Origin of the sequence: Bradyrhizobium sp., from assembly GCF_027451485.1 — a bacterium.
Classification (GTDB): Bacteria; Pseudomonadota; Alphaproteobacteria; order Rhizobiales; family Xanthobacteraceae; genus Bradyrhizobium.
Genome location: NZ_DAIDJE010000053.1, coordinates 1 through 52135, shown reverse-complemented (window position 1 = coordinate 52135; position 52135 = coordinate 1). Strand labels below are relative to the sequence as shown.

The window sequence follows — 52135 nt, the reverse complement described above, 5'->3', positions numbered from 1 at the left end:
CGGTATCTGGCGTTTGTGCGTACGGCAGCCAAGCGCGGCGTTCGGATCGCCAGCGTCTGTTCGGGTGCTTACGTCATTGCGGAAGCGGGCCTGCTGGACGGACGCCGCGCCACCACCCACTGGCGGCGCACCCGGCATTTTCTCGCCACCTATCCAAAGGTGAAGCTGGAATCCGATCGCATCTTCGTGCGCGACGGCGATATCTGGACGTCCGCGGGCATCAGCGCCGGCATTGACCTGGCGCTGGCGATGGTTGCCGAGGATTTCGGTGAGGAGGTTTCGCGGCAGACGGCGCGGCAGCTTGTAGTCTACGCGCGGCGCAGCGGCGGCCAATCGCAGTTCTCCTCGCTGCTCGAGCTAAAGGCGCCGACCGGCCGCTTCGCGTCGCTCCTGACCTGGGCACGGGAAAACCTCGATGCTCCGCTGACGGTCGAACATCTGGCCGAGAAGGCCGGGATGAGCTCCCGGCATTTCACGCGCGCGTTTGTCGCCGAAACCGGCACCACGCCGTTCAAGGCGGTGGAGCGGTTGCGGCTGGAAGTGGCGCGCCAACAGGTGCAATCTTCAAGCGAGGCGATCGAGCGCGTGGCGCATTCGACCGGCTTTCGCGATCCCGAACGGATGCGCCGCGCCTTCATCCGCGCCTTCGGACAGCCGCCGCAATCGCTGAGGCGGGCGGCGCGGGCAAGCTGATTGTGGGCGCTCCAGGGAGGCATCGTCATGCTCAAGCTGCCGCCACCCGTCTGGGCGTTGATTTATGTTCTCCTCACGCTCGCAATCAGTCGGCAACTCGGCTGGCCGGAACTGCCGGGGTTGCCGCTGCCAGGGCTCGGCATCGCACTCGCGTTCATTCCGTGGGCGCTGCCTGTCTGGGCGGCCGTCATGTTTCATCGTGCAGGCACGGAGATCAATCCGGTCTCGCCGACCAACCGCGCGCTCGTCGTTGACGGGCCGTATCGATACACGCGCAATCCCATGTACCTGGGATTGGTGCTGGCGACGTTTGGCGTCGCAATCTGGGTCGGTGCATGGCCGATGTTTCTCGCGCCGCTTGCGCTTTTTGCGACCGTAAACTGGGTGCACATCCCTTTCGAGGAGGCCAAGATGCGCCGTCAGTTCGGTGCGACCTTCGATCAGTATCTGGCGCGGGTCCGGCGATGGGTTTGATTTATGCGTCGCGTCGGGATGCGCCGCGCGGCTGCGCATCCGGCGCACTTGGCCCGTAGCATGCTGCAGGCAGCGCAGACGCCCGTGGCATGCTGCGCTGCCGCGATCATTCTCGGTGCGGCCGGCGAAACAACTGTTCAGCATCTGCATTGACAGGACATGACCGCCTGGAGTGGCGTCATGAAACAGTTCCTGCTGTTTACGCTGTTGGGGCTGTCGTTTGTCTACGGGGTCGCGTCCATTACCGTCACGGTGCGGCGACACTTCGGAGTCCCGTCGATTCACACGGCAGCGCTGATCAAGGAAGTTCCCTAGAACTGCGATGGCCGCATGGGAACGTATTCTTCTGTCAATCGCCGCCGGGCGACAGGGTCTCCCTGACTCGGTCGAGGTCCTGGATCTTGTACACCAGCACCGAGATCAACCAGCCGGCTGCGAAGATCGCAATGATAAGATATCCGAGCAGGCCAAAGCTTCGGTTGAGTTGATCGATCAGGCTCCAGAAGCGCCCCTCCAGTTCCAGCTTGTCGGCGAGAAGCCCGAGCACTTCCAGTCCGCCGATCAAGAGCGCCACGACAATCGACATCAGCGTCATGGTGAGGTTGTAGTAGAGCTTTCTGACCGGGTTGACGAAGGCCCAGCCATAGGTCTGCACCATTAGCACTCCATCGGTGGTGTCGATCAGCGACATACCGGCCGTGAACAGCGCCGGAAAGATCAGTAACGACCAGATCGGGAGCCCTGCCGAGCCATGCGCGGCCGAAATTCCGAGCAACCCCACCTCGCTTGCCGTATCGAAACCGAGGCCGAACAGGAAGCCGAGGGGATACATGTGCCAGCTTCGGGTCATGAGATCGAAGACGGTGCGCAGCAGGCGCGACAACAATCCCCGCCGCGCGAGCAAATTGTGCAGCGCTTCCTCGGTGACCTGCTCGCCGCGCCGAAGCGCCGTGAAAGCACGGTAAACCGAGACCAGGATCAGCGCGTTGATCAGGGCGATGACGAGGAGGAAGCCTGCGGAAACGCCGGTTCCGATCGCGCCGCCGATCGACTTGAACCAGGCGAAGTTGGCTTGCAGAGCGCCGACCGACAGCGCCACCAGCAGCGACGCGATGATGACGATGGTCGAATGGCCGAGCGCGAAGAAGAAGCCTGCGGAGATCGGCCGTCTGCCCTCCTGCATCAGCTTGCGCGTCACATTATCGATCGCCGCGATATGGTCGGGATCCACCGCGTGACGAAGCCCGAAGGCGTAAGCGAGTGACGCCGTGCCGAGCAAAATCGGCTGATCGCGGAACTGCAGGAATGCCCAGAGCCACGCCAGCACGTTGGCCGCCACCAGAACGACGTAGAGCACAGCGGTCTTGACGTTCAGCGCGGCGGGCCGGTCGTCAAACAGTTCTGCAAGGGAGATGCGCAAAACAATAAAGCGTCAGTTGTCGCCGCCGCCGTGGCGATAAAATTGGGTCCCAAGGGCAATTGGCGGTCGGCCCTGGTTCCGGCGATGCTGGTTGGTGTCGCGCAGCGAATAGACGCAGCCGCAATATTCCTGCTGATAGAATTGTTCGCGCTTGCTGATCTCGATCATGCGCTGGGAGCCGCCGCCCTTGCGCCAGTTGAAATCCCAGTAGTTCAGTCCTTCGTAACGGCCGGCTGCGCGATGTCCGCAATCGTTGATCTGCGCCATGTTCTTCCAGCGCGAGATGCCGAGCGATGAGGTCATGACCGGAAAATCGTTCTCATGGGCGTAAAGCGCCGTGCGTTCGAAACGCATGTCGAAGCACATCGTGCAGCGTGCTCCGCGCTCGGGCTCCCATTCCATGCCCTTGGCGCGCGCAAACCAGTTTTCGGTGTCGTAATCGGCATCGACGAACGGCACGCCGTGCTTTTCGGCGAAGCGGATATTTTCATCCTTGCGCAACAAGTATTCGCGCTCGGGATGAATGTTCGGGTTGTAGAAGAAGATCGTGTAGTCGATCCCGGAAGCGAGCATTGCCTCCATGACCTCTCCCGAACAGGGCGCGCAGCAGGAGTGCAGCAGCACCCGTTTGTGTCCGCCGGGCGGCACGAGCTTTTGGCGTTCGTTCAGTTCAATCATGCGACGCGGATGCCTTTGTTGGCTGCCCAATCTCTCCGCACAATTTACTGGTCGGATTGCGGAAATGCCACCCCTCCCGGGGGCGCCCGGCTATCTGGCGGCTGCGAACCTGAGCAACTCTATCCGGACCTGGTCGAGCACCGGGGCGTAGTCGCGGGTTTCGTCCTGGCGGAACAGGCGAGCGGTCGGATACCAGGGGCTGTCGTCGCGATGAAGCAGCCAGCGATAGTCCGGCGTCCAGGGCAACAGGATCCAGGTCGGACATCCGAGCGCGCCGGCGAGATGGGCGACGCTGGTGTCGACGGTGATGACGAGATCGAGGCACTTCACCAAGGCAGCCGTGTCCGCGAAATCGGTGAGTTCTCTGGTCCAGTCGATGACCTTGCTGCTTGCGAGGTCGGCCCTGTCGTTTTCCCGAACATCTTTCTGAAGGCTGACGAAGACCGCGTCAGTTTCGAGAATGCGCGAGAGCATCCGCAGTGACATCGACCGGTTGTGATCGTTGCGGTGGGTTCGGCTGCCCGACCAGACGAGGCCGACCCTAACTCGGTCGTCCGGGCCAGGAACGCTTGCAAGGCGCGCGTTCCAGGCCTGAACGCGTTTTGGGTGCGGCGGCGGCAGGTAAGAGATCTCGGCTGGAATGTTATCGAGGCGCGTATTGAAGGCGAGCGGCAAGCTGCCGATCGGGCAGTGCATGTCGAAGGCGGGCAGGGGGTCGGAGAAGGCGACACACTGCGAGACGCCCGGAAACCCGGCCAGCAGCGCGACCAGCGGACGCTCTATGGCAAGGATGACCCGCGCGCCGCGTGCTGCCAGCATCGGCACATAGCGCACGAATTGGATGGTGTCGCCCAGTCCTTCATCGACATGGACGAGCAGGGTCTTGCCCGCAACGGATTGCTGGCCAAGCCACATCGGCTGGCTGAATTGCGGGTAGGGCGCGGCATCGGGAATCCTCCAGCGCGCTTCGCGCCCGGACCAGCCGGCCTCGAGATCGCCGAGCAGCATCTGCAGGAGCGACAGATTCCAGTCTGTGGTGGCGTTGTTCAGACGCCGGGCGCGGATCTCGTCATAGAGCGCGAACGCCTCGTCGAAGCGCTGCAACTGCTGCAGGATGTTGGCCTTGTTGTTGAGGATTTCGATCGAGTCCGGCAACCGCTGCAGGGCGCGATCGAACCAGGCGAGCGCGTCTTCCTCCTTGCCGAGCGATTGCAGGCAGGCGCCGATATTGTTGTGGGTGTCGGGATTATTTGGCGCAAGCGTGTTGGCGCGCAGATTGTCCGAAAGCGCGGCATCGAATTTCCGCAAAGCAAGCAGCGCGCGGGCGCGCGCCTGCAAGGTCGGGGCATGGTTCGGTAGCAGTTCATCGCAGATATTGAGGCAAGTGAGCGCCTCTTCGTGCCGCGCGGCGTCATGAAGCAGGACGCCGCTTTTGTAGGCCGCATCCTGGTTGCTGGCATCGAGCTTCAGCACATGCTGGAAACTCAAGAGCGCGTGGTCGTAGCGCCGCAGTTCCAGCAGTGCATCGCCCATCGCTTTCCATAAGGCCGCATCATCCGGCTTGAGCTGCACGGCCTTGTCGAAGGCCTTCAGCGCTTCGTCGGGCCGGCCTTGCCGCGACAGCGTCGCCCCGAGGCTTGCAAGATAGTCGGCCCTTGGCGCTTGGGCGATGGCGCGCGCGATCCACTCCAGCGCGTGATCATATTGCCCGGCTGTAAACGCGATCAGGCCCATCAGGTGCAGGGCGGGCGCGTGGTTGGGATTTTCCGCCAGCAAGCTCTGGCAACAGAGCTGAGCCTCCAGCGTGTGCCCCGCCTGCAAGGCGCGATGACCGGCCTCGCATTGTGCGGCGGCGTCGAGCGCATCGGTTTTCGATTTCTGGGCCCGGCGTTCTCTGCGGTTCATCGGCACATGTTCCGGGTGGACGGTGCCTTAACCTCTAGATGATTCGTCCGGTCGATTGACGCTGCATTATTTCAACGCCTGCAGCCAGGCACCCATGTCGCGTGCCGCGACGTTGGCCTGATCGAGCAGCTTGCCCATGGTGAAGAAGCCGTGGAACTGGCCCGGGAAAGTGCGGTAGGTCACCGCGACGCCAGCCTGGTCGAGCCGCCTGGCATATTCCTCCCCTTCATCGCGCAAGGGATCGGCGCCGGCGGTGAGCACGTAAGCGGGCGGCAGGCCCGCCAGCGTTTCGAGCCGGGCGGGCGAAGCGCGCCAGTCGTCGGCATCGGCCGCAACGTTCAGATAATGATCGCGAAACCAGCGGATCACGGTATGGGTGAGCAGGATGCTGGTTTCCGGCTCGCGGTGCGACGGATGCGTCATCGCAAAATCGGTGGCTGGATAGACCAGCACCTGTCCCGCAATCGAGGGGCTCTTGCTCTCGCGTGCGGCGATCGCGACCACCGCTGCCAGGTTGCCGCCGGCGCTGTCGCCGCCGACGCAGAGCCGCCCAGCATCGATGCCAAGCTCTGGCGCGTGATCGGCGATCCACGCCGTCGCAGCGATCGCGTCGTCGACGGCGGCGGGGAATTTGTACTCGGGGGCGCGTCGGTAATCGACGGATATGACGATGAGCTGGCCCTCGTCGGCGAGTTTCCGGCACACCACATCATGCGTGTCGAGATCGCCAATCACCCAGCCGCCGCCATGAAAGAAGACCAGGCTCGGCGCGAGGCCGTTTGATTGCCGCAGTGTCATCGGCGTGTAGATTCGCGCCGGGATGATGCCTTTGGCAGCGTGGATCGCCAGCGGTGCGACCGATTTCAGGAGAGGCGGCTCCGGATTGGTGACGAAGCGGGCCTGCCGGTAGTATTCGCGCGCTTCTGCCGGCGTCAGCGTCTCGTAGGCCGGCCTGCCTGCCTCCTGGAAGGCCTTGAACACCAGGGCCGCGTCGGGATCGAGGGTGACAGGCATGATGCGGGAACCTCTGGAAAGCGACCTTATAACGTGAACTATTCCATTCGCGGCTCGACCTGGCCAGTCCCGCGCCAGGCCGGACGCGGCTGAAAGCCGCCCTTTCCCCGCCTTATTCGACGTGTTAACCGAACCCGTTACGTGCGGCGGTCGCTTTTTCGTGCGACCCGCCCGATTCGCTTGTAAAATCTGCGAGATGATCCGAACTCTTCTGCTGACCGGTTTTGCGGCCATTGTCGCCGTCGCCACCATCTCGCTTGCGCCTGCGCACGCGCAGATCGGGAATATCTTTTCCGATCAGCCGCGACCGCCGGGCAGCGTGCCCCGTGGCCAGCAGCAGCCCGTACCCGACGACGAAGAGGAAGTGCCGGAATTGCCGCGCGGCCGTCTGTTGCCGACGCGGCCCCTGCCGGGACAGGGCGTGCCGCCGCCGGGAGCCGTGACGTCGCAGCCATTGGCTCCTCCGCCGGGGACGGCCATGGCGCCGCCAAACCAGCGGCCCGGCACCGTTCCGCCACCGCCCGGTCAAGGCGTTGCGACCGCGCCGCCCGGCGCCAACGTTCCGCCGGGACAGCATCCGCCGCAGAATGGCGCCCCGCCAGCTCCCGCCTCGCTCCAGCCCGGCGATGAAGTGGTGACCGAGTTGCCAGCGCAGAAGATCGTCAACAAGAAGGCGAGCTTTTCGGGCCTCGACAAGATCACCGGCCGCGTCATCAATTTCGATGAAGATATCGGCGAGACCGTCCAGTTCGGTGCGCTACGCGTGAAGACCGATGCCTGCTACACGCGCCCGGCGACGGAGGCCGCCAACACCGATGCCTTTGTCGAGGTCGATGAGATTACCCTGCAGGGCGAGGTGAAGCGGATCTTTTCAGGATGGATGTTTGCCGCAAGCCCCGGCCTGCATGGCGTCGAGCATCCGATCTACGACGTCTGGCTGACCAACTGCAAGGAGCCCGACACGACCGTCGCCAACGTGCAGACCGATGCGGCGCCGCCGCCGGCCAAGCCGGCGCCCGCACCCGCACCGAGGAAGCCGGCGCCCCGACAGGCGCAACAGACGCGGCCGGCGCCGCCGCAGTACCAGCAGCAGCAAGAGCCGCCTCCGCCGCCACAGCGGCAGGAGTCCGGCGGCCTGTTCGGTATTTTCCGGCAATAAAAGGCGTTAGCTTCGCGCGGCGATGATTTCCAGCGCGCGCGCGCCGCTCAGCGGCGGATCGGCCGGCAGCCTGTTGAAGTCCGCATTTCCTTCGAGCGCCTTTTCGAGTAGCGCGATGTAGCGGCGGCGCGGGATTTCGATCGCACCGAACTGGCGCAGGTGTTCGGTCACATACTGCGTGTCGAGCAGCTCGAACCCGCCGGCAATGAGGCGGGCGACCAGATGCACGAGCGCCACCTTCGAGGCGTCGCGGGCGCGGTGAAACATGCTTTCGCCGAAGAAGGCGCGGCCGAGATTGACGCCGTAAAGGCCGCCGACCAGATCGTCACCCTGCCATACCTCGACGCTGTGGGCGTGGCCCAGGTCGTGCAGCCCGAGATAGAGATCGCGGATGCGCTGGTTGATCCAGGTGTCGTTGCGGCCCGGCTGCGGCGCGGCGCAGCCGGCGATCACGGCCTTGAAGGCGCGGTCCACGGTCACCGTGAACGCGTCCGAGCGGACGGTGCGCGCCAGGCGCGAAGCGATGCGAAAGCCGCCGAGCGGGATCACGCCGCGCATTTCCGGCTCGACCCAGAAAAGACTTGGATCGTCGGCGCTCTCGGCCATCGGGAAAATCCCGCAGGCATAGGCCCGCAGCAGCACTTCGGGGGTGATTTCGGAGCCCGTACCGGATGCGTCGCGCGAGGTCATGGCCTGACGATAGCAGGCGAGACGAGTGGCCCGCAAAGCCAATGTCCGTGAAACAGATACTAGCTCGCGGCCTTGAGGCTCGGCTTCGCCGGGCTCTTGGCCGTGCGGGGAAAGCACAGCACGATCCGGGTGCCCTTATGGTCGGGGTCGCGCTCGACCGTTGCAGCAAGCTTGGCAGCCATTGCAGCGACGATCCGTTGTCCCATGCCGGTCGAGCGGGGATCGGTCCTGGCATTGAGGCCGACCCCGTTGTCGGCAATCGACAGCACGAGTTCGTCGTCGTGCGCGACCAGATCGACGTGGATCGGGCCGGCGCCGTCGGGATAGGCGTATTTCACCGCATTCATCACCAGTTCGTTGACGATGATGCCGATCGCGACAGCCCGGTCGGGATCGATTTCGATCGGTGCCGCCTTCAGTGTCAGCCGCGACATCTTGTTGCCCTCGGCCGACCGCCGGAGATCCTCGAGCAGGGCGTCGAGATATTGATTGAGCAACACGCTTTTCAGGTCATGCGATGTGTAAAGCCGGCGATGGACCTGCGCTACCGCGGCGACACGACCCATGGCATTGGTGAGCGCGGCCTTGACGTCATCTTCGACGGCCGAGCTTGCCTGCAAGTGGAGCAGCGAGGCGATGATCTGCAAGCTGTTGCCAACCCGGTGATTGACCTCGCGCAGCAGCACTTCGCGTTCGGCAGCGAGCGCAGCAAAACGGTCACGGGCGGCATGCACTTCGGCTTCGGCCTCGTCGCGGGCCTTTTGCAGTCGCGCCTGCCTGAACGCGCCTTCCACCGCGACGTGAAGCAGGGGAATGAAGTCGCCCTGCACGTCCTTGACCAGGTAGTCGGCGGCGCCGGCCTTCAGCGCCGTGACCGCGATCTTGGAATCCTGGGCCGCTGTGACAAATACAACCGGCGGCGCATTCGGAATGGCCAGAATCCGCTCCAGCGTCTCCAGCCCGTCGAGACCCGGCATGTATTGATCGAGTGCAACGACGTCGATGCCGCCTTGCGCGAGGCGTTTCAGTCCCTCGTCGCCGTTTTCGGCATGGACGACCTTCAGCCCGAGCCGCGTCAGGCCGCGGTCGACGAGGCGCGCGAGTGCCTTGTCATCGTCGATGTAAAGGAGTGTCGGCGTCTCAGCGTTCATGTGGCGGCAGGGGGCACCTGAATGACCGAGAAGAACAGGCCGAGCTGGCGAATGGCGTTGGCGAAGCTTTCGTAGTTGACGGGCTTGGTGATGTAGACGTTGCAGCCGAGTTCATAGCAACGCTTGATCTCCTGGGAATCGTCGGTCGTGGTCAGCACCACGACCGGGGTGGACTTGAGGTGCTTGTTCTCCTTCACGCGCTGCAGGATCTCGATCCCGCCCATATCGGGAAGATTGAGGTCGAGCAGGATCAGGAGCGCGTCTCCCTTGCGTTCCAGGCCGGAACCGTCGTTTCCAAACAGGTAACGTAAGGCTGCTGTGCCGCTTGTAAACGGCACGATTTCGTTATTGACACCGGATCGCCTGATGTTGCGCTCGATCAGACGGGCGTGACCCTCGTCATCCTCGATCATGATGATGGTGACCGCTGCGCTCATGGCTCCCTGTTCCGTCTGTTGGCGTTCCAGTTGATGGGAAGGGTTACTGTGAAGGTGCTTCCTTGATCAAGTTCCGATGTGACCGACATGGTTCCGCCAAGCCGTCGCACCAGGGCGCGGACATGGGCAAGGCCGATTCCCTGGCCTGGCTTGTCCTGTGGACCTGCGCGCCGAAAAAGGTCGAAAATGCGCTGGTGATCCTTCGGATCGATGCCGCGGCCGTTGTCGCTGATCTCGAAGATTGCATAGCCGAGTTTGGTGCGCGCCCGTATGAAGATCTTTCCGGGAACACCTGGTTTGAGGTATTTCAGTGCGTTGTCGATCAGGTTGGAGAATATCTGCTCCAGCGCGAGGCGGTCGCTGGTAATCTCGGGGAGCGGTTCGATATGGATCTCAGCCTGTCCCTCCGCCGCCTGATGAGCGACCGTGGTAACGATTGCCTCGATCAGCTCGCGCGTGTCGATCCGGACCGGTCGAAATTCGCGCCGTCCCTCCCGGGTGAGGCTGAGGATGGCTGAGATCAGCCGATCCATTTTTGCGATCGACGATTTGATAAATTCGAGCGCTTCGGAAAAATACGCGAGCCGTTGCTGGTCTTCGGCATCCAGCGTCGGCTCCGTGTCCCTTGCCGCCGCGGGCAAGGCCGGGTTTTGCGACGCGGCAGCATGAAGCGCGGCGATCCGTTTAAATATCTCGTTACGCAGTTCCTCAAGCTCGCTGGTAAAACCCATGATGTTGACCAGCGGCGAGCGCAGGTCGTGGCTGACGATGTAGGCGAAGCGTTGAATCTCGTTGTTGGCCTCGCGCAGGTCGGCGGTGCGCTCGTCCACCGTGGCTTCGAGGTTGAGATTCGCATCGCGTAGCTGTGCCTCGGCCTGGTCCCGGGCGCGGATCGACCGCCGCACAAGAAATATGGAGATGCAGGCGAGGAGCACGACGAGACCGGAGCCCGCGACGGTTACGATGGAGGCAAAGCGCTCGGTGCGGTCTGCGGTTTGGGTGCGCTGCGCGAACAGCCGCTCTTCCTCTGCCCGCATCCGGCTGGCGACATCGTTGATGCGTTCCGTCGCCCGGCCCGAATCGGATGAGCGCAACAGCTCGATGCCCCCGGCCGTGTCGTGCCGCTGGGCAAATCCGATGGCTTTTGCGAACTCGTCAAGGCGGGCCTCAACTGGCGTCCGCAGCTCACTGGCGTTGGCGATCTGGACCCGGTTGTCGCCGGACAGCTGGATCAGCTTGTCGATATCCGAACGCACATTGGCCGCTGCGGCCAGGTATTCGTCGAGAAAACGCTGTTCGTCGGTGAGAAGGTAGCCGCGCGCAGCACTTTCAGTCGTCCGAATGCGCAGCCGCAAGGTCGAGATTTGGTTTTCGACCTCAACCGTATGCACGACCCAGTCGTTGTCTTCGCGGGCGCGATCGACAAGGATGACCGACAATGCGCTGATCCCGACCAGCACCAGGAATCCTGCCGCGAGCAGCAGGATTTGCCCAAGCGAGCCGCGCCGTTTCGTGCCGGTCGTTTGAATTTTTGCGCTGGAAAAGATCAAGATATCCTGAGGAAACCTCGACCGACCGCCACGTGCAAGGCAATTTTGAGCCGCCTTCTGGTTCCAGGAACGGAACTTTTCGGTCACATCTGCCGAAAACCGCCAGTGTCAGCTTGCCGATTGGCCGGCGAGATACTGCTCCAGCCAGTGGATATGGTAATCGCCGTCGATAATGTCGGTCTCCCGCACAAGTGCCCGAAACAGGGGGAGCGTGGTTTCAATGCCGTCGACCACCATTTCGTCGAGGGCGCGCCGCAGCCGCATCAGACACTCGGTACGGGTCTTGCCGTGCACGATCAACTTGCCGACCAGCGAGTCGTAGTAAGGCGGGATCACATATCCCTGGTACACGGCGGAATCGATCCGCACTCCAAGGCCGCCCGGCGGATGATATTGCAGGATCTTGCCGGGAGACGGGCGGAAGGTGACGGGGTTTTCGGCGTTGACGCGGCATTCGATGGCATGGCCGTTGATCATCACCTCGTCTTGCGTCGCCGGCAGGTCGCCACCCGCGGCGATCCGGATCTGCTCCAGCACGAGGTCGATGCCGGTGATCATTTCAGTAACGGGATGCTCGACCTGGATGCGCGTATTCATCTCTATGAAATAGAACTCGCCGTCCTCGTAGAGGAACTCCACCGTGCCGACGCCGAGATATTTCATCTCCTGCATTGCTTTCGCGACGGTAGCGCCGATCTTGGCACGTGCGGCGGCGTCGAGCGCGGGCGAGGGCCCTTCTTCCCAGACCTTTTGATGCCGCCGTTGCAGCGAGCAGTCGCGCTCGCCGAGATGGATGGCGCCGCCGCGGCCATCGCCCAGCACCTGGATTTCGATATGGCGCGGCTTCTGGAGATATTTCTCGAGATAGACGGAAGCATCGCCGAAGGCGGATCTCGCTTCGTTCGCGGCCGTCGACAGCGCAAGTGCGAGGTCCTGAGCCGTCTGGGCGACTTTCATGCCCCGGCCACCGCCGCCTGCCGCCGCTTTCACCAGCACCGGAAAGCCGATTTGTTGCGCAATCGCCATCGCTTCGTCGCCGACGCCGACCGCGCCGTCGGAACCCGGCACCACGGGAATGCCGAGCCGTTTGGCGGTTTTCTTGGCCTCGATCTTGTCGCCCATCAGGCGGATATGCTCGGCCTTGGGTCCGATGAAATGCAGATTGTGGTCGGCGAGGATTTCGGCAAAGCGGGCGTTTTCCGACAGGAAGCCGTAGCCCGGATGCACGGCGTCAGCGCCGGTGATTTCACAGGCCGCGAGCAGCGCCGGAATGTTGAGGTAGCTGTCCTTTGACGGCGGAGGGCCGATGCAGACGCTCTCATCCGCCAGGCGGACATGCATTGCATCGGCGTCGGCCGTGGAATGCACCGCGACCGATGCAATGCCAAGCTCCTTGCACGCCCGCAGGATGCGCAGTGCGATTTCGCCGCGATTGGCTATCAGGATCTTGTCAAACATGGTGTCCTTCGGGGGCGAATGGCGGGCAGGGAGTCGCGAGTACACTCCTGGCTATTCGCTATTCACCAATCGCTATTCAATGATCACCAGCGGCTCGCCAAATTCCACGGGCTGGCCATCCTCGACAAGAATTTGCGTGACGGTGCCGGCCCGCGGCGAAGGAATCTGATTCATCGTTTTCATGGCCTCGATGATCAGCAGCGTCTGTCCGACCGACACTTTGGCGCCCACTTCGATGAAGGGCTTTGCGCCGGGTTCGGACGCCCAATAGGCCGTGCCGACCATCGGCGATGGGACGGCGCCGGGATGCTTGCTAAAGTCGGTCGTTGCGGCGGCTGTGGGGATCGGCGCTGGTGCAGCCATTGGTGCATGTGTTGCATATGGTGCTCCCGCAGGCATTGAGGTGGCGATGCTGAAATTGCGCGCCACGCGCACCCGCAGGCCTGCGCGTTCGATCTCGATTTCAGTCAGGCTGGTTTCGTCCAGCAGCAAAGCGAGTTCGCGAATGAGCGCTCCGTCGCTGGTTGCAAATCTTTCGGCTGCTTTATCGTCCGGCTGGCGCGCCATGATTTCGATCCGAAGGTTCTCTTTGTCGTGACTTAAGGGATCCAGGGTAGCGAACGTCAATTCCAGTCTACCTGGCGTCAGGACGTGGCCCGGACGCCAAGCTTGGCCGCGAGGCCGATGATTGCAAGGCGGTACCCGTCAACGCCGAAGCCCGCAAGGGCAGCGAAGGCCGCCTTGGCGGTAAAAGAGTGATGACGGAAGCTCTCGCGGGCATGAATATTACTGACATGCACTTCGACCGCCGGAACCTTCACCGCGAGCAGCGCGTCGTGAAGGGCGATCGATGTATGCGAATATCCGCCGGGATTGATGACGATGCCAGCGGCCTTTTTGGCATGGGCTTCGTGAATGAAGTCGATCAGTTCACCTTCCCGGTTCGACTGCCGGCAATCGGCCTTCCAGCCGTATCTGGCGGCCGTATCCGCGCAAAGTTTCTCGACGTCTGTCAGCGTGGCACGCCCATAGGTTTCCGGTTCGCGGGTTCCGAGGAGATTCAGGTTCGGGCCATTGAGCACGTAGATCGTTTCGATGTCGGCCATCCCGGTCCTGGCAATACGATTGATGTCGCGCGGTTATAGGTAACTAAGGGGCGGGAGGGAAGCCTTAAGCCCGGGTCGCAGGACTCCCAAATGCCTCATCCATCTGGTGAAAAACCCTCCAAGAATCGGCAGAAACTATTGATTAACCATGAATCAAGGGCGGGCCTCCTGGGGCCCTGTTGCAGCCGTAGGCATTCGTTTTGGTAAGAAAAGGGCGGGTCGCAAGGACCCGCCCCGGATTCGCGAAGTCCTTGGCTCAAGATCAGGCCGGAAGCACGTCCACAATCTCGAGGGTCCGCGGATCCACCACCACGATTTCGTCGCGAACGAGGAAGTACTCATATCCTCGCCATTCCGGATAGATCGTTGCGATCTCGGCCGGCAATGGATGGAAGCCGATGCCGCCCGGCACGCGGGTGCCGACGGAAACCGGGAAGTTGACGTTGTTCACGGGCGCCACGTGCTGGCCGTGGATGATCGACGTGATCTTGGTGCGTTGCTCGGATGAGAGCTTGGCGCCAGCACCAGCCTGGCCGGTCGTTACCCCGCCGCGGTTGCCTTGGGCCGTCGCATTGCCGTTCGCACCTTGTGCATTCATATTGCCGTTGCGGCCTTCAGCTTTCATGTTGCCGTTATGCTGCTGACCTTCGGCCTTCATGTTGCCGTTACGTTCGTTGCGTTCCTCGGCCTTCTTGCTGGTCGCGCCTTTTTCTTCATTCTGCGAGCTCATGCCCTTCGAACGGTCGCTCTTGTTTTCTTGCGAGGATTTCTCACCAGCAGATTTTTCGCTCGCCGCGCTCTGGCCGACGGTGCGCTTTTCGGCGCCTTTCGTTTCTCGTTGGGCGCTGCGACTGGTCGAAGACCCTTTTTGCTCATGCTCGGCCTGCTGGCTGGATTTCATGCCCGCCGAACTTTCATGGCCCGCGCCGGTGGAAGGTGACGCACCTTGGTGCATGCCCGCGCCGCCGGCGGTGCCGCCTTCACGGCCCATATTGGTTTGTGCATAAGCGAAGCCGCTGCCGGCAATGAGCGCGGCGGCGGCCGCAGTAATCATCCAACGATTACTCATCAAATTCCTCCTCACGAAGTTTGCACTGCCCGCCCGACAACGAAAGGAGATTGGGTGATGTTCCGGGGTTTCGCCGGTTCCCTCGCTTTTGTTTGATGAATGCGTGATGAACCGCAGCGCCGCGAAATCTCCAAAGAAAAGGCCGGCGGAAAACGCCGGCCTTTTCTATCGAAGCGTCGATCGGTGCCTCAGCAGGTCGCTTTGCCGCAGCGCGCAAGCGCGATCTTTTCCTTCAGGCCATCGAGTCCGATGGCGCCAACAATCACTTGTTTTCCGATCACGTAACTTGGCGTTCCGTTCATGCCCATCGACTCGGCAAGCTTGAAGTTTTCCTCGATGGTGGCGCGCGCCTCAGGACCTGCCATATCCTTTTCGATGCGGGCCATATCGAGGCCGGCGTCCTTCGCAGCAGCAAGCGCGCGAGCCTTGTCGGCCGGTCCGCGACCGCCGAGCAGCCTTTGGTGGAAGTCGAGATATTTGGCGCCGGAATCCTGCATCCGCACGGCGACGGCGACTTTCGCAGCTTCCACCGAACCCTGGCTCAGCACCGGAAATTCCTTGAGCACCACCTTGAGCTTCGGATCGGTCTTCAAGAGATCGAGCATGTCAGCCATAGCGCGCTTGCAGTAGCCGCAGTTGTAATCGAAGAATTCGACGAAGGTGACGTCGCCGTTCTTGTTGCCGAGGGTGACGTTACGCGGCGAATTGAAGATCGCTTGGGCGTTTTCGGTCACGCTCGCTTCGTGTTTCTCGGCTTCGGCGGCGGCCTGTCGTTTGTTCAACTCCGCCATGGCATCTTCCAGCACCTCGGGATGGGTGATGAGGTAATTCTTGATGATGGACTCGATCGCATCGCGCTGGCCTTCCGAGAAGGTTTGCGCCGAGGCAACCGGCGGCGCTGTGACGATCGCCAGCGCGAATAAAGCGGGGGAGAGCAGGCGAAGCGGCGACATCGGTCATTCCTTTTGAACGGGTTTTTCTTCAAGCGGGTTATTGGATGTTCTGCGGACCGGCCTCGGAATCCTGGTGGTCGGTTCGATCCTGGGGGCCTACGTGAAACTGAAACCGCGACGAGTTGTCCTTCTTTCCAGTCGGCTTTGCTGCGACGATATCGTCAGCCTTGACCCAGCCGGGGGTGCCGACGGCAAAGCGGGTCTTTGCCCGGGTGGCAAGCTCTCGCGCGGTCTTGTTGTCGCCGCGCAAAAAAGCTGCCTGCGCCGATGCGAGATCGGCCTCGGCAAAGTCACCCTTTCGCCCGTAGGCCATGGCCAGTTCGGTGTAGGCGAGCGGCTGCTCGGTTTCGCGCACCGTGGCGTTGCGCAAGATCGAAATAGCCTCATCAGTATAGGCCTTGTTGTCGGTTGCCACGAGCGCCTGACCAAGTAAAATCTCGATGAGCGGCGCCTTGTCGGAAAGAGCCACCGCTTTGCGCAGCGGCGCCAATGCTTCCGAAGGCCGGCCGCCCTCGGTCAGGGCCTGGCCTTTGAGTTCGTAGAAATACGGGTTGTTGGGTTCGGCCTGGATCAGCGAATCGATCTGGCTGACCGCACTGTTCAGATCGCCATGGAGATAGGTCGAGATCGCGCGCGCATAGCGGGCGGGCAAGCTGGTATTCGACAGCGGATAGCGCCGGTAAACCGTCTCCGGCCGTTCCAGAAATCCGGAAATCTTGGCGCGCATCATGTCGTGACGAAACTGCAGCGCGGGCGGGTCTTTCTTGTCCCAATAGGGACTGGTGCGCGCGATCTCCTCCAGCGCCGCGACGCGCTCGGCCGGCATCGGGTGCGACATGTAATACGGGTCGGCTCCGTGGGAGGAAAACAGGCTCTCGTTGCTGAGGCGCTTGAAGGTCTCGTACATGCCCTTGGCGGATTGACCGGTCGCGGTGAGGAATTTGACCCCCGCGCGGTCGGCCGATTCTTCCTGCGTGCGCTGATAGGCGAGCAGGTTGCGCATGATCATGTTCTGCGGCCCGCTGATCGCCGCCGCGCCGACATCGGCAAGGCCGATATTGCCGTTCGACATGCTTCGCGAGCCCGCCGCGAGCGCACCGGCGCCGAGCAGCATCGCGATAATCATCTGCGTCTGCGCCGTGGCCAGCTGTTCGCGCATTCGCGCCAGATGTCCGCCGGCAAGATGGCCGGTTTCGTGCGCGAGCACGCCGATGATCTGGTTCGGGGTCTTCGATTCCAGCAGTGCGCCGTGATTCACGAAAATGCGGTGACCGTCGGCGACGAAGGCGTTGAACTGCGGCTGGTTGATAATTGTGACCTGAATGTTCTGTCTTTCGAGGCCCGCCGCGCGCAGGATCGGCTTTGCATAATCGCGCAAGAGATTTTCCGTCTCGGTATCGCGCAGGATCGCCAGTTTTTGTTCCTGGGCCAGCGCCGCCACGGGGGCAGCAAGCAGGGCGATCGCGGTGGCGAAGGCCGTGATTTTCGTCGTGATCCGGCAGGGAGCGAATGTGAGCGGCATCAGCGGTCTTTAGTGATTGGCGGCGGGTCCGATACGCGATATGCCCTACCAATCCGCCGATTAAGGCTTGTCTGGGGCACACCTCGAAATAGCAGATATCGATGCCTGAAGCGATACTTGGAGACCGCACCGAAGACCTGTTGACGGCAGCGTCGGGACGCAGCGACGTCCCGCCGTTCATGGTGATGGATGTGATGGCGGCCGCAAGCCGGATCGAAGCGGGCGGAGGCCACGTCATCCATATGGAAGTCGGCCAGCCGGCAGCATCGGCGCCGAAAACCGCGATATTGGCGGCCCATGCGGCGCTGGACGCCGGCCGCATCGATTACACTTCCGCGCTTGGAACCCCAAGCCTGCGCAAGCGGATCGCCCGCCATTACCGCGAGAGTTACGGCGTTACCGTCGATTCGGCGCGAATCGTTGTCACTACCGGTTCCTCCGGCGGCTTCATTCTGGCCTTTCTCGCCATGTTCGAACCAGGCGACCGGGTCGCGGTGACGATTCCCGGCTACCCCCCTTATCGGCATATTCTCACCGCGCTCGGATGCGAGCCGGTGCTGATCGAGACGTCAAGCGAGACGCGCCATGCCCTGACGGGCGAGGTCTTGCTTGCTGCGCATCGAAGGGCGCCGCTCAAGGGAGTCTTGATTGGCAGTCCGGCCAATCCGACCGGAACCATGATGTCGCGGGAGGCGCTGAGCGGCCTGATTTCGGCTGCCGAAAGCGCGGGCATCCGATTCATTTCCGATGAAATCTATCACGGGCTGGATTACGCCTTTCCAGCTGTAACCGCGGCCGAGCTCTCGACCAGGGCGCTGGTCATCAATTCCTTCTCAAAATATTTTTGCATGACCGGCTGGCGCGTCGGCTGGATGGTGGTACCCGAGCCGCTGGTGCGGCCGATCGAGCGGCTCCAGCAGAACCTCGCCATTTCGGTGCCGACGTTATCCCAGATCGCGGCCGAGGCGGCGTTCGACGGCGGCGCTGAAATGGAAGAAATCAAGCGCGGCTATCTGGAAAACCGACGTATCCTGATCGAGGGACTGCCGCGCGCCGGTCTCACCAAATTCCTCCCCGCAGACGGCGCTTTCTATCTGTACGCGGACGTGTCGGACTTCACCTCCGACAGTTTGAAGTTCGCTGCCGAGATGCTGGAGAAGGCTCGCGTCGCAGCGACGCCCGGCGTCGATTTCGATCCGGTTCACGGCCGGCAGTTCATCCGCTTTTCCTACGCGCGCTCGGCCGAGGAAATGCGCGAGGCGGTGGAGCGCATCGCGCGCTGGTTGAATGGACGCTGAAGCATGATCCGGAGAAGTGTGTAGCGAATTCCGAAAAAATCATGCGCGATGAAAGAGCTAAAGCGCGACGGCGATTCAACCCAGTCTCATCGCGCTTTAGCGGCCACGGGGTGCGGCTTCGGCCCTGACGACCTTTCGAAGACCTCGCGGCGGCATTGAAAGGCCGCAGACGCCACACCGGCTAAAATGCGCGGGCGCCATTGACTCGGCGGGCGCAATAGATTTTCGCTTCCAGAAGGCAGAGGAGGGGAATGAGTTCGATGGCGTCAACGACAGTAACCGCACCCGCCCAAGTACGCGCGGCGAAACCCTGGTATCGGATTCTTTATATCCAGGTGCTGATCGCCATCGTGCTGGGCGCGCTTGTCGGCTGGAAGTTTCAGGAGTTCGCGACCAGCGAATGGGTCAAGGCGCTCGGCGACGGTTTCATCAAGCTGATCAAGATGGTGATCGCGCCGATCATCTTCTGCACCGTGGTATCCGGCATTGCGCACATTCAGGATGCCAGGAAGGTGGGCCGCATCGGCATCAAGGCGCTGGTCTATTTCGAGATCGTCTCGACATTTGCACTTCTCATCGGGCTTGTGATCGGAAACCTGGTGAAGCCCGGCGCGGGTTTTGGCAGCGTGGCGGCCAATGCGCAGGCGGTCGAGAAATTCGCGCAGCAGGCGCAGCATCAAAAGAGCGTCGATTTCCTGCTGCACATCATCCCGGACACGGTGGTCGGCGCGTTTGCCAGCGGCGAGATTTTGCAGGTTCTCCTGTTTTCGATCCTGTTCGGCTTTTCGTTGATGGCACTCGGCGAGCGCGGCCACACCTTGCGCTCCTTCATCGACGATGCGGCACACGCCGTTTTCGGCGTGATTTCGATCGTGATGCGGGCGGCACCCGTCGGCGCGTTCGGTGCGATGGCCTATACCGTCGGCAAGTTCGGCACCGGCGCCATTGTCAACCTGCTGGGCCTTATCGCTACGTTCTACGTCACGGCGGCGCTGTTCGTGATCGTTGTGCTCGGCATCATCGCACGGATGTTGGGTTTTTCGATCTTTAAGTTCCTTGCCTATATCAAGGACGAACTTCTGATCGTGCTCGGCACGTCCTCATCGGAAAGCGCGCTCCCGTCCTTGATGGAAAAACTCGAGCGGCTCGGCTGTTCGAAGTCGGTGGTGGGCCTCGTGGTGCCGACCGGCTATTCGTTCAATCTCGACGGCACCAACATCTACATGACGCTGGCGACCTTGTTCATCGCGCAGGCGCTCGGTTACGATCTGACGCTCGGCCAGCAGATCACTATCCTCGTGGTTGCGATGCTGACATCCAAGGGCGCTTCCGGGATCACCGGCGCCGGCTTCATCACGCTCGCCGCCACACTCGCCGTGGTCGACCCGCGCCTCGTGCCGGGGATGGCGATCGTGCTCGGCATCGACAAGTTCATGAGCGAGTGCCGCGCGCTGACCAACCTGTGCGGCAACGGCGTTGCCTGCATTGTTGTGTCGTGGTGGGAGGGGGAGCTTGACCACGCGACGCTGCATGCGAGGTTGAACCAGCAGATCGATCCCAGCGACGTCGAGACGGCGATCACGACCGGGTAGACTAAAGCCTCGGCTTCTTGACGCGGGTTCTGAATTTTTGTTTTGACGCGACTTCTTTGCGCCGACCGGTATCCGCGTCGCTCGAAAGAGGCTCAGGCTCGCGCCGGAGTTCGGACAACAGAAAACCGCCCGGATTCGCCGGGCGGTGTTCTTCATCGTGAAACCGCGGAAGTCTAACCTCCGCCGAAGCGCCGGGACCACCATCCCGCACGTCTCGGCGGCGGTTCCGTCGTTACCTCGGGAGCTGCCGCCTCGGCTGGTGTGTCGGCGCCGACCGACGGTTCGGGCTGCTGAGGCACGGCCGTGTCCGGCTCGGACGGCCCGTGGCTCGAAAAGCTTACCTTTTCACGCACGGTCGATCGCCGTCTGACGCCCTTGTCGGACTCTGCTGCGTGCGTCTCGGACTCGGGCGGGGGAGATGCCGGCTGTTGCACGGCGGCCGGCTCTTCGAAAGCGGGCGCTTCATATTCGGTCGCGGTCGTCGAGGGCTGCGAGGTCACCTCGTCGAAATCGGCCACCGCGTTTTCCACTTCCGGGGCCTGCACGGGACCGAGCTCGTCGGCGATCGATCCGGCAAGACCTTCTTCCGCTCCACCGCGCCGGCGGCGACCGCCGCGGCGGCCGCGGCGGCGCGGCCGCCGCTCACCGCCGCCGGCCTGATCGGAGCGGGGCTGACTTGCCTGTTCGCCGGTTTCATCTTCGTCGGTCTCGTCTTCGTCGCCGGCGTCGGCTTCAGCCGGTGCGACGGATTCCTGGGCGAAAGCGTTTTCCTCACGCGGCATTCCACCTTCACGGGCTTCGCCGTTGCCGCCGCGGCCACGCCGGCGCCGCCGCCGTCGCCGTCGCGGCCCCTCGCTCGTCGTTTCGCCGTTCTCCGCCGCTTCGGCGGAGAGACCCTCGGTCTCCTCAGTTTCCACTTCCGATTCCGTCTCGACGTCGAACGGCTCTTCTTCCTCGTCGAAGGCTTCTTCGGTCAGTGCAGGCGATGCCGCGGCTTGCGTGGCAAGCAGTGCCTTGGCCGCCTCCAGCGTGTGCACCTGTTCGCCGCGATCGATGATGTAAGACTGCTGTCCGCTCACGGTCGGGTCGGCGATCACGGAAAGGCTGACCTTGAACGAGTTCTCGAGATCGCGCAGGTGGCCGCGCTTGTGATTGAGGACGTACAGCGCCACATCGGTCCGGGTGCGCACCACCAGATTGTGGGTCGCGCCCTTCATCAGCACTTCCTCCAGGCCGCGCAGCAGTTGCAGCGCCACCGATGACACCGAGCGAACGTGGCCGCTGCCGCCGCATTGCGGGCAAGGTTCGGTCGAGCTTTCGAGCACACTGGCGCGGATGCGCTGGCGCGACATTTCCAACAGGCCGAAATGCGAGATGCGTCCGACCTGGATGCGCGCCCGGTCCTGCCTCAGGCAGTCGGACAGCTTGCGTTCGACCGCGCGGTTGTTGCGCTTCTCGTCCATGTCGATGAAGTCGATCACGATCAGCCCGGCGAGGTCGCGCAAGCGGAGCTGTCGGGCGACTTCCTCGGCCGCTTCGAGATTGGTCTTGAGCGCGGTGTCCTCGATATGGTGCTCTCGCGTCGAGCGGCCGGAGTTGACGTCGATCGAGACCAGTGCCTCGGTCTGGTTGATGACGATGTATCCGCCTGATCGCAGCTGCACGGTCGGCGAAAACATCGCGTCGAGCTGGCTTTCAACGCCCATGCGCGAGAACAGCGGCTGACCATCGCGGTATTGCTTCACCGCGCGCACGTTGGAGGGCATCAGCATTTTCATGAAGTCGCGCGCTTCGTGGTAGCCGGCTTCGCCCGCAACCAGAATTTCGTCGATTTCCTTGTTGTAGAGGTCGCGCAGCGAACGCTTGATCAGCGAGCCTTCCTCGTAGACCAGCGTTGGCGCCTGGGACTTCAGCGTCAGGTCGCGCACCGTCTCCCACATCCGGATGAGGTATTCGAAATCGCGCTTGATCTCCGGCTTGGTCCGGGAGGCGCCGGCCGTGCGTAGGATGATGCCCATGCCCTCCGGCACATCGAGATCCTGCACGACCTCTTTCAGCCGCGAACGGTCCTGCGCCGACGTGATCTTGCGGCTGATGCCGCCGCCGCGAGCGGTGTTGGGCATCAGCACGGCGTAGCGGCCGGCGAGCGACAGGTAGGTGGTCAGCGCTGCGCCCTTGCTGCCGCGTTCTTCCTTGACGACCTGCACCAGCATGACCTGGCGGCGCTTGATGACTTCTTGGATCTTGTATTGTCGGCGCGGACGGAACGGCCGTTCCGGAACTTCTTCCAGCACGTCGTCACCGCCGACGGATTCGACAACTTCCTCGATCTCACCGGAGTCGTCTTCCTCGGCACCCGCTTCGCCACCGTCGGCGACCGCGTGTACCTCGTCAACGGAGGCGGCATGCTCGGCATGAGAAAAGTCGTCATGAGCGGCGTGTTCGGTTTCCGTTTCCTCGGTCCCGGGCGCATCGGCATGATCGAGATGCGCATCGTCTTCGTGAGCGCCATCCTCGGCGGTCTCGCGCAAGGCCTCGGAAATATCCACGGCTGCGGGCTGCTGCTCGGCGGTCGGCTCTAGCGCTTGTGCCGACAAAGCGGCAGCGGGCTCCACCTCATCATTGGCATGAGCGTGACCGGCTTCATGGCCATGATCGTCGTCATGGCCCGGGTGGTCGTGTTCATCGTGGTAAGACGCCGCTTCTTCGTGAAATTCGGGGTGTTCGGCCTCGTCGTGGTGCTCGTCGCCGGCGTGGTCGTCATGATGATGTTCCTCGGCGTGGGCATCATGCAGTTCTTCCGGCAACGCCTCGGTATGCGGCTCGACGATTCCACTCTGAATGCGCTCGCCGTGACCGCGCCGGCGCGAACTGCGATGGCGCGAACGGCGGCGGCTGGAGCGATTTTCGGACTCTTCCTCCGCCTCGCGGTGGGCGCGCTCGTCGGCTTCGATGAGCGCCTGACGATCGGCGACCGGGATCTGGTAATAGTCGGGATGGATTTCGCTGAAGGCCAGGAAGCCGTGGCGGTTGCCGCCGTATTCAATGAAGGCCGCTTGCAGGGACGGTTCGACCCGTGTGACCTTGGCCAGATAGATGTTGCCGCGCAGTTGTTTGCGTTGCGCGGTCTCGAAATCAAATTCTTCGACGCGATTGCCGCGGACCACGACGACCCGGGTCTCCTCCGGGTGGGTGGCATCGATAAGCATCTTGTTGGGCATTTTGGAACTCTTGACGGCGGCGGGCGCGCAGGGCGGCGCGCGCAACTTGCGCGGCCGGGTGACGCGACGGTCCACCTGATTCGGGGGTGAGGGGAAGGCCGAAACGCCAATCGGCGCGTCCTACCGAACAGGTTTCCCGGGACGGCCCACGTCCTGCGTGGCTTGCGCCCCGCATCAGCGGTATTTGTCCCTGGAGTGCCGGCAACACAGTCTGGCGCATTAAGCGTCGGCCCGTCTGAGTAAATCTTTGGCGGCGAAAATGCCGCTTTGTCGGTCGCTGAAGGCTCAGGCCGATAAAGCCCAAGCGCGCGCTTCCATCCTCTATCGGGACCATTGGGTCCGATAATCGGTCACGTCGAATCTCGAACCGTCCCGGGAACAAGCTGGTGACCTGGGAGCGGACACCGCCCGTGCTTGAAACCGTCGCCCCAGTCGGCCGCGCGGCTCGCGCTGGCTCCAGAAGCGCCCGGAAAGACGCCGGAATCTCTTTGCTGGAGCTTCCTGCGCTGCACCGGATGGCTGAACGCGACACAACCGTGAATTTTGGCCGTCAGCAACACATACATACGTGGATCGGCCGTTCCCCGCAAGGGAGGCGTCGCCTAGCGGTCACATCTGCTTCTTTTCGGTGGCGAAAACCGTAAGGCCTGATTAACCCTGCGGTCCTATTGCGGTAAGAAAGCCGCTCGGAGGCACGGATTCGTTGGCGAACCGCGCAAATCACCCTGGACTGGCAGGTTTTGCGATATTGTGCGCCGCAGCATTTCTGTGGCCGCTGACTGCCCGAGTCGCTGCGGTCGAAACCCAGCCGCCGAAACCTGCCGCCTCCGCCCATTTTCCCACCGCCTCCGGCGCGCGCTTGGCCGGTGACGAGAAGCAGACCCGTTTCATTCTCGATCTTGACCAGTCGATTCCGGTCCGGGCGTTTGCCCTTGCCGATCCCTATCGGGTGGTCGTGGACATTCCGCAGGTTACGTTTCAGCTTCCATCGGGGATCGGCGCCGCGGGTCGAGGACTGATCAAGGCTTTCCGCTACGGCCTTGTGATGCCGGGCGGCTCACGTATTGTTTTTGACTTAACGGGACCCGCCAAGATTTCCAACGCTTCGGTTCTGGCGGCAGCCAACGGCCAGCCGCCGCGGCTTGTGCTGGAACTGGAAGCCGTTGACCGGGCCGCCTTCGTCCAGTCGCTGGCACCTGCAAGCCGCCCCGAACTCAGGCCAGCGATTGCCGAGCCCCATGAGGCGCCGGCAGCGGCGGTCCCGGCGAAGCTGGACGAGCCGGCTGCGCCGCCTTCACCCCCGGATAAGCGCCCGGTCGTCGTGATCGATCCCGGTCACGGCGGCCCTGACAATGGAACGCAATGGGATGGCGTCAGTGAAAAGACGCTGGTGCTGGCTTTTGCGCTCGCGCTGCGCGACCGAATCGAGCAAAGCGGCAAGTATCACGTCGTGATGACGCGTACCGACGATACGTTCATCCCGCTCGACGATCGAGTGAAGTTTGCGCGCGGCCAGTCGGCTTCGCTGTTCGTCTCCATTCACGCCGACTCTTTGCCGCGCCGCGAGGGCGATGCACAAGGAGCCTCGATCTATACCTTGTCCGATCGCGCGTCAGACGCGGAGGCCGAAAAGCTGGCCGAAGCCGAGAACAAGGCCGACGCAATTGGCGGCGTCAACCTGACCGAAGAACCCACGGACGTCGCCGATATCCTGATCGATCTTGCCCAGCGCGAAACCCGCACCTTCTCCAATCGCTTCGCGCGTCTCTTGATGGGGGAGATGAAGAGCGTGACCAGAATGCACAAGAACCCGCTCAAGTCGGCCGGCTTCCGCGTGCTCAAGGCGCCGGACGTGCCATCGGTTCTGGTCGAACTCGGCTATGTCTCCAACAAGGACGACCTTGAGCATCTGCAGTCCGATAGTTGGCGCAATCGAACGGTGGGGTCGGTGGCGCACGCCATCGATATGTTCTTCGCCAAGCGATTGGCGACAGCCGGCAATGGGAACTGAGGTGAACCGCAAGACTAATCAGGCCGGATTGGTGAAGCCACAGGCCCTAGTTTGGCCACAGCGACCGCCTTATAAAACGGCGCGAAGCCTCAAGGAATCGACACAATTCGCCCAGCGGCGGCGTATGATAAAGCCATCGCGATAAATCCGGCACCGGCCACGGATGGCGGGAAGCGGGAATACCTCCTGGAAGACGCCGTCTTTTCGGTGCACGGACTAAACGGAATTTGGAATATGCGCTTGCTCGTGCGGTTCTTGGGTTTCTTGTTCGCCGCGGGGACCGTTGTGTTCCTCGTGGCCGTGGCCGCCGTCGCTGGGCTGATCTGGCATTTCTCCAAGGATCTGCCGGATTATTCACAGCTTCAGGATTACGAGCCGCCGGTGATGACGCGTGTTCAGGCGGCTGACGGTTCACTTCTGGGCGAATATGCCAAGGAACGGCGTCTTTATCTGCCGATCCAGGCGGTTCCGAAGCTTGTGATCAATTGCTTCCTCGCCGCCGAGGACAAGAATTTCTACGAGCACGGCGGCATCGACTATTCAGGCATGGCTCGCGCGGCCATTCTTTACGCGGAGAACCTCGGCTCGAACCGCCGGCCACAGGGTGCCTCTACCATCACCCAACAGGTCGCCAAGAACTTCCTGTTGACCAACGAGGTCTCGTTTACCCGCAAGATCAAGGAAGCCTTGCTGGCGATGCGTATCGAGCGGGCCTATTCGAAGGACAAAATTCTCGAGCTTTACCTCAATGAAATCTATCTGGGCCTTGGCGCCTATGGCATTGCTGCGGCCTCGCTCGTCTATTTCGACAAATCGGTCAATGAACTCACCATTGCCGAAGCTTCCTACCTTGCCGCGCTGCCGAAGGCGCCGGCTGCGCTCCACCCGGTACGCAACCACGATCGTGCGGTCGAGCGGCGTAATTATGTGATCGATCGCCTGCTGGAAAACGGCTGGATCAGCGCGGCTGACGCTGAGAAGGCCCGCAAGTCACCGTTGATCGTCACCAATCGTTCCAACGGCGCGCGAACCTTTGCGGGCGAGTATTTCGCCGAAGAAGTCCGCCGCGACATCTTCGAACGTTACGGCGAGAAGAAGCTTTATGAAGGCGGCCTGTCCGTTCACGCCACGCTCGATCCGAAGATCCAGGTGATGGCGCGCAAGACGATGGCCGCGGGCATGGTGAATTACGATGAGGCGCAGGGCTGGCGCGGCGCCATGAGCAAGCTGGACATTTCCGGCGACTGGGGTGTGAAGCTCGCGGACGTCAAATCGCTCTCGGACATATCGCCGTGGCGGATGGCGGTGGTCCTGGAAACCAGCGATCAGTCAGCGCGCATCGGCTTCCAGCCCGGGCGCGAGCTTGGTGGCGCCGTGAGCAAGGAACGGCAGACCGGGATCATCACGCTCGAAGGAGTGAAGTGGGCTAAGGCCACCTCGGGACCGACAAAGGGCCGGAGCCCGACAGCGGTGTCGCAGGTGCTGTCGCCCGGTGATGTGATCTATGCCGACCCGCTGTTCAAGGACGGCAATCCGGTCGAAGGTCAATACCGGCTGCGCCAGCTGCCGGAAGTGTCCGGTGCGATGGTGGTGATGGATCCGTGGACGGGCCGCGTGCTTGCGATGGTCGGCGGCTTCTCGTTCGATCAGAGCCAGTTCAACCGTGCTACCCAAGCCTACCGCCAGCCGGGCTCCTCATTCAAACCGATCGTCTATTCGGCCGCACTCGACAATGGTTATACCCCTTCGACCGAGGTGATGGACGCTCCGATCGAAATCGACCAGGGGCAGGGTGGCGGCGTGTGGCGTCCCGACAACTTCTCCAACGGCAAGTACCGGGGGCCGACCACGCTGCGGAACGCCCTGCGCCTGTCGCTCAACACGGTCACCGTGCGGCTCGCCCAGGACATCGGCATGCCGCTGATCGGCGAATATGCCAGGCGCTTCGGCGTTTATGACGAGCTGCCGAACTATCTCTCGTATGCGCTTGGCGCCGGTGAAACCACGGTGATGCGGATGGTCACGGCTTATTCGATGATCGCCAACGGGGGACGGCGCGTGAAGCCGACGCTGATCGACCGTATTCAGGACCGTTATGGACACACCATCTTCCGGCACGATACCCGCGAGTGCCGCGGCTGCGATGCGCCTGGCGGTTGGAAGAACCAGCCGGAGCCGCAGCTCATCGACCATCGCGAGCAAGTGCTCGACCCGATGACGGCCTATCAGATCACCTCGATGATGGAGGGTGTGGTGCAGGCGGGTACCGCGACCGTCCTCAAGGAAGTCGGCAAGCCAATCGCTGGCAAGACCGGCACCACCAACGAGGCGAAGGACGCCTGGTTCATCGGCTTCTCGCCCGACATCGTGGTCGGCATCTATCTCGGCTACGACAAACCGCGTCCGCTCGGCCGGGGCAACGCCGCGACCGGCGGTCACCTGGCTGCGCCGATCGCGCGCGATTTTCTCAAGATGGCGCTCGCCGACAAACCGGCCGTTCCGTTCAAGATCCCGGCCGGCATCAAATTGGTCCGTGTCGACGCCAAAACCGGTATGCGCGTCGGGCCGGGCGACACTGGTCGAACCATCCTCGAAGCTTTCAAGCCGGGAACGGCGCCGCCGGATAATTACGCCTCCGCCATCGGTATCGGCGATCCGGACGGACGGCCGGTCTACCCGCAGCAGCAACCGCCCGATGCCGATCGCGGCCTGTTCCGTCCCGGCACCGGCGGATTGTATTAGAGACTGCGGGGAAACTATTCAGAGCTGCATTGCGCTTTGCGACGTCCGCCGCTACATCGGGCGGACGTTGCACGACCTATTAGACTAACGGATCAGAGAATCATGCGCGCCGAAGTCGAACGCCTCGTCGAAGAGATCAAGCAGTCAGTCGGGCTGCTGAGGAGGCATCTTTGACGTTGAAAAATCCACCGCGCGGCTGGCTGAGCTGAACAAGCTCGCTGAAGACCCCAACCTCTGGAACGATCCACAGAAGGCACAGAAGCTGATGCAGGAGCGTACCTCGCTGGAGGATGCGCTGTCCGGGATCGGCAAGGTCGAACGGGAGCTTGATGACGATGTCGGCATGATCGAGCTCGGCGAGGCCGAGAACGATGCGGCTGTCGTCGCCGAGGCCGAATCGGCGCTAAAGGAACTCAAGAAGGAAGTCGCCCGGCGCGAGCTAGAGGCGCTGTTGTCGGGTGAGGCCGATCGCTTTGATTCCTATCTCGAGGTTCACGCTGGCGCCGGCGGCACCGAAAGCCAGGATTGGGCCCAGATGCTGCTGCGGATGTACACCCGCTGGGCTGAAAAGCACGGTTTCAAGGTGGAATATCTCGAGGAGTCGCAGGGTGAAGAAGCTGGCATCAAGTCGGCGACCATCCAGATTTCAGGTCATAACGCCTATGGCTGGCTCAAGACCGAAGCCGGCGTGCACCGCCTGGTGCGGATATCGCCGTTCGATTCCAACGCGCGGCGGCATACGTCGTTCTCGAGCGTGGCGATCTTTCCGGTCATCGACGACAGCATCAAGATCGACATCAAGGAATCCGACGTGCGTACCGATACGATGCGCTCGGGAGGCGCCGGCGGCCAGCATGTCAACAAGACCGAGTCTGCGGTGCGGCTGACGCATATTCCGACCGGCGTTGCGGTGGTCTGCCAGGCCGGGCGATCGCAGCACAAGAATCGAGCACAGGCCTGGGACATGTTGCGTGCGCGGCTTTACGAGATCGAACTGAAAAAGCGCGAGGAGCAGGCCGCCGCCGATCAGGCTGCCAAGACCGACATCGGCTGGGGCCATCAGATCCGGTCTTACGTCTTGCAGCCCTATCAGATGGTCAAGGATCTGCGCACCGGCGTCCATACGTCGGACACTTCGGGTGTGCTTGATGGTGATCTCGACGAGTTCATGGCGGCAACGCTCGCGCAGCGCGCCTTTGGCACCACGCCTGGCGCAGTGGAGGACGTCGATTAACGGCGACGCGTTCAGGCTAATACCGCCGATCTGAAGTCCCTGCACCACAAGCGGCGAATTCGATCAGGGACTTCAGATCGATAAAGCGGCCCTAGAATCAGTAAATCCCATGACTTTCCGAAGCTCGTGAAAGTGGGTGCTGAGGTGTAACACGAACTTCGGAAAGTGGGCGCTAGCCCGCGCTCAGGCGGACGCCGGCGCGAAGGAATTTTTGCGGATCGACGGCCTCGCCATCGATTCGGGTCTCGTAGTGAAGATGCGGTCCGGTCGAGCGGCCCGTTGAACCGACGAGGCCGATCACCTGGCCGATCTTGACGACTTCGCCGACCTTCACCTCGATTTCGGACAGATGCCCATAGCGCGTCGACAGGCCGTTGCCGTGGTCGATTTCCACCATCCGGCCATAGCCTCCGGCCCAGCCTGCCGATGCGACCTTGCCGTTTGCCGTGGCACGCACGGGGTCACCGGTCGATGCGCGAAAATCAAGCCCGGTGTGCATCGCCGGACGACCCAGGAAGGGGTCCGAGCGAATTCCAAATCCCGAGGTGAACTCAACCTCGCCGATCACGGGCTTCCGATAGGGCACCAGTGCCAGTGTCCGGTTCAGCCGCTCGACCTGGGCGCGGTCAATGTTGATGCGATAGAGCTGACGCTCAAAGGCATCCGCGTTGGCGCGCAGTCTTACCGGCACGTAGGGACCGCCCATGCCTGCATGGGGCGTCGCCGCTTCCAGCTGACCGAGATTGAGACCAAGGTCGCTGATCACGCCGCGCATGCGACGAGCGCGCGATTCCAGGCTCTCTTCGGCGTTGGTTAGTGAAGCCATCTGCCGACGCTCGACCTGATCAAGCGAGTTCTGCAGACGCACAAGCACGTTGTCGACGCCCTGGATTTTTGCGGCTTTGATCACCGAGGCATTTGCACCGTTCGACCCACGGGATTCCAGGCGCGCCTCGCGATCTGGCGGCGCGACGAACACCGCAGTGTCGCTGATCGGCGAGGGCTTCGGAATCCCGGAGGGCCGTGGTTCCGACAGCGTGGCGCCTCGTGATGGAGATCTGATCGATCCGGTGATGTCGGGGATGGCGCTCATCGCAGTGGCGCGCGACTCCAGCGCCGCCTGCCGACGCATGATCTGTTCGAGCTTCTGATCGAACTGCTCCTGATCCAGAAGTTGCCGGCTGGTGGCGCGGTCGACCTTGGCGCGAAGATCCGCGATCCGATCTTCGTAAGCATATTGCATTTCGGCCTGTCGGGCGATCAGCCGCGTCAGAACGTCGTCCCGAAATGCGAAATAGGTTGCGGTTGCCGCAGACCAGACGCCGAGCGCTGTCACCGTGCCGACCACGATCCAGAAGACAACAGGTCCGAAACGCACCTGCTTGCCGGCGTGGACCAGTGTGTAGCCGCTTTGATCGCGCTTAGCTTGGGGTGGATTGATCGGCTGGCGGGTGATGTGCCGGCCTGCATTCGGTGGCTGGCGATACGCGGACTGATGACCGGAACGATACGACATCGGCACTCCCGTGCCGGTCGGAGGAGAGTTCCGTACGGCCCAATTTGCGAGGGAGATTTGACCCGGCCATGGTTAATTTTTCGCGAATGGCTATTCCCGGTCAGCCCGACCGGGCGGCGGCGAGTACCTCATCGGCGTGGCCGTCCACCCTGACTTTGCGCCAGATCTTGACGATCCGGCCGTCCGCTCCGATCAGGATGGTGGTACGAAGAATGCCTTCGAACGTTCTGCCATACATGGATTTTTCTCCCCAGGCGCCGTAGGCCTCAAGCATCTCGTGGGTCTCATCCGAGGCGAGAGGAACCGAAAGCTGGTGCTTGTTCCGAAAGGCTTCCTGCGCTTTTGGCGTATCGCCGGATACGCCGACGACGGCGATTCCGGCCGCGGCAAATGCTCCCTTGAGCCGCGTGAAGTCGATCGCCTCGCGCGTGCAGCCCGGCGTATCGGCCCGCGGGTAAAAGAACAGCACGAGCTTTTGGCCGGCAAAGTCTTGAAGCGAAACCGTGTTTCCTCCGTCTCGAGGCAGTTTGAAAGACCGCGCCTTTTCGCCCTCCCTGAGGACGGAACGCGCACGGTTCTCCCGATTCGATGTCGCGACGGCTTTGGCTTTTGAGAGTTTGGATGAACGTAGCCGCGGACTGGCTTGTCCGCCTTTTCGGCTCTTGCTCGATTTTGACGGCGAGCGTCCCCCCTTGGCGGTGGGCTGCTTGGCAGGTGTCTTCGACAGCGGCGCACGCGCTTTCCGCGAAGCCAGTGGTTTACCGGATTCCTTGCGCGTTTTCTTGGACATACGCCTTCCTTTCGTCGCTTTCCGCGGATCAATCATTGAGGTATTGAAGCCGACGCGATCTGCGGGCGGGGTTCGGCTTGTTCCGGATTATGCTCAAAAGGATTTCGACACGCCACTGGTGGCGCCTATCTGAAGTTCCTGCACCAAGAGCGGCGAATCCGATCCAGGAATTTCAAATAGCAAGCGGCACTAGAATCAAAAGTTTGATAGTGCCAATGATTTTTTCGAAGTTCGTGAAAGTGGATGCTGAGGTGCAACACGAACTTCGGAGGGTGGGCACTAATCCGGCGGCTGGCAAGGAGGGAGCGGAAGCCCTCCTGCTGCGCCGTCACTCCGCCAGCCGCGGCAGGCTTTCCCAACAACGGGAATCGAAGGACTGTTTGCAAAGTATGGGGTTTAGTGGAGTTCTCGATTTGCGATTCGCCTCGGGAGAACCTCGGTCGTCAGGGGTGGCGATGACAAATCGATCCCACTGCAATGACGCGAGGAGCAATACGGCGCAACGCGCCGTCGTGGCTCCGGCAGGCCTTCCATCGGTACCGGCAACGAGAGCCAATGGTAAGACATAGGTCAACCGAGGACCCCGGCGCGACCGCAGACGTCCATCCTCAGGGGTGGGACGGCGCCAACTGGCATGCGGACGAGCATGACGAGGCGGCCGGACACCATGCGCGCCGGCTCCTCTCCGGATCGAATGCCCGATTCTACCGGCTTACAGACCATCTGCGATCCTTCCGCCGCTACCTTGCCGGCGAACGCTGGTTCTGGCGGCTTTCCATCGTTCTGGCTTCGCTGCTCGTGATCTTTGCCGGCTGCTTCGGCGGCCTGTGGTGGCGGCTCGGCGCGGGTCCTATCAACCTTGATATCGCGACTCCCTGGCTCGCCTCCGCGATCGAGGAAAATATCGGTCACGGCAACACGGTCGAAGTTGGCGGCACGCAGATCGAGCGCGCCGGTCGCCTGCGAATTGCGGTGCGTATCCGCAATATCGTGGTGCGTGATCGGAACCATGCGATCGTTGCGAGCGCTCCGAAAGCCGAAGTGCGACTGTCCGGCTCGGCGCTGCTGTTGGGACAGCTACGCGCGGAAAGCCTGAACCTCGTCGATGCCGAACTCGCCGTACGCATCAATCCGGACGGCTATGTCACCGTGTCCGCCGGCGACAACGCGCGGCCGCTGGCAACCGGCGTCGCCTCGAAGAAGGAAGCCGGGCTTCCTCCGACCTTTCCGCGCCAGGCCGCGCCCAGCGTGCCAGCCTCTCCCCAGCCAAGCCAGCCAGCGGCCTCGCGGTCTTCCGCCCAGAGTGCGCAAGCCGGATTGCTGGCGGGCCTCGACTGGCTCGACAGCCTGAGCCTGACCGGGCTTGACGGCCAGAACCTCAACGAAATCGGCCTGAAGAACGGCAGCCTCATCGTTGATGACCAGCAGCGCGGCAACAAATGGAATTTCCAGAACATCTCGCTCAGTCTGCGCCGGCCAAGCGGTGGCGGGATTGCTTTCAGCCTTGCCGAAGAGGGCACGCAGGGTTGGTCGCTGCACGTCGCAGTGGGACCGCCGAGCAACGGCGTAAGATCCGTCGACATCAAGGCTGACAAGGTCTCGACTACCAACATTCTTCTGGCGCTGCGGCTGAAGAACCTGAACTACAGCGCGAACCTGCCGCTCAGCGGCGAATTGAAGGGCGAACTCGGACGCGACGGCGTGCCCACGTATTTCCGCGGCAAGATCTTCGCCGGTGCCGGCGAGATTATCGACAGCGACACGCCCGAGTTTCCGATGGCGATCGACTCGATGGAAGTCAACCTCGATTGGGACGCCAACAAGCGCGCCCTGACAGCGCCCTTCAAAATTATTTCCGGGCAAAACCGGATCACACTGCTGGCGACGCTTGAGCCTCCCAACGGCAGCGTCAACGAGTGGCAGTTGGGTTTCAGCGGTGGCACCGTGTTGCTGGCCGGCAACGACGACAATGATCCGCCGGTCATCTTCAATCGCGTCTCGATCGGCGTGCGTTTAGATACCGACAAAAAGCGCGTGACCTTGACGCAGGCCGACTTCAGCAATGGGGAGATCGGGGTTGCCGGCACCGGCAGCATCGATTATTCCGGCGAGCCGCGCATGACGCTCGGATTTGCCGGCACCCCGATGACCGCTGCCGCGCTCAAGCGGATCTGGCCGGCGCTCGTCGTTGCGGACATCAGGCAGTGGGTGATTGACCGGGTCGAACGCGGTGCGATCCAGCGTATCGAGGTCGGGGTTAACTCTCCGGTTCAAAACCTCTCGCGCAAGGGGCCGCCAATCCCAGACGATGGCCTCAACGTCACCATTGTGGCGAGCGGAGTGACGATACGGCCGGTGGACGGATTGCCGTCCATTCATGACGCCGACCTGAAGGCGCATGTCACTGGCCGAACCGCGAATGTCAGCATCGGGCAAGGCGTCGCAGACACGCCGGCGTCCCGCAAGCTCAACGTTTCCGACGCCGTGTTCGAGGTGCCGGATACGTTTCCGAAACCCGTGCAAGCCAAGGTCAAATTCCGCATTGACGGCCCGGTGCCCGCGGCAGCCGAAATTCTGGCCTCGGACAAGTTAAGCGATCTTTCCGCTACCCTGATCGATCCCAACGCGAGCAAGGGAACGGTTTCTGCCGTCGTCAACCTGGCCTTGCCGATCAAGCACGATGTCACCCGCGCCGACGTGAATTATACCGTCACTGCCGATCTCGGCGGGTTTTCCGCCGATCGACTCATGATGAATCAGAAGGTCGAATCCAATTCGCTGAAGATCATCGCCAACAACCAGGGCTATCAGGTCAAGGGCGACGTGAAGATCAACGGGCAGCCGGCCTCGCTAGACTATCGCAAGCAGGTCGACGGCGATGCTGATATCAAGCTGCAGGCGACGCTCGACGAGGCAAGCCGTGCCCGGTTCGGCTTTGATCTTGGACCGGCGGTAAGCGGCTCCATACCGGTCAAGCTAAGCGGCAAGATCGGCGGGGACAATACCCGCCTCGGCATCGATGCCGATCTTACCCAGCTCAAGCTCGACAACGTTCTGCCCGGTTGGGTCAAGGCGCAGGGCAAATCCGCGCATGCCACTTTCAACGTGGTGCAGAAGCCGCAATCGACCCGTCTCGAAGATATTGTCATCGAAGGCGGCGGCGCTTCCATCAAGGGATCGCTGGAGATCGATCAGAATGGCGATCTCATCAATGCTAGTTTCCCGACCTATGCGCCTTCCGAAGGCGACAAGACGTCGCTGCGCGCCGAGCGTGGGACGGACGGCGTGCTCAAGGTCACCATGCGCGGCGACATCTTCGATGGTCGCGGGTTCCTGAAGACCGCGATTTCCGGAAAGGACACCGACAAAAACGCGAAGGCCAAGGGCATCGACATCGATCTCGACATAAAGCTCGGTGCGGTAGCCGGGTTCTTTGGCGAAGCGCTGCGCGGCGTCGATGGGAAGATGTCCCGCCGCGGTGGTGCGGTGAAAAGCTTTGCGTTCAGCGGCAAGCTTGGGCGCGAGACGCCGGTCACGGCGGATTTGCGCCGCGGGCCGGGCCGCGAGGTGATCGTCCTTGAAACCAACGACGCCGGCGCGTTCCTTCGTTTCACCGATACCTATTCAAAAGTCATCGGCGGCCAGCTTCAGCTGGCAATCGATACCCCGACATCCGACGCGGGCCCCAAGGAAGGCCTGCTCAACGTCCGGGATTTCTCGGTGAAAGGGGAGGCCTCGCTCGATAAGCTGGTTTCGGGTGGCCAGCCGACACCAGGCGGCATCGCCTTCTCGCGGCTGCGCGCGGAGTTCAGCCGCCAGAACGGCCAGCTGACGATCCGCGAGGGCGTTCTCAAGGGGCCGGCGATCGGAGGGACGATCGAAGGCAGCATCGATTACGCGGGCAACCAGGTGCGCATGAGCGGCACCTTGATTCCTGTGTATGGCCTGAACAACCTGCTAGGCCAGATCCCTGTCGCCGGATTGTTCTTCGGCGGCAGCGATGAGGGGGTCTTCGGCCTGACCTACGAGGTCGTCGGCACGCCGGACAAGCCGACTCTGCGCGTCAATCCGGTATCGATGATTTTCCCGGGCATCTCCCGAAAGATCATGGAGTTCAACACCGGCAAGCAGAACAACGGCGTCGAATACCCGGCGAACTGACTTGCCGCTTTCCCTCAACGCCTGAGTGCCGGAACCACCAGGAACGGAATCATGCCGAGGATCACGCTGATCAGCGCGTAGAGGATCAGCGGATTGTAGCTGTGGGTGACGTCGTGGATGAGGCCTCCGCTCCATGAGCCGAAGGCCGATCCCAATCCGCTGCCGATCGCGATTGCGCCGTAAATCGTGCCGACGCTTTTTCCTTTGAACAGCTTCATCGCCGTCGCGGTCAGAAGCGGGCCGCGTGAACCGATCATGCTTCCGAAACAGATGACGAAGCCGGCCAAGATCCAGATGTTCTGATAGCTGTGCAACAGCCAGAGCAGGAAAATGCCGAACACTGACATCGCATAGGAAAAAAGGACGGACGGCCGGCGCCCGATGACGCCATCGAGCCAGGAGACGCCCAGCATGCCGAACAGCAGCACGACGCCGGAAAAGCCCCAGGCCGTCGCTGCCTGCAGAGGCGGAAAGCCAGCTTCAATCAGATAGGCCACGATTTGCGGCGTCAGCGCATACATGCCGATGGCCGTGAAGAAGAATGTCGCGAACAAGGCCCAGAAAGCGTGATGGCGCACGGCGCGGCCAAGCGTCCAACCTTCATCCGGCCCGTCATCGGCGAATGTCCTGGTGAGATGCGGCTGTCCTTCGGAAAACAGCCGCCACGGCAGGACCAAGAGCGGCAGCAGCAACACCAGCGCCGTGACCCCGAAAATCTGGTAGGCGCCGCGCCAGCCGAAATGCTCGATCAGAAGCTGCGAAGCCGGCAGCAGGGCGAGGACGCCGGCGCCGGTTGCGGAATAAACAACCGCCATGGCGGTTGGCAGTTTGGGGCCGAACCAGCGGCCCAGCAAAATCGAATTCGGCACATTGCCGATCAGGGCGATGCCGAGCCCGACGCAGAGGCCGATGCTGAGTTGAATTTGCCAGAGCCGGGCGGCGTGCGCGGCGAACAGGAACGCGCCGCCGAACAGCAACAGGCCCAGCGAATAGACGCTCCGCGGGCCCGAATAGTCGAACAGGCGTCCGATCAGGGGCGAGGCGAGGCCGCCCGCCAGCGCGCTCAATGAATAGACCGAGACGACGTCGGCGCGGTTCCAGCCAAAACTTTCGGAGATAGGCAGCAGGAAGACCGAAAAGCTTTCGCCCAGTCCGCGCCCGAACAGCGAGAGGGCAAAGCACACGGCGAGCACGCCGAGCGCAGTGTGCACCGGCTTTGCCGGCGCCGTGACGACGTCCTCCCGCGGAGCGTTTTGATCCATTGCGCGAGGGAGCCTGTTTTGCGGCTAAAGCGCAAGCGCGCTTGCGGAATGTGCTTATGCAGGCTTGAGCAGCACGTGGCGTTTCTTGCCGAACGACAGCTTGATGACCCCTTCGGGTGTCAGGTCGGCCGGTTTGAGTAGCATCTTTTCGTCGGTAACGGCGACGTCATTGACCCGCAAGCCGCCGCCCTTGATCTGGCGCCGCGCCTCACCATTCGAAGCCACCAGGCCTGCCTTGACGAAGGAGGCGAGCACCCCGATGCCGGCATCCAGTTCTCCCTGCGAAACTGACACGGTCGGCAGATTTTCCGCGATCGCGCCTTCCTCGAAGGTCCGCCGCGCCGTCTCGGACGCCTCGCGCGCCGCAGCCTCTCCGTGCAGCAGCGTCGTGGCGGCATCGGCCAGTGCTTTCTTGGCTTCGTTGATTTCCGCGCCTTGAAGCTTTGCCAGCTTGTCGATCTCGCTCATCGGCAGCGTGGTGAACAGCTTCAGGAACTTGACGACGTCGGCGTCCTCGGTGTTGCGCCAGTATTGCCAGAAATCGTACGGCGAAAACTGATCGGCATTGAGCCAGACCGCGCCCTGCGCCGTCTTGCCCATTTTGGCACCGGAAGCGGTGGTGAGCAGGGGCGTTGTCAGCGCGAACAGTTGCGGCGTTCCCATGCGCCGTCCGAGATCGACGCCCATGATGATATTGCCCCATTGATCCGAGCCGCCCATCTGCAAGCGGCAACCGGTTCGGCGCGCCAGTTCGACGAAGTCGTAGGCCTGGCAGACCATGTAATTGAACTCGATGAAGCTCATCTCCTGTTCGCGCTCGAGCCGCAGCCGCACTGAATCCATGGTTAGCATGCGGTTGACGGAGAAATGCTTACCGACGTCGCGCAGCATCTCGATCCAGTTGAGCTTGGTGAGCCACTCGGCATTGTCGAGCATGACGGCATCGCTCGCACCCGCTCCGTAATGCAGCACCTTGCCGAACACGCCGCGTATCGAAGCCTTGTTGGCCTCGATCTCGGCGACCGTGCGGATCGCGCGCGTCTCGTCCTTGCCCGAGGGGTCGCCGACCATGGTTGTGCCGCCGCCCATCAGCGTGATCGGCTTGTTGCCGCTTTGCTGCAACCAGTAGAGCATCATCATGGTCAGGAAATTGCCGATATGCAGCGAAGGCGCCGTGCAGTCATAGCCGACATAGGCCGTGGCCTCGCCCCTGGCGGCGAGCGCGTCCAGGCCTTCGAAATCGGAAGCCTGGTGAATAAAGCCGCGCTCTTGCAGCACGTTGAGGAAATCCGACTTGAATGCGGTCATCTTTCTTCGAACCTGATCATTCTTGTTTTACGGTATTTGCGGCAAATTGCCCGAACTTAACCATGATGGGCTGCTGCGAATGCGTGCGCTGTGGCATTATAAGATGTGCCCGTTTGGCACAAGGTGAATGCAAAGCTTGACGTCCAGGGGTAGGGCGGAGGCTCGATTAAGATGATGCTAACGGCTCTCGGTCTGATGAGCGGGACCTCGCTGGACGGGGTTGACGTCGCCATGATCGAAACTGACGGAAAACGCGTCAAGGCGTTCGGTCCGTCCGGCTACCGGCCCTATAGTGACCTCGAACGCCGCCTCCTGCTCCAGGCGCTGACCGAGGCCGCTCACCTCCAGGCGCGCGAAGCGAGGCCCGGTATTCTCCGGGAGGCCGAGCGGGTTGTCACTGCGGCGCATGCCGAAGCCATTGCGAGCTTCAAGGCCCAGAACCGCATCAGCAGCGAAGACATCGACATTGTCGGTTTCCATGGTCAGACGGTGCTGCACCGCCCGGCCGACAAGCTGACCGTGCAGATCGGCGATGCCGCCGCGCTCGCCAAGGCCATCCATATTCCCGTGATGCATGATTTCCGCGCCGCCGACGTTGCGGCCGGCGGTCAGGGCGCGCCGCTGGTCCCGGTCTATCATCGTGCACTCGCGCAATCGCTGGATCGCGAGGGGCCGATTGTGGTGCTCAATATCGGCGGCGTTGCCAATATCACCTATATCGACGGTGATACGCTGATCGCCTGCGACACCGGGCCCGGCAATGCCTTGCTCGATGATTTCATGCATCGCACGACTGGCCAGCGTTTCGATTGCGACGGTCGCATGGCCGCACAAGGCACCGCGGATACGGCATGGATATCGGAAGCCTTGAAGGATCCGTTTTTTAATCTGCCGCCGCCGAAATCGCTCGACCGCAATGATTTCGCCAAGCGCATTCTTCGCGACGTATCTCCTGCGGATGGCGCGGCGACGCTGACGGCCTTCACGGTCGCGGCGGTCGCCAGGATCGTGCCGCAATTGCCGAAGCGCCCGCGAAGCTGGATCGTTGCCGGTGGCGGTGCGCGCAATCTCACGATGATGCGGATGCTGCGGGAGCGGCTGCATCCGACAACCGTCGAGTCCGCTGATGCGTTGGGTTGGTCAACTGATGCGATCGAGGCGCAAGCGTTCGGTTTCCTGGCCGCACGCGGCCTGAAAGGCCTGCCGCTCAGCTATCCCGCCACCACCGGCGTGCCGCTTCCGATGACGGGCGGCCTCGTCGCCCGGCCGTGAAAGGCAAGCGGCCCAGTCAGAGTCCGGCAGCCATTTTGGCGAGCGTCGCAACCGTGTTCATGTTGCGCGCGGTCCCGGCCTTGGCCGCTGGAATGACGAGTTTTGACGAGCCTATCCCGTCGCCGTAATGGACGTAGATCACACGCCGTCCGAGGCAAATCTTCTCGTCCTTCTGCCCGCGGACGCCTTCCAGCGCATCAGCCGGCGGCGCGCGATCGAGAAATAGCGCGACGGTGCGGTTCGGCGCCAGCTTTGGAAAGGGATTGTCGGCAGATATCTGCGCCATTTCCGCGGCGCTGCGAACGAGCACGCCGACCGGCTTGCCGGCATAGGTCTCGAGGCGCTTCTCGAGCGCGGCCTTGATTGCAGCTTCCGGCTTGCCGCTTTTGAAGACGACGTTGCCGCTCGCGATATAGGTTTTGGCCGACGCAAAACCGAGTTCGTCGCACATTGCTTTCAAGTCGCTCATCGCGAGCTTGCCGGTGCCGCCGACATTGACTGCGCGCAGTAATGCGATCCAGGCTGGCACTTTCAGAGATCTTTTTTCTGAAGCGCTTTTTTCACGCGAACCGCTTCACACTTTGCCTGAAAGCGCTACCGCACGTTGGCGAGCCGCATGTCGAGATAGGCGGTGACCGACTGCATCAAGGGCTCGAGCTTGCCATCGAAGAAGTGGTTCGCGCCCGGAATGATCTGCTGGTCGATCACGATGCCCTTTTGCGTCTTGAGCTTCTCCACCAACGTATTGACGTCCTTCGGCGGCACCACAGCGTCCTTCTCGCCGTGCACGATCAGGCCCGAAGACGGACAGGGCGCCAGGAACGAGAAGTCATAAAGGTTGGCGGGCGGCGCGATCGAGATGAAGCCTTCGACCTCCGGCCGGCGCATCAACAGCTGCATGCCGATCCAGGCACCGAACGAGAAGCCGGCGACCCAGCAGGCGCGCGCTTCCGGATTGATGGTCTGCGCCCAGTCGAGCGCGGACGCCGCGTCGGACAGTTCGCCGGTGCCATGATCGAACGAACCCTGGCTGCGGCCGACGCCGCGGAAGTTAAAACGCAGCACCGAAAACCCGCGATGGGCAAAGGCGTAATAGCACTGATAGACGATCTGATGATTCATCGTGCCGTGAAACTGAGGATGCGGATGCAGGATCATCGCGATCGGCGCATTCTTCTGCTTCGCCGGGTGATAACGGCCTTCAAGACGGCCCGCGGGGCCGGTGAAAATAACTTCAGGCATGGACGGTCCTTAAACTCGACCGGTGTGTCGCAGGCATCATCTGTCGCTCGCGATGAGGAGAGCCGGTCGGCAGATGATGGCTCATGATGGAGGCCGCGTTCTAACATGGAGCGAGGGGCAAAATGCAAGGATTTTGCACATCCGCTTGCTGGTTCAAGACGTTAGGCAGAATTCCGGGATTGCAGCGAAACCCGAATTCCACCAAGTGTGATAGACGCGAAGGGTTGCACGAGCCCGCCAAGAGTGAAGGTAATATTATACGTACATGTCGAAGCGCGTTTATCTCGACTGGAATGCGACGACCCCGCTCAGGGACGAAGCACGGCGCGCCCTTGCCGCCGCCCAGGATCTTGCGGGCAACGCATCCTCGGTTCACGCGGAAGGGCGTGAAGCAAGGAAATTGATCGAGGGGGCGCGCAGCGCCGTTGCCGCGGCCGTCGGCGCCCAGCCGCGGAACGTCGTATTCACGTCGGGCGGGACTGAAGCCAATGCGCTGGCCCTGGCACCCGGGCTGCAAGCGGAGGGTGGTTCCCCCGTCGGGCGGCTGGTGGTGTCGGCGATCGAACATGCCTCGGTGCTATCCGGCGGCCGGTTCCCGCCGGGCTCAGTCGCGCGCATCCGCGCCGGCCGCGCCGGCGTCGTCGATCTCGGCCATTTGCGCGATCTGCTTCATGGCGGGCCACCCGCACTGGTGTCGATCATGCTCGCCAATAACGAGACCGGCGCGATTCAGCCCATTGAGGAGGCGGCCGGGATCGTTCACGAGGCGGGCGGAATACTCCATGTCGATGCGATCCAGGCGCTTGGCAAGATGCCCTTCGAAATGAGGGCGCTGGGCGCCGACCTTCTCACGCTCTCTGCGCACAAGGTTGGCGGCCCCAAAGGGACTGGTGCATTGGTGCTGTCGGATGGGCTGAACGGACTGGAACCGCTTCTGCGCGGCGGGGGTCAGGAATCGAACCGCCGCGCCGGCACCGAGAATGTCGCGGGGATTGCCGGCTTCGGAGCGGCGGTTGGCGCCGCCATGGCCGACCTGCCGGCGGCCGCCGCCCGCATGCAGGTCTTGCAGGAACGGCTGGAGAGTGGCCTCCGGTGGACCCCTGCAATCATATTCTCTGATTCTGTCCGAAGGTTGCCCAATACCACCTTGTTTACGGTGCCCGGGTTGCGGGCAGAAACCGCGGTGATTGGCTTCGATCTCGCTGGGATTGCGGTTTCCTCGGGCTCGGCCTGTTCCTCGGGCAAGGTGCAGCCATCCCATGTCCTCGAGGCGATGGGTTTCGATTCGAATATGGCCCAAGGCGCGGTGCGGCTGAGTATGGGCTGGTCCACGCAGGATGCGGACGTGGATTTGTGCCTGGAGGCTTGGCGAAGCCTTGCGGGTCGACTACTTAAGGATCAGCGACGAAACACAGCTTGAACCGTTCTAAGCAGGTGATTTCGTCCGGGAAACATCGTAAGAGACGCTTAAGATTTTTTCCACCGCGGTCCTTGAAACCGCGAGCGGAGGACTGAATGGCTGCCGTACAAGAGACGGTCGATCGGGTTCGCCAGATCGACGTCGACCAGTATCGATATGGATTCGAGACGCTGATCGAATCCGAGAAGGCTCCAAAGGGGCTTTCGGAAGATACCGTCCGCTTCATCTCCACAAAGAAGAACGAGCCGGCCTGGATGCTGGAATGGCGCCTCGAGGCCTATCGCCGCTGGCTGACCATGGCTGAGCCGACGTGGGCGCGCGTCAACTATCCCAAGATCGATTACCAGGACATCTACTACTATGCCGCTCCGAAGCCGAAGAAGGCGCTGACGTCGGTTGACGAAATCGATCCGGAAATCCTGAAGACCTACGAGAAACTCGGCATTCCCTTGCGCGAGGTCGTGATCCTGGAGGGCGTCGAGCCGCCACCGGGCGGTGAGCCCTCAGCCAGTCGCAAGATCGCGGTCGATGCCGTGTTCGACTCGGTCTCTGTCGCGACGACCTTCAAGGAAGAGCTGCGAAAGGCCGGCGTTATCTTCATGCCGATTTCGGAAGCGATCCGCGAGCATCCGGAGATCGTCAAGAAATATCTCGGCTCCGTGGTGCCGACCTCCGACAACTTCTTTGCCACTCTGAACGCGGCAGTGTTCTCCGACGGGTCATTCGTCTACGTGCCGCCGGGTGTGCGCTGCCCGATGGAACTATCGACCTATTTCCGCATCAATGAGCGCAACACGGGCCAGTTTGAGCGCACGCTGATCATCGCCGACAAGGGCTCCTATGTGAGTTATCTCGAGGGCTGCACCGCCCCGCAGCGCGATGAGAACCAGCTTCACGCCGCCGTGGTCGAGCTTGTCGCGCTTGACGATGCCGAGATTAAATATTCGACGGTCCAGAACTGGTATCCCGGCAACTCCGAAGGACTGGGTGGCATCTACAACTTCGTCACCAAGCGTGGCGACTGTCGCGGCGTCAACTCGAAGATATCGTGGACCCAGGTCGAAACGGGATCGGCGATCACATGGAAATATCCGAGTTGCATTCTGCGCGGTGATAATTCGCGTGGCGAGTTCTATTCGATCGCGATCTCAAACGGCCATCAGCAGGTCGATTCCGGCACCAAGATGCTTCATCTCGGCAAGAACACGACGAGCCGGATCATCTCGAAGGGTATCGCCGCCGGTGTGTCGCAGAACACCTATCGTGGCCTCGTCACCGCGCATCGCAAAGCGACCGGTGCGCGCAACTATACCGCCTGCGATTCGCTTCTGATCGGCGACAAATGCGGCGCGCATACCGTGCCTTACGTCGAAGCAAAAAATTCTTCCGCGCTGTTCGAGCATGAAGCGACGACCTCGAAGATCTCCGAGGACGTGCTGTTTTATTGCACGCAGCGCGGGCTGTCGCAGGAAGAGGCGGTTGGCCTTGTCGTCAACGGCTTTGTGAAGGACGTACTGCAACAGCTGCCGATGGAATTTGCGGTGGAAGCGCAGAAGCTGATCTCGATCAGCTTGGAGGGCAGCGTCGGCTGACGCGGCATTGTACGCTATCGAAGGCGGCGCAGCGATCGGTTTGAAAGGTAATTGAATGTCACTGCTTGAAATCAAAGATTTGCAGGTTCGCGTCGATGACCGTGAAATTCTCCACGGCCTGTCGCTCACCGTGAACGAAGGCGAGATCCACGCGATCATGGGCCCGAACGGCTCCGGCAAGTCGACGCTCTCCCACGTCATTGCGGGCAAACCTGGCTACGAGGTGACCGGCGGCGAAATCCTGTTTCGGGGCGAAGATCTTCTGGAGATGGATCCTGACGAGCGTGCCGCGAAGGGCGTCTTCCTTGCATTTCAGTACCCGGTCGAGATTCCCGGCGTCGTCACCATGAATTTCCTGCGCACAGCCTACAACGCCCAGCGCAAGGCACGTGGCGAAAGCGAATTGATGGCGCCGGAATTCCTTAAAAAAGTGCGCGAAGTCGCCAAACGGCTCGGCATCCCGCAGGATATGCTCAAGCGCGGTGTCAATGTCGGCTTCTCCGGCGGCGAAAAGAAGCGAAACGAAATCCTTCAGATGGCGCTGTTCGAGCCTAGCCTTTGCATCCTGGACGAAATGGACTCCGGGCTGGATATCGATGCGCTGCGTATCGCAGCCGATGGCGTCAACGCGTTGCGCTCGCCGGGCCGCGCAATGGTCGTGATCACCCATTATCAGCGGCTTCTGAATTACATCATCCCTGACGTCGTTCACGTGATGTCGAAGGGCAGGGTCGTGAAAAGCGGCGGCAAGGAACTCGCGCTTGAGCTGGAGGCGTCCGGCTACGCCCAGTTCGATGAAGCAGCGCTGACCGCGGCGTAACGGAATTTGCAATGAACGTTGTATTGACCAAGACCGAGACGCAACGACCGGCGAGCGATGTTTTTGCCGGCGTGCGCGATCGCCTGCCGGGCCGCGGCAAGGCTGCGGAGGCGCGCGAGCAGGCCTTTGCGGCTTTTGAGCGGGCCGGCTTGCCGCATCGCCGGCTCGAAGACTGGAAATATACCGACCTGCGGGCGCTGATGCGCGACGTGCTGCCGCTTGCTGCCGCACCCGATAAGAACGCACTTGAGCGCGCCGAAGCCGCGCTGGCTTCGTTACCGGCCGTTGACGCCGTTCGCGTGGTATTGGTCGATGGCGCGTTTGCGCCGACATTGTCGAATCTCGGCGGCATGGAAACCGGTGTTCGCGTGCAGACGTTGCGTGAGGCGCTGGAAGACGGCAACCATGCCGATCTGCTCAGCAACGGCTCAGAACCGGGTGCGATGATCGCGCTGAATGCGGCGATGGCGACGGATGGCCTAGTGATCACAGTAGCTGACCGCGTGGCGATCGCGAAGCCGCTTCACATTGCGCACGTCGCGACCCGCGGATCGACAGCCAGCTTCACGCGTTCGTTCCTGACGATCGGCAAGGCTGCGCAAGCGACGCTGTTGGAGAGTTTTGTTGCGGCAGAAGGTACCAAATCCTACCAGGTCAATGACGTCATCAGCGTATCGGTGGGCGACGATGCCGAGGTGCAGCATGTGCGGCTCATGGACGATGGCGCTGACGCCACCAACATTACGACGGCCGTGTTTTCGGTCGGGGCCAAAGCGCGCCTCACCACCTTCAATATGACCAGCGGCGGCATTCTCAGCCGCTATCAGGGTCATCTGACCTTTTCTGGTGAGGGCGCCGAGGTGAACGCCAATGGCGTGAACCTGCTCAATGGCCGACAGCATGCCGACACGACGCTGTTCCTGGACCATGCGGTTCCGCACTGCATGAGCCGGGAAGTATTCCGTTCCGTTGTCGATGATCGCGCGCAGTCGGTGTTCCAGGGCCGGATCATCGTTCGGCCCCACGCGCAGAAGACCGACGCCAAAATGATGACGCGGGCCTTGTTGTTGTCCGATGAGGCCGAAGCCGACAACAAGCCCGAACTGGAAATTTTCGCCGATGACGTGACCTGTGGTCACGGCGCGACCACCGGCGCGCTCGACGAAAGCCTGCTGTTCTATCTGCGCGCGCGTGGCCTTCCGGAAAAGGAAGCCGAGGCGCTGTTGATCCAGGCGTTCGTCGGCGAAGCAATCGAAGCCATTGCCAGCGACGGTTTGCGCGAATTGACGGTTACGATCGCGCGAGCCTGGCTCGAGAGGCGGGGATGATCATGCATCCGGCCGTCGCAAATGGCTCTTACGATGTCGCCAGGCTGCGGGAGGATTTTCCGGCGCTGGCCATGCAGGTCTACGGCAAGCCGCTGGTCTATCTCGACAACGCCGCGTCCGCGCAAAAGCCGAACGCGGTGCTGGATCGTATGACCGAGGCCTATCGAAGCGAATACGCCAACGTCCACCGCGGCCTGCATTATCTCGCCAACGCCGCGACAGAAGCCTACGAGGGCGCCCGCGCCAAGGTCGCAACGTTCCTCAAGGCGTCACGGCCCGAGGAAATCGTCTTCACTCGCAATGCGACGGAGGCGATCAACCTTGTGGCGTCCTCCTGGGGCGCGCCGAACCTCAAAGAGGGCGACGAGATCGTGCTCTCGATCATGGAGCACCATTCCAACATCGTGCCCTGGCATTTCTTGCGCGAGCGTCAGGGCGCCGTCCTCAAATGGGTTGACGTCGACGACGGCGGCAACTTCCTCATCGAGGAATTCGAAAAACAGCTCACGTCGCGCACCAAGCTGATAGCGATCACGCAGATGTCCAATGCATTGGGCACCGTCGTGCCGGTGAAGGACGTCGTGAAGATCGCCCATTCCAGGGGCGTTCCGGTGCTGGTGGACGGCAGCCAGGGTGCGGTGCATCTGGCGGTCGATGTGCAGGACATCGGCGCGGATTTCTACGTCTTCACCGGTCACAAGCTCTACGGGCCGACCGGCATCGGCGTGCTCTATGCCAAATACGATCACCTCGTGAGCATGCGGCCTTATAACGGCGGCGGTGAAATGATCCGCGAGGTCGCGCGCGAATTCGTGAGCTACGGCGATCCGCCGCACAAGTTCGAGGCTGGAACGCCCGCGATCGTCGAAGCGATCGGGCTGGGTGCCGCGATCGACTATGTCAATTCGATCGGCAAAGAGCGCATCAGCGCTCACGAGCACGACCTTCTGGCCTATGCGGAGGCGCGCCTGCGCGAAATCAACTCCCTCCGCGTGATCGGCACTGCCAAGGGCAAGGGACCGATCATTTCCTTCGAGATGAAGGGCGCGCATCCCCACGATGTCGCGACGGTCATCGACCGGCAGGGGGTCGCGGTTCGTGCCGGCACCCATTGCGTGATGCCGCTTTTAGAGCGGTTCAACGTGACCGCGACGTGCCGGGCCTCGTTCGGAATGTATAATACGCGCGAGGAAATCGACCATCTGGCGCAGGCGCTGATCAAGGCGCGGGAATTGTTCGCATGACCGACACCGTTGAAGCCAAGAGTCCTGAAAGCGAAGTGGAAGTGAAGACTTCCAACATGGAAACACAGTCGGCCCTGCCGCCGGAGGAAACCGAGCGGTTGAGCAACGACATCGTCGCCGCACTGAAAACCGTGTTTGATCCGGAAATTCCGGCTGACATCTATGAGCTCGGCCTGATCTACAAGGTCGAGCTCAAGGACGACCGTTCCGTCGATCTGGTGATGACGCTAACGACGCCGAACTGCCCGGCGGCCGGCGAGTTGCCGACGATGGTCGAGAACGCCGTCGCCAGCGTTCCAGGCGTAGGCGTCGTCAACGTCAATCTGGTGTGGGATCCGGCCTGGACGCCGGACCGCATGTCCGACGAGGCGCGTCTCGTCCTCAATATGTGGTGAGCATTCGCGCGCGACACCAAGCGCCTCATTGAACTGGCTTTGGGATTGACCACATGACCGATATGAGCCCGACTTCCCCAACCTCGAAGGCAAGGCCGCGCCCGCGTCCGCAGGTGATGAAGCTGACGGACGCCGCCGCCGAGCGCATCCAGGAACTGACCCGGCGCGCCGATTCCGAAATCGTTGGCCTTCGGGTCGGCGTGAAGAACGGCGGCTGCGCCGGACAATCCTATACGGTCGAATATGCCCACGAAATCCGTCCGACCGACGAGGTCGTCGAGGACAAGGGCGTGAAGATCCTGGTTGATCCCAAGGCGGTACTGTTCCTGCTCGGCACCGAGATGGACTACAAGAGCGACAAACTGCAAGCCCAGTTCATCTTCAATAACCCGAACCAGGTCGGCGCCTGCGGCTGCGGCGAATCCGTGCAGCTCAAGCCGGCCAACGTCGAAGGCTGACATCTTGTCCGGGGCCCGCGGCAGCGCTTAAGTGCTGCGTAGAACCGGGGTTCGCTGCTAAACTGCGAGAGCGCATCGTTCACTGCGCGGCGTCCGGGGACGAGGCGGCGCTTCTCGATGGATCGCGATTTCCTGATCGAATTGTTTTCTGGTTTCGGCCCCGTGACGCTGCGCCGGATGTTTTCCGGCTTTGGCATTTCCGTCGATGGCGTCAATTTTGCGCTGGCGCTGCGCAGCGGGGTCTACCTGCGCGCCGACGAGACGAGCATTCCGAAATTGGCGGCGGAGGGCTCTAGGCCGTTTCAGTACCAGCAGCGCTCGACAGGGAAGGTCGTCACGGTCAATTCCTACTGGGAATTGCCGGCGCGGCTGTTCGACGATTCAGAGGAACTGGCGGACTGGGCGAAGTCTGCGTTGGCGGCCGCACAGCGGGCCGCGGGGAGCAAACGCCCGCGCCGGAGGACAGCGAAAAAGCCGGCCGTCAAAACCCCAGCGAGCAAGAAGGACTTGCACAAGACCGCCGCCAGCAAAGCGCGAGCGGTAACGAGCGTGGCAAAGAGAAAACCGGGCGAATCCAAAACGGCGCGACGAAAAGGAAGTTGATCAGGCCACCTGGCCGCGGGTTTCCGCCATGTATTCCGGATCGGCCTCACAGATCACCCGGTTGCGCCCGGCTCGCTTGGCGGCATAGAGGCACGCATCGGCCCGTTCGATCAGCGAATCGCAGTCGTCGCCCGGCTTGAGCATCGAAACGCCGACCGAAATGGTGACGCGTCCCAGAATCTCGCCGGTGGATTTTTTCTTCAATTCCTTCGACATCACGGCACGGCGGATGTGATCGGCGACCGTTAGCGCCTGACGCAACGCCGTGTTGGGCAGCACGACGGCAAACTCTTCGCCGCCATAGCGGGCGGTAATGTCCTGTCCCTTGATGGATTGCTTCAGCGACATGCCGACCAGCCGCAACACCTGATCGCCGGTGAGATGGCCAAAGGAGTCGTTGAAGGATTTGAAGTAGTCGATATCGAACATCAGCAGCGACAGCGGTTCGCCAGTCTCCAATGCATTCGCAACGGCCGTCCCGAGCGAGCGATCAAAATACTTTCGATTGCCGAGACCGGTCAGGGGATCGGTGAGGCTCTCCGCCCTGATTGCCTCCAGGCTCTGCTGGAGATTGCTGATTTCCGTTTTCGACATCGCCAGCCGCTCTTCCAGCGTCTTGGCGGTATCGCGCATCTCGTGCGTGGTTTTGACGAGCGTGTCGACCACCTTCATGACCTGTTCGCGGTCCGCGGCCTTCGCGAGCCGTTCGGTCGCGCCGGCGAGGCTTGCATTGTAGGCCTCCGACATGCCGAGCGCGTCGCCGATCAGCCGCACTACGTCGTCGATTTCTCCGATGACGCGGGCGCCAACCTTGTCGATGCGGTCGGTCGTCTTGAGGTGGGAGAGATAGGTTTCGTAGATCTGCTCGAGGTCGGCTTCGGTCAGCTTGCCGTTGTGCGCGAGCGTCTCGTTGATGACCTGGTTGAGCTGAGAATTGTAGCCGGTCGCGTAGACGTACCAGATCTCGTAATTACGAGGGATTGCGGGCTGCCGAAGCGACCGGATCTGGCCCAGCGCCAATTCGGCAAAGGCCATCGTGCGTTCGTGTTCGTCCAGCACTGAACTCGCCCCCAGCGAAAGTCAGCGCGGCCCGATTCTCGCGCCAATCTCATAAACTATGGGAATCAAGCTACCGTAGGTTGATTTACGAGCCGTAAATGCCGATCCGCAAATCCACCCTGATGATCGTCCGCCGATCAAACGCGCGCACGCACCGGACGCAACAAAAACGCTGGAAGATGCGAGTGATCAGCGGGTTCCGACGCGGTATGCGAGGGTTTGGGTTCCGCAGGGCGGCCGATCGACGGAGGCTTCGGGGCTGAAGAAGGAGTTCCCGGCGCTTCCCTCGTTTGCGCAACCCTAGATTGAGATGTGTGTGCGGGGTTGCGGCCGCCGCCATGGCCGGCGTCTTGTTCGCGGCGCCGTTTGCGTCCGCCGCGCGAGCCGTCATGCCCGCGTTGCCGTGGGCGCTCCTCGCGGGCGGCCGCCGGCTCTTCGGGCGCGGCGAAACTGCCTTCAGCGAGCGGAATGCTCTGGCCGATCAGCTTTTCAATGGCGGCGAGCGACTTGTGGTCAAGCGGCGTGACGATGGACACCGCGGTGCCCGTGCGGCCGGCGCGGCCGGTGCGGCCGATCCGGTGTACGTAATCGTCCGCATGGTGGGGAACATCGAAGTTGAAGACGTGGCTGACGGCGGGGATATCGAGGCCGCGCGCCGCGACATCGGAGGCGACCAGGAGCGGAATTTCGCCCTTGCGGAATTGATCGAGCGCTGCGGTGCGGGCCGATTGATCCATGTCGCCGTGCAGCGCGCCGACGCTGAAGCCGTGCTTTTGCAGCGACTTGTGCAGGATGGCGACTTCGCGCTTGCGATTGCAGAAGATGATCGCGTTGTTGAGGTCCTTGGCTTCGCGCAGCAGGCGACGGAGGATATCGCGCTTTTCGTGGGCTTCGCGTCCGGACGGGACCTGTAACTGCGTGACGGTCACGGCCGTTGTCGCCGGTTTCGAAACTTCCACTTTCTCCGGGTTATGGAGGAAAGTCTCGGTGACGCGCCGGATCTCCGGCGGCATGGTGGCCGTGAAGAACAGCGTCTGGCGAGTGAAGGGGACAAGCTTGCAGATGCGTTCGATGTCGGGAATGAAGCCCATGTCGAGCATCCGGTCGGCTTCGTCGATCACAAGCAATTCGACGCCGGTGAGCAGCAACCCGCCGCGTTCGGTGTGGTCGAGCAGCCGGCCTGGGGTTGCGATCAGAACGTCGACGCCGCGGGTCAGCTTGGAATCCTGGTCGCCGAATGAGACGCCGCCGATCAACAGCGCCACATTGAGTTTCTGGCCGACGCCATAGCGGTCGAAGCTTTCCTTGACCTGCGCGGCGAGTTCGCGCGTCGGTTCCAGGATCAGCGTGCGGGGCATCCTGGCGCGGGCGCGGCCCTTTTCGAGGATCGTAAGCATCGGAAGGACGAAGGCGGCGGTTTTTCCGGTGCCTGTCTGGGCAATGCCGAGGACATCGCGCCGGGCCAGAACGTGGGGAATCGCCTGTTCCTGAATGGGGGTCGGATTCGTGTAACCGGTGGCCGCGACGGCGGCGAGCACCTTTTCGGACAAGCCGAGATGGGAAAAAGACATTGAGCCTCTGGCAGATACCGCCGTCTGGAATCTTGAAAAAGGGCTGTCGCGCTTAACCCCGGAACGGCACGCAGATTTGCACGGGATTTTCGGATACGCGGACAGGCGGGGTATCACGGTTCGATACCGGGCCGCGTCTGGCCGGAACATAGGCGCGCATCTGCCAAAGTCAATGGAAACGGGGCCATGCGCGTTGAAAAAGCTTAACCTTTTGACACAAATGGGCAGCAATCGGCGGCCTCGGCCGTAGCCTTGCGGGGGTGTGAACCCGGCGGTTTCTGTCGTTGCGGCGTCTGGCGGGGTGGGGCGCGCGCCACGAAGCGTAGACGGGTCGGCGCGAAGGAGCAGGGGTTTCGGATCGCGCTGCGTCTCGGTTAGACGCGAGTGATTGCTAGGGCTCTGCTTCGGTCCCCACCGCTAAGTTAAAGATAATACCGGGATGCGAGGGTTGATTCAACGGCAAACGCTGTTCACCTGCCGCAGGCGGAAGAGCGAGTGCACTTTCTTACAATTATAACCTCAACTCAGTCCGATCATGCTTTAGCGCGGCGGGAGTCGTCGATGCCCCGAACCATTCAGACCCATTGTTGCATCGTCGGCGGTGGCCCGGCCGGCATGATGCTCGGTTATCTGCTCGGCCGCGCCGGCATCGGCGTGGTGGTATTGGAAAAGCACGCCGACTTCTTCCGGGATTTCCGCGGCGATACTGTACATCCC

At 62.1% G+C, this 52135-nt stretch carries 43 protein-coding genes; 20 read left to right on the top strand and 23 right to left on the bottom strand.

Features of this window, described 5'->3' with window-relative positions; all coding sequences use genetic code 11:
- The 3 genes from NEZ08_RS08135 to NEZ08_RS08125 all read left to right on the top strand — a co-directional run.
- Positions 1-693, top strand: a 693-nt coding sequence (locus NEZ08_RS08135) for a GlxA family transcriptional regulator (protein ID WP_298106094.1), incomplete at its 5' end; no start/stop codon positions are given.
- A gap of 27 nt (positions 694-720) precedes the next feature.
- The gene (locus NEZ08_RS08130; protein WP_298106093.1) at positions 721-1167 is read left to right on the top strand and encodes an isoprenylcysteine carboxylmethyltransferase family protein; all 447 of its coding nucleotides are present in this window, start codon (positions 721-723) and stop codon (positions 1165-1167) included.
- Between the two features lie 180 nt (positions 1168-1347).
- A complete protein-coding gene (locus NEZ08_RS08125; RefSeq protein ID WP_298106092.1) occupies positions 1348-1482 on the top strand; it encodes a hypothetical protein in 135 nt (44 codons plus the stop codon).
- Positions 1483-1516: 34 nt separating this feature from the next.
- Here the strand turns inward: NEZ08_RS08125 and NEZ08_RS08120 are convergent, their stop codons facing one another.
- The 4 genes from NEZ08_RS08120 to NEZ08_RS08105 form a co-directional block, all read right to left on the bottom strand.
- A complete protein-coding gene (locus NEZ08_RS08120) occupies positions 1517-2581 on the bottom strand; it encodes a HoxN/HupN/NixA family nickel/cobalt transporter (protein WP_298106098.1) in 1065 nt (354 codons plus the stop codon).
- An 18-nt stretch (positions 2582-2599) separates the two neighbouring features.
- Entirely contained in the window at positions 2600-3265 is a 666-nt protein-coding gene (locus NEZ08_RS08115; protein WP_298106091.1) for an epoxyqueuosine reductase QueH, read from the bottom strand.
- A gap of 90 nt (positions 3266-3355) precedes the next feature.
- Positions 3356-5170, bottom strand: a complete 1815-nt coding sequence (locus NEZ08_RS08110) for a tetratricopeptide repeat protein (RefSeq protein WP_298106090.1) — start codon at positions 5168-5170, stop codon at positions 3356-3358.
- 66 nt (positions 5171-5236) lie between these two features.
- Positions 5237-6184, bottom strand: coding sequence for an alpha/beta hydrolase (locus NEZ08_RS08105; RefSeq protein WP_298106089.1), 948 nt, complete (start codon positions 6182-6184; stop codon positions 5237-5239).
- A gap of 196 nt (positions 6185-6380) precedes the next feature.
- On the opposite strand from NEZ08_RS08105, the gene NEZ08_RS08100 reads away from it, so the two are divergent.
- Positions 6381-7343, top strand: a complete 963-nt coding sequence (locus NEZ08_RS08100) for a DUF2155 domain-containing protein (RefSeq protein WP_367278389.1) — start codon at positions 6381-6383, stop codon at positions 7341-7343.
- 6 nt (positions 7344-7349) lie between these two features.
- Here NEZ08_RS08100 and aat read toward each other — a convergent pair whose 3' ends face one another.
- The 10 genes from aat to NEZ08_RS08050 form a co-directional block, all read right to left on the bottom strand.
- On the bottom strand, positions 7350-8033 hold the full coding sequence (gene aat, locus NEZ08_RS08095) for a leucyl/phenylalanyl-tRNA--protein transferase (RefSeq protein WP_298106097.1): 684 nt from the start codon (positions 8031-8033) through the stop codon (positions 7350-7352).
- Between the two features lie 59 nt (positions 8034-8092).
- Positions 8093-9184, bottom strand: coding sequence for a response regulator (locus NEZ08_RS08090; protein ID WP_298106088.1), 1092 nt, complete (start codon positions 9182-9184; stop codon positions 8093-8095).
- Entirely contained in the window at positions 9181-9621 is a 441-nt protein-coding gene (locus NEZ08_RS08085; protein WP_298106087.1) for a response regulator, read from the bottom strand. Before NEZ08_RS08085 ends, NEZ08_RS08090 begins: the two co-directional genes overlap by 4 nt.
- Positions 9618-11171, bottom strand: a complete 1554-nt coding sequence (locus tag NEZ08_RS08080) for an ATP-binding protein (RefSeq protein WP_298106086.1) — start codon at positions 11169-11171, stop codon at positions 9618-9620. The genes NEZ08_RS08085 and NEZ08_RS08080 overlap by 4 nt, the downstream gene beginning before the upstream one ends.
- Before the next feature lie 108 nt (positions 11172-11279).
- Complete coding sequence (accC, locus tag NEZ08_RS08075) at positions 11280-12629, bottom strand: acetyl-CoA carboxylase biotin carboxylase subunit (protein ID WP_298106085.1); 1350 nt, start codon at positions 12627-12629, stop codon at positions 11280-11282.
- 72 nt (positions 12630-12701) lie between these two features.
- Positions 12702-13196 carry an acetyl-CoA carboxylase biotin carboxyl carrier protein gene (gene accB, locus NEZ08_RS08070; protein WP_298106084.1) on the bottom strand — a complete coding sequence of 165 codons (495 nt, stop codon included), beginning with the start codon at positions 13194-13196 and terminating at the stop codon, positions 12702-12704.
- Positions 13197-13273: 77 nt separating this feature from the next.
- A complete protein-coding gene (gene aroQ / locus NEZ08_RS08065) occupies positions 13274-13735 on the bottom strand; it encodes a type II 3-dehydroquinate dehydratase (protein ID WP_298106083.1) in 462 nt (153 codons plus the stop codon).
- Positions 13736-13997: 262 nt separating this feature from the next.
- Positions 13998-14789: a DUF1236 domain-containing protein gene (locus NEZ08_RS08060; RefSeq protein WP_298106082.1), complete on the bottom strand. Its 792-nt coding sequence runs from the start codon at positions 14787-14789 to the stop codon at positions 13998-14000.
- Positions 14790-14992: 203 nt separating this feature from the next.
- The gene (locus tag NEZ08_RS08055) at positions 14993-15757 is read right to left on the bottom strand and encodes a DsbA family protein (RefSeq protein ID WP_298106080.1); all 765 of its coding nucleotides are present in this window, start codon (positions 15755-15757) and stop codon (positions 14993-14995) included.
- Between the two features lie 37 nt (positions 15758-15794).
- The gene (locus NEZ08_RS08050; RefSeq protein ID WP_298106078.1) at positions 15795-17279 is read right to left on the bottom strand and encodes a M48 family metalloprotease; all 1485 of its coding nucleotides are present in this window, start codon (positions 17277-17279) and stop codon (positions 15795-15797) included.
- 101 nt (positions 17280-17380) lie between these two features.
- Here NEZ08_RS08050 and NEZ08_RS08045 point away from each other — a divergent pair, with 101 nt between their 5' ends.
- Complete coding sequence (locus NEZ08_RS08045; RefSeq protein ID WP_298106076.1) at positions 17381-18577, top strand: aminotransferase class I/II-fold pyridoxal phosphate-dependent enzyme; 1197 nt, start codon at positions 17381-17383, stop codon at positions 18575-18577.
- 260 nt (positions 18578-18837) lie between these two features.
- Positions 18838-20169 (top strand): dicarboxylate/amino acid:cation symporter, encoded by a 1332-nt coding sequence (locus NEZ08_RS08040; RefSeq protein WP_298106074.1) that lies wholly within the window; start codon positions 18838-18840, stop codon positions 20167-20169.
- 173 nt (positions 20170-20342) lie between these two features.
- On the opposite strand, the gene NEZ08_RS08035 is transcribed toward NEZ08_RS08040, so the two are convergent.
- Entirely contained in the window at positions 20343-23390 is a 3048-nt protein-coding gene (locus NEZ08_RS08035) for an Rne/Rng family ribonuclease (RefSeq protein ID WP_298106072.1), read from the bottom strand.
- 703 nt (positions 23391-24093) lie between these two features.
- On the opposite strand from NEZ08_RS08035, the gene NEZ08_RS08030 reads away from it, so the two are divergent.
- The 3 genes from NEZ08_RS08030 to prfB all read left to right on the top strand — a co-directional run bounded on the left by NEZ08_RS08030 (position 24094) and on the right by prfB (position 29377).
- Positions 24094-25401, top strand: a complete 1308-nt coding sequence (locus tag NEZ08_RS08030; RefSeq protein ID WP_298106071.1) for an N-acetylmuramoyl-L-alanine amidase — start codon at positions 24094-24096, stop codon at positions 25399-25401.
- Positions 25402-25635: 234 nt separating this feature from the next.
- Entirely contained in the window at positions 25636-28143 is a 2508-nt protein-coding gene (locus NEZ08_RS08025; protein ID WP_298106069.1) for a penicillin-binding protein 1A, read from the top strand.
- Positions 28144-28245: 102 nt separating this feature from the next.
- Positions 28246-29377, top strand: a protein-coding gene (gene prfB, locus NEZ08_RS08020) for a peptide chain release factor 2 (protein WP_298106067.1) whose coding sequence is annotated in 2 segments (ribosomal slippage) — positions 28246-28314 and positions 28316-29377 — 1131 coding nt in all. Because the reading frame shifts where the segments join, the coding sequence is not laid out codon by codon here.
- Positions 29378-29549: 172 nt separating this feature from the next.
- Here prfB and NEZ08_RS08015 read toward each other — a convergent pair.
- Complete coding sequence (locus NEZ08_RS08015) at positions 29550-30893, bottom strand: peptidoglycan DD-metalloendopeptidase family protein (protein WP_298106065.1); 1344 nt, start codon at positions 30891-30893, stop codon at positions 29550-29552.
- Positions 30894-30993: 100 nt separating this feature from the next.
- Positions 30994-31683: a peroxiredoxin gene (locus NEZ08_RS08010; protein ID WP_298106063.1), complete on the bottom strand. Its 690-nt coding sequence runs from the start codon at positions 31681-31683 to the stop codon at positions 30994-30996.
- A 555-nt stretch (positions 31684-32238) separates the two neighbouring features.
- Here NEZ08_RS08010 and NEZ08_RS08005 point away from each other — a divergent pair.
- A complete protein-coding gene (locus tag NEZ08_RS08005) occupies positions 32239-35844 on the top strand; it encodes a DUF3971 domain-containing protein (protein ID WP_298106061.1) in 3606 nt (1201 codons plus the stop codon).
- Positions 35845-35858: 14 nt separating this feature from the next.
- Here the strand turns inward: NEZ08_RS08005 and NEZ08_RS08000 are convergent, their stop codons facing one another.
- Both NEZ08_RS08000 and tyrS read right to left on the bottom strand, forming a co-directional pair.
- Positions 35859-37106 (bottom strand): MFS transporter, encoded by a 1248-nt coding sequence (locus tag NEZ08_RS08000; RefSeq protein ID WP_298106059.1) that lies wholly within the window; start codon positions 37104-37106, stop codon positions 35859-35861.
- 54 nt (positions 37107-37160) lie between these two features.
- Positions 37161-38414, bottom strand: a complete 1254-nt coding sequence (gene tyrS / locus NEZ08_RS07995) for a tyrosine--tRNA ligase (protein ID WP_298106057.1) — start codon at positions 38412-38414, stop codon at positions 37161-37163.
- Positions 38415-38585: 171 nt separating this feature from the next.
- Here tyrS and NEZ08_RS07990 point away from each other — a divergent pair, with 171 nt between their 5' ends.
- Entirely contained in the window at positions 38586-39686 is a 1101-nt protein-coding gene (locus NEZ08_RS07990; protein ID WP_298106055.1) for an anhydro-N-acetylmuramic acid kinase, read from the top strand.
- Between the two features lie 16 nt (positions 39687-39702).
- On the opposite strand, the gene NEZ08_RS07985 is transcribed toward NEZ08_RS07990, so the two are convergent.
- On the bottom strand, positions 39703-40215 hold the full coding sequence (locus NEZ08_RS07985; RefSeq protein ID WP_298106053.1) for a DUF1697 domain-containing protein: 513 nt from the start codon (positions 40213-40215) through the stop codon (positions 39703-39705).
- A gap of 65 nt (positions 40216-40280) precedes the next feature.
- On the bottom strand, positions 40281-40928 hold the full coding sequence (locus NEZ08_RS07980) for an alpha/beta hydrolase (RefSeq protein WP_298106051.1): 648 nt from the start codon (positions 40926-40928) through the stop codon (positions 40281-40283).
- Between the two features lie 265 nt (positions 40929-41193).
- Here NEZ08_RS07980 and NEZ08_RS07975 point away from each other — a divergent pair, with 265 nt between their 5' ends.
- The 8 genes from NEZ08_RS07975 to NEZ08_RS07940 all read left to right on the top strand — a co-directional run bounded on the left by NEZ08_RS07975 (position 41194) and on the right by NEZ08_RS07940 (position 48788).
- A complete protein-coding gene (locus NEZ08_RS07975; protein WP_298106050.1) occupies positions 41194-42348 on the top strand; it encodes a cysteine desulfurase family protein in 1155 nt (384 codons plus the stop codon).
- A 95-nt stretch (positions 42349-42443) separates the two neighbouring features.
- Positions 42444-43940, top strand: a complete 1497-nt coding sequence (sufB, locus tag NEZ08_RS07970) for a Fe-S cluster assembly protein SufB (RefSeq protein WP_298106048.1) — start codon at positions 42444-42446, stop codon at positions 43938-43940.
- Positions 43941-43995: 55 nt separating this feature from the next.
- Positions 43996-44760 (top strand): Fe-S cluster assembly ATPase SufC, encoded by a 765-nt coding sequence (gene sufC / locus NEZ08_RS07965; protein ID WP_298106046.1) that lies wholly within the window; start codon positions 43996-43998, stop codon positions 44758-44760.
- A gap of 11 nt (positions 44761-44771) precedes the next feature.
- On the top strand, positions 44772-46088 hold the full coding sequence (sufD, locus tag NEZ08_RS07960) for a Fe-S cluster assembly protein SufD (RefSeq protein ID WP_298106044.1): 1317 nt from the start codon (positions 44772-44774) through the stop codon (positions 46086-46088).
- On the top strand, positions 46085-47332 hold the full coding sequence (locus tag NEZ08_RS07955) for a cysteine desulfurase (protein ID WP_298106043.1): 1248 nt from the start codon (positions 46085-46087) through the stop codon (positions 47330-47332). Before sufD ends, NEZ08_RS07955 begins: the two co-directional genes overlap by 4 nt.
- Entirely contained in the window at positions 47329-47727 is a 399-nt protein-coding gene (locus tag NEZ08_RS07950; RefSeq protein WP_298106042.1) for an SUF system Fe-S cluster assembly protein, read from the top strand. The genes NEZ08_RS07955 and NEZ08_RS07950 overlap by 4 nt, the downstream gene beginning before the upstream one ends.
- A 53-nt stretch (positions 47728-47780) precedes the next feature.
- Positions 47781-48185 (top strand): iron-sulfur cluster assembly accessory protein, encoded by a 405-nt coding sequence (locus tag NEZ08_RS07945; RefSeq protein ID WP_298106039.1) that lies wholly within the window; start codon positions 47781-47783, stop codon positions 48183-48185.
- Positions 48186-48302: 117 nt separating this feature from the next.
- Positions 48303-48788: a TfoX/Sxy family protein gene (locus NEZ08_RS07940; RefSeq protein WP_298106037.1), complete on the top strand. Its 486-nt coding sequence runs from the start codon at positions 48303-48305 to the stop codon at positions 48786-48788.
- Here the strand turns inward: NEZ08_RS07940 and NEZ08_RS07935 are convergent, their stop codons facing one another.
- Together NEZ08_RS07935 and NEZ08_RS07930 are read right to left on the bottom strand one after the other, a co-directional pair.
- On the bottom strand, positions 48789-49823 hold the full coding sequence (locus tag NEZ08_RS07935) for a diguanylate cyclase (protein ID WP_298106096.1): 1035 nt from the start codon (positions 49821-49823) through the stop codon (positions 48789-48791).
- A 161-nt stretch (positions 49824-49984) separates the two neighbouring features.
- Positions 49985-51418 (bottom strand): DEAD/DEAH box helicase, encoded by a 1434-nt coding sequence (locus NEZ08_RS07930; RefSeq protein ID WP_298106036.1) that lies wholly within the window; start codon positions 51416-51418, stop codon positions 49985-49987.
- Positions 51419-51979: 561 nt separating this feature from the next.
- On the opposite strand from NEZ08_RS07930, the gene NEZ08_RS07925 reads away from it, so the two are divergent.
- Positions 51980-52135, top strand: a 156-nt coding sequence (locus NEZ08_RS07925) for an FAD-dependent monooxygenase (protein WP_298106095.1), incomplete at its 3' end; no start/stop codon positions are given.

Coding starts and splice junctions, on each gene's coding strand:
- NEZ08_RS07935 (WP_298106096.1), bottom strand. CDS start 49,823: ATGGCCTTTGCCGAATTGGCGCTGGGCCAGATCCGGTCGCTTCGGCAG.
- NEZ08_RS07930 (WP_298106036.1), bottom strand. CDS start 51,418: ATGTCTTTTTCCCATCTCGGCTTGTCCGAAAAGGTGCTCGCCGCCGTC.
- NEZ08_RS08035 (WP_298106072.1), bottom strand. CDS start 23,390: ATGCCCAACAAGATGCTTATCGATGCCACCCACCCGGAGGAGACCCGG.
- sufB (WP_298106048.1), top strand. CDS start 42,444: ATGGCTGCCGTACAAGAGACGGTCGATCGGGTTCGCCAGATCGACGTC.
- NEZ08_RS08045 (WP_298106076.1), top strand. CDS start 17,381: ATGCCTGAAGCGATACTTGGAGACCGCACCGAAGACCTGTTGACGGCA.
- sufC (WP_298106046.1), top strand. CDS start 43,996: ATGTCACTGCTTGAAATCAAAGATTTGCAGGTTCGCGTCGATGACCGT.
- sufD (WP_298106044.1), top strand. CDS start 44,772: ATGAACGTTGTATTGACCAAGACCGAGACGCAACGACCGGCGAGCGAT.
- NEZ08_RS08005 (WP_298106061.1), top strand. CDS start 32,239: ATGGTAAGACATAGGTCAACCGAGGACCCCGGCGCGACCGCAGACGTC.
- NEZ08_RS08130 (WP_298106093.1), top strand. CDS start 721: ATGCTCAAGCTGCCGCCACCCGTCTGGGCGTTGATTTATGTTCTCCTC.
- NEZ08_RS08060 (WP_298106082.1), bottom strand. CDS start 14,789: ATGATTACTGCGGCCGCCGCCGCGCTCATTGCCGGCAGCGGCTTCGCT.
- NEZ08_RS08025 (WP_298106069.1), top strand. CDS start 25,636: ATGCGCTTGCTCGTGCGGTTCTTGGGTTTCTTGTTCGCCGCGGGGACC.
- NEZ08_RS07940 (WP_298106037.1), top strand. CDS start 48,303: ATGGATCGCGATTTCCTGATCGAATTGTTTTCTGGTTTCGGCCCCGTG.
- NEZ08_RS08100 (WP_367278389.1), top strand. CDS start 6,381: ATGATCCGAACTCTTCTGCTGACCGGTTTTGCGGCCATTGTCGCCGTC.
- NEZ08_RS07945 (WP_298106039.1), top strand. CDS start 47,781: ATGACCGATATGAGCCCGACTTCCCCAACCTCGAAGGCAAGGCCGCGC.
- NEZ08_RS08015 (WP_298106065.1), bottom strand. CDS start 30,893: ATGTCGTATCGTTCCGGTCATCAGTCCGCGTATCGCCAGCCACCGAAT.
- accB (WP_298106084.1), bottom strand. CDS start 13,196: ATGGCGCGCCAGCCGGACGATAAAGCAGCCGAAAGATTTGCAACCAGC.
- NEZ08_RS07980 (WP_298106051.1), bottom strand. CDS start 40,928: ATGCCTGAAGTTATTTTCACCGGCCCCGCGGGCCGTCTTGAAGGCCGT.
- NEZ08_RS08110 (WP_298106090.1), bottom strand. CDS start 5,170: ATGAACCGCAGAGAACGCCGGGCCCAGAAATCGAAAACCGATGCGCTC.
- aat (WP_298106097.1), bottom strand. CDS start 8,033: ATGACCTCGCGCGACGCATCCGGTACGGGCTCCGAAATCACCCCCGAA.
- NEZ08_RS08050 (WP_298106078.1), bottom strand. CDS start 17,279: ATGCCGCTCACATTCGCTCCCTGCCGGATCACGACGAAAATCACGGCC.
- NEZ08_RS07990 (WP_298106055.1), top strand. CDS start 38,586: ATGATGCTAACGGCTCTCGGTCTGATGAGCGGGACCTCGCTGGACGGG.
- accC (WP_298106085.1), bottom strand. CDS start 12,629: ATGTTTGACAAGATCCTGATAGCCAATCGCGGCGAAATCGCACTGCGC.
- NEZ08_RS08090 (WP_298106088.1), bottom strand. CDS start 9,184: ATGAACGCTGAGACGCCGACACTCCTTTACATCGACGATGACAAGGCA.
- NEZ08_RS08000 (WP_298106059.1), bottom strand. CDS start 37,106: ATGGATCAAAACGCTCCGCGGGAGGACGTCGTCACGGCGCCGGCAAAG.
- NEZ08_RS07975 (WP_298106050.1), top strand. CDS start 41,194: ATGTCGAAGCGCGTTTATCTCGACTGGAATGCGACGACCCCGCTCAGG.
- NEZ08_RS08115 (WP_298106091.1), bottom strand. CDS start 3,265: ATGATTGAACTGAACGAACGCCAAAAGCTCGTGCCGCCCGGCGGACAC.
- NEZ08_RS08125 (WP_298106092.1), top strand. CDS start 1,348: ATGAAACAGTTCCTGCTGTTTACGCTGTTGGGGCTGTCGTTTGTCTAC.
- aroQ (WP_298106083.1), bottom strand. CDS start 13,735: ATGGCCGACATCGAAACGATCTACGTGCTCAATGGCCCGAACCTGAAT.
- NEZ08_RS08055 (WP_298106080.1), bottom strand. CDS start 15,757: ATGTCGCCGCTTCGCCTGCTCTCCCCCGCTTTATTCGCGCTGGCGATC.
- NEZ08_RS08010 (WP_298106063.1), bottom strand. CDS start 31,683: ATGTCCAAGAAAACGCGCAAGGAATCCGGTAAACCACTGGCTTCGCGG.
- tyrS (WP_298106057.1), bottom strand. CDS start 38,414: ATGACCGCATTCAAGTCGGATTTCCTCAACGTGCTGCAAGAGCGCGGC.
- NEZ08_RS08040 (WP_298106074.1), top strand. CDS start 18,838: ATGGCGTCAACGACAGTAACCGCACCCGCCCAAGTACGCGCGGCGAAA.
- NEZ08_RS07950 (WP_298106042.1), top strand. CDS start 47,329: ATGACCGACACCGTTGAAGCCAAGAGTCCTGAAAGCGAAGTGGAAGTG.
- NEZ08_RS07955 (WP_298106043.1), top strand. CDS start 46,085: ATGATCATGCATCCGGCCGTCGCAAATGGCTCTTACGATGTCGCCAGG.
- NEZ08_RS08085 (WP_298106087.1), bottom strand. CDS start 9,621: ATGAGCGCAGCGGTCACCATCATCATGATCGAGGATGACGAGGGTCAC.
- NEZ08_RS08105 (WP_298106089.1), bottom strand. CDS start 6,184: ATGCCTGTCACCCTCGATCCCGACGCGGCCCTGGTGTTCAAGGCCTTC.